At 37.5% G+C, this 57,671-nt stretch carries 45 protein-coding genes and 4 pseudogenes (1 of these 49 running past the window's edge); 33 read left to right on the top strand and 16 right to left on the bottom strand.

The window, feature by feature from the left end:
• The 9 genes and pseudogenes from ACG9ZL_RS07955 to ACG9ZL_RS07915 form a co-directional block, all read left to right on the top strand.
• Positions 1-623 carry the 3' portion of a DUF475 domain-containing protein gene (locus tag ACG9ZL_RS07955; RefSeq protein ID WP_336951077.1) on the top strand. 484 nt of this gene lie to the left of the window's left edge, so the window shows 623 of its 1,107 coding nt (coding positions 485-1,107); its start codon lies beyond the left edge, outside the window; it ends in the stop codon at positions 621-623.
• Between the two features lie 2 nt (positions 624-625).
• Complete coding sequence (locus ACG9ZL_RS07950) at positions 626-1,204, top strand: TerD family protein (protein WP_336951078.1); 579 nt, start codon at positions 626-628, stop codon at positions 1,202-1,204.
• 116 nt (positions 1,205-1,320) lie between these two features.
• Positions 1,321-2,628, top strand: coding sequence for a VWA domain-containing protein (locus tag ACG9ZL_RS07945; RefSeq protein ID WP_336951079.1), 1,308 nt, complete (start codon positions 1,321-1,323; stop codon positions 2,626-2,628).
• Between the two features lie 14 nt (positions 2,629-2,642).
• Complete coding sequence (locus ACG9ZL_RS07940) at positions 2,643-3,359, top strand: TIGR00266 family protein (protein ID WP_336951080.1); 717 nt, start codon at positions 2,643-2,645, stop codon at positions 3,357-3,359.
• 17 nt (positions 3,360-3,376) lie between these two features.
• Positions 3,377-3,967: a TerD family protein gene (locus tag ACG9ZL_RS07935; RefSeq protein WP_004720371.1), complete on the top strand. Its 591-nt coding sequence runs from the start codon at positions 3,377-3,379 to the stop codon at positions 3,965-3,967.
• 248 nt (positions 3,968-4,215) lie between these two features.
• Positions 4,216-6,420 carry an OsmC domain/YcaO domain-containing protein gene (locus ACG9ZL_RS07930; RefSeq protein ID WP_419359685.1) on the top strand — a complete coding sequence of 735 codons (2,205 nt, stop codon included), beginning with the start codon at positions 4,216-4,218 and terminating at the stop codon, positions 6,418-6,420.
• 185 nt (positions 6,421-6,605) lie between these two features.
• Positions 6,606-9,347 (top strand): annotated as a pseudogene (locus ACG9ZL_RS07925) (type VI secretion system Vgr family protein).
• Positions 9,340-10,346 (top strand): annotated as a pseudogene (locus tag ACG9ZL_RS07920) (T6SS immunity protein Tli4 family protein). The pseudogenes ACG9ZL_RS07925 and ACG9ZL_RS07920 overlap by 8 nt, the downstream one beginning before the upstream one ends.
• 2 nt (positions 10,347-10,348) lie before the next feature.
• Positions 10,349-12,256 carry a Tle4 family T6SS lipase effector gene (locus ACG9ZL_RS07915; RefSeq protein WP_419359684.1) on the top strand — a complete coding sequence of 636 codons (1,908 nt, stop codon included), beginning with the start codon at positions 10,349-10,351 and terminating at the stop codon, positions 12,254-12,256.
• A gap of 204 nt (positions 12,257-12,460) precedes the next feature.
• On the opposite strand, the gene ACG9ZL_RS07910 is transcribed toward ACG9ZL_RS07915, so the two are convergent.
• Positions 12,461-13,342: a LysR family transcriptional regulator gene (locus ACG9ZL_RS07910; protein ID WP_336951087.1), complete on the bottom strand. Its 882-nt coding sequence runs from the start codon at positions 13,340-13,342 to the stop codon at positions 12,461-12,463.
• 165 nt (positions 13,343-13,507) lie between these two features.
• Here ACG9ZL_RS07910 and ACG9ZL_RS07905 point away from each other — a divergent pair, with 165 nt between their 5' ends.
• From ACG9ZL_RS07905 to ACG9ZL_RS07880, 6 genes are all read left to right on the top strand, one after another.
• The gene (locus ACG9ZL_RS07905; protein WP_419327211.1) at positions 13,508-15,025 is read left to right on the top strand and encodes a CoA-acylating methylmalonate-semialdehyde dehydrogenase; all 1,518 of its coding nucleotides are present in this window, start codon (positions 13,508-13,510) and stop codon (positions 15,023-15,025) included.
• A 15-nt stretch (positions 15,026-15,040) separates the two neighbouring features.
• Positions 15,041-15,931 (top strand): 3-hydroxyisobutyrate dehydrogenase, encoded by an 891-nt coding sequence (gene mmsB / locus ACG9ZL_RS07900; RefSeq protein ID WP_419359683.1) that lies wholly within the window; start codon positions 15,041-15,043, stop codon positions 15,929-15,931.
• Positions 15,932-16,034: 103 nt separating this feature from the next.
• Positions 16,035-17,687 carry an AMP-binding protein gene (locus ACG9ZL_RS07895; RefSeq protein ID WP_419359682.1) on the top strand — a complete coding sequence of 551 codons (1,653 nt, stop codon included), beginning with the start codon at positions 16,035-16,037 and terminating at the stop codon, positions 17,685-17,687.
• Between the two features lie 73 nt (positions 17,688-17,760).
• Positions 17,761-18,888 (top strand): acyl-CoA dehydrogenase family protein, encoded by a 1,128-nt coding sequence (locus ACG9ZL_RS07890; RefSeq protein WP_336951091.1) that lies wholly within the window; start codon positions 17,761-17,763, stop codon positions 18,886-18,888.
• Between the two features lie 55 nt (positions 18,889-18,943).
• A complete protein-coding gene (locus ACG9ZL_RS07885) occupies positions 18,944-19,717 on the top strand; it encodes an enoyl-CoA hydratase (RefSeq protein WP_419359681.1) in 774 nt (257 codons plus the stop codon).
• A 15-nt stretch (positions 19,718-19,732) separates the two neighbouring features.
• A complete protein-coding gene (locus tag ACG9ZL_RS07880; RefSeq protein ID WP_419359680.1) occupies positions 19,733-20,758 on the top strand; it encodes an enoyl-CoA hydratase/isomerase family protein in 1,026 nt (341 codons plus the stop codon).
• 112 nt (positions 20,759-20,870) lie between these two features.
• Here ACG9ZL_RS07880 and ACG9ZL_RS07875 read toward each other — a convergent pair whose 3' ends face one another.
• The 3 genes from ACG9ZL_RS07875 to ACG9ZL_RS07865 are packed head-to-tail and all read right to left on the bottom strand — an operon-like array spanning position 20,871 to position 23,742.
• Positions 20,871-21,785, bottom strand: a complete 915-nt coding sequence (locus ACG9ZL_RS07875) for an alpha/beta hydrolase (RefSeq protein ID WP_419359679.1) — start codon at positions 21,783-21,785, stop codon at positions 20,871-20,873.
• Between the two features lies 1 nt (position 21,786).
• Positions 21,787-22,668, bottom strand: a complete 882-nt coding sequence (locus ACG9ZL_RS07870) for an alpha/beta fold hydrolase (RefSeq protein WP_419359678.1) — start codon at positions 22,666-22,668, stop codon at positions 21,787-21,789.
• Positions 22,669-22,689: 21 nt separating this feature from the next.
• Positions 22,690-23,742 (bottom strand): sugar phosphate isomerase/epimerase family protein, encoded by a 1,053-nt coding sequence (locus ACG9ZL_RS07865; protein WP_419327203.1) that lies wholly within the window; start codon positions 23,740-23,742, stop codon positions 22,690-22,692.
• A gap of 178 nt (positions 23,743-23,920) precedes the next feature.
• Here ACG9ZL_RS07865 and ACG9ZL_RS07860 point away from each other — a divergent pair, with 178 nt between their 5' ends.
• From ACG9ZL_RS07860 to metC, 8 genes are all read left to right on the top strand, one after another.
• A complete protein-coding gene (locus tag ACG9ZL_RS07860) occupies positions 23,921-24,529 on the top strand; it encodes a TetR/AcrR family transcriptional regulator (protein ID WP_419327202.1) in 609 nt (202 codons plus the stop codon).
• Positions 24,530-24,564: 35 nt separating this feature from the next.
• A complete protein-coding gene (locus ACG9ZL_RS07855; RefSeq protein ID WP_336951099.1) occupies positions 24,565-24,675 on the top strand; it encodes a DUF6616 family protein in 111 nt (36 codons plus the stop codon).
• Between the two features lie 159 nt (positions 24,676-24,834).
• Positions 24,835-27,042, top strand: coding sequence for a TonB-dependent siderophore receptor (locus ACG9ZL_RS07850; RefSeq protein ID WP_419359677.1), 2,208 nt, complete (start codon positions 24,835-24,837; stop codon positions 27,040-27,042).
• 285 nt (positions 27,043-27,327) lie between these two features.
• Complete coding sequence (gene salA / locus ACG9ZL_RS07845) at positions 27,328-28,614, top strand: salicylate 1-monooxygenase (RefSeq protein WP_419359676.1); 1,287 nt, start codon at positions 27,328-27,330, stop codon at positions 28,612-28,614.
• A gap of 45 nt (positions 28,615-28,659) precedes the next feature.
• Positions 28,660-30,012: an MFS transporter gene (locus tag ACG9ZL_RS07840; protein ID WP_419359675.1), complete on the top strand. Its 1,353-nt coding sequence runs from the start codon at positions 28,660-28,662 to the stop codon at positions 30,010-30,012.
• A 48-nt stretch (positions 30,013-30,060) separates the two neighbouring features.
• The gene (locus ACG9ZL_RS07835) at positions 30,061-30,954 is read left to right on the top strand and encodes a LysR family transcriptional regulator (protein WP_419359674.1); all 894 of its coding nucleotides are present in this window, start codon (positions 30,061-30,063) and stop codon (positions 30,952-30,954) included.
• A 201-nt stretch (positions 30,955-31,155) separates the two neighbouring features.
• Positions 31,156-31,626, top strand: a complete 471-nt coding sequence (locus tag ACG9ZL_RS07830) for an Lrp/AsnC family transcriptional regulator (RefSeq protein ID WP_419359673.1) — start codon at positions 31,156-31,158, stop codon at positions 31,624-31,626.
• A gap of 346 nt (positions 31,627-31,972) precedes the next feature.
• The gene (metC, locus tag ACG9ZL_RS07825) at positions 31,973-33,142 is read left to right on the top strand and encodes a cystathionine beta-lyase (protein ID WP_419359672.1); all 1,170 of its coding nucleotides are present in this window, start codon (positions 31,973-31,975) and stop codon (positions 33,140-33,142) included.
• An 82-nt stretch (positions 33,143-33,224) separates the two neighbouring features.
• Here metC and ACG9ZL_RS07820 read toward each other — a convergent pair whose 3' ends face one another.
• From ACG9ZL_RS07820 to ACG9ZL_RS07805, 4 genes are all read right to left on the bottom strand, one after another.
• Positions 33,225-33,539: a hypothetical protein gene (locus tag ACG9ZL_RS07820; RefSeq protein WP_419359671.1), complete on the bottom strand. Its 315-nt coding sequence runs from the start codon at positions 33,537-33,539 to the stop codon at positions 33,225-33,227.
• 219 nt (positions 33,540-33,758) lie between these two features.
• The gene (locus ACG9ZL_RS07815; protein WP_419359670.1) at positions 33,759-36,020 is read right to left on the bottom strand and encodes an ATP-binding cassette domain-containing protein; all 2,262 of its coding nucleotides are present in this window, start codon (positions 36,018-36,020) and stop codon (positions 33,759-33,761) included.
• A 555-nt stretch (positions 36,021-36,575) separates the two neighbouring features.
• Entirely contained in the window at positions 36,576-37,562 is a 987-nt protein-coding gene (locus ACG9ZL_RS07810) for an NAD(P)H-quinone oxidoreductase (protein ID WP_336951112.1), read from the bottom strand.
• A 65-nt stretch (positions 37,563-37,627) separates the two neighbouring features.
• Positions 37,628-39,073, bottom strand: a complete 1,446-nt coding sequence (locus tag ACG9ZL_RS07805) for a coniferyl aldehyde dehydrogenase (RefSeq protein WP_336951113.1) — start codon at positions 39,071-39,073, stop codon at positions 37,628-37,630.
• 404 nt (positions 39,074-39,477) lie between these two features.
• Here ACG9ZL_RS07805 and ACG9ZL_RS07800 point away from each other — a divergent pair.
• The 3 genes and pseudogenes from ACG9ZL_RS07800 to ACG9ZL_RS07790 all read left to right on the top strand — a co-directional run.
• A pseudogene (locus tag ACG9ZL_RS07800) lies at positions 39,478-39,855 on the top strand (alpha/beta fold hydrolase); the annotation flags it as partial.
• A 198-nt stretch (positions 39,856-40,053) separates the two neighbouring features.
• The gene (locus tag ACG9ZL_RS07795) at positions 40,054-41,292 is read left to right on the top strand and encodes an NADH:flavin oxidoreductase/NADH oxidase family protein (protein ID WP_336951114.1); all 1,239 of its coding nucleotides are present in this window, start codon (positions 40,054-40,056) and stop codon (positions 41,290-41,292) included.
• A gap of 18 nt (positions 41,293-41,310) precedes the next feature.
• A complete protein-coding gene (locus ACG9ZL_RS07790; RefSeq protein ID WP_419359669.1) occupies positions 41,311-42,378 on the top strand; it encodes a saccharopine dehydrogenase family protein in 1,068 nt (355 codons plus the stop codon).
• 295 nt (positions 42,379-42,673) lie between these two features.
• Here ACG9ZL_RS07790 and ACG9ZL_RS07785 read toward each other — a convergent pair whose 3' ends face one another.
• From ACG9ZL_RS07785 to ACG9ZL_RS07775, 3 genes are all read right to left on the bottom strand, one after another.
• Entirely contained in the window at positions 42,674-43,708 is a 1,035-nt protein-coding gene (locus ACG9ZL_RS07785) for an acetoacetate decarboxylase family protein (protein WP_419359668.1), read from the bottom strand.
• Positions 43,709-43,872: 164 nt separating this feature from the next.
• On the bottom strand, positions 43,873-44,670 hold the full coding sequence (locus ACG9ZL_RS07780; protein ID WP_336951117.1) for a type 1 glutamine amidotransferase domain-containing protein: 798 nt from the start codon (positions 44,668-44,670) through the stop codon (positions 43,873-43,875).
• Positions 44,671-44,763: 93 nt separating this feature from the next.
• Positions 44,764-45,177, bottom strand: a complete 414-nt coding sequence (locus tag ACG9ZL_RS07775) for a MerR family transcriptional regulator (protein WP_419328923.1) — start codon at positions 45,175-45,177, stop codon at positions 44,764-44,766.
• Positions 45,178-45,266: 89 nt separating this feature from the next.
• On the opposite strand from ACG9ZL_RS07775, the pseudogene ACG9ZL_RS07770 reads away from it, so the two are divergent.
• The 6 genes and pseudogenes from ACG9ZL_RS07770 (at position 45,267) to ACG9ZL_RS07745 (ending at position 51,737) form a co-directional block, all read left to right on the top strand.
• Positions 45,267-45,960: pseudogene (locus ACG9ZL_RS07770) on the top strand (type 1 glutamine amidotransferase domain-containing protein).
• Positions 45,961-46,499: 539 nt separating this feature from the next.
• Entirely contained in the window at positions 46,500-47,414 is a 915-nt protein-coding gene (locus tag ACG9ZL_RS07765; RefSeq protein ID WP_419359667.1) for an AraC family transcriptional regulator, read from the top strand.
• Between the two features lie 118 nt (positions 47,415-47,532).
• On the top strand, positions 47,533-48,681 hold the full coding sequence (locus ACG9ZL_RS07760) for an NADH-dependent flavin oxidoreductase (protein ID WP_419359666.1): 1,149 nt from the start codon (positions 47,533-47,535) through the stop codon (positions 48,679-48,681).
• Positions 48,682-48,720: 39 nt separating this feature from the next.
• On the top strand, positions 48,721-49,614 hold the full coding sequence (locus ACG9ZL_RS07755; protein ID WP_419359665.1) for an AraC family transcriptional regulator N-terminal domain-containing protein: 894 nt from the start codon (positions 48,721-48,723) through the stop codon (positions 49,612-49,614).
• Between the two features lie 241 nt (positions 49,615-49,855).
• Positions 49,856-50,782 carry an alpha/beta hydrolase gene (locus ACG9ZL_RS07750; protein ID WP_419359664.1) on the top strand — a complete coding sequence of 309 codons (927 nt, stop codon included), beginning with the start codon at positions 49,856-49,858 and terminating at the stop codon, positions 50,780-50,782.
• 37 nt (positions 50,783-50,819) lie between these two features.
• The gene (locus tag ACG9ZL_RS07745; protein WP_419359663.1) at positions 50,820-51,737 is read left to right on the top strand and encodes an alpha/beta hydrolase; all 918 of its coding nucleotides are present in this window, start codon (positions 50,820-50,822) and stop codon (positions 51,735-51,737) included.
• 428 nt (positions 51,738-52,165) lie between these two features.
• Here ACG9ZL_RS07745 and ACG9ZL_RS07740 read toward each other — a convergent pair whose 3' ends face one another.
• The 4 genes from ACG9ZL_RS07740 to ACG9ZL_RS07725 form a co-directional block, all read right to left on the bottom strand.
• A complete protein-coding gene (locus ACG9ZL_RS07740; RefSeq protein ID WP_336951123.1) occupies positions 52,166-53,371 on the bottom strand; it encodes an NAD(P)/FAD-dependent oxidoreductase in 1,206 nt (401 codons plus the stop codon).
• Positions 53,372-53,529: 158 nt separating this feature from the next.
• Positions 53,530-54,078, bottom strand: a complete 549-nt coding sequence (locus tag ACG9ZL_RS07735) for an RrF2 family transcriptional regulator (protein ID WP_336951124.1) — start codon at positions 54,076-54,078, stop codon at positions 53,530-53,532.
• A gap of 196 nt (positions 54,079-54,274) precedes the next feature.
• Entirely contained in the window at positions 54,275-55,294 is a 1,020-nt protein-coding gene (locus ACG9ZL_RS07730) for an MBL fold metallo-hydrolase (protein ID WP_419359662.1), read from the bottom strand.
• A gap of 144 nt (positions 55,295-55,438) precedes the next feature.
• Positions 55,439-56,008: a TetR/AcrR family transcriptional regulator gene (locus ACG9ZL_RS07725; protein WP_419359661.1), complete on the bottom strand. Its 570-nt coding sequence runs from the start codon at positions 56,006-56,008 to the stop codon at positions 55,439-55,441.
• A 414-nt stretch (positions 56,009-56,422) separates the two neighbouring features.
• Here ACG9ZL_RS07725 and ACG9ZL_RS07720 point away from each other — a divergent pair, with 414 nt between their 5' ends.
• Positions 56,423-56,761 carry a hypothetical protein gene (locus ACG9ZL_RS07720; RefSeq protein WP_419328900.1) on the top strand — a complete coding sequence of 113 codons (339 nt, stop codon included), beginning with the start codon at positions 56,423-56,425 and terminating at the stop codon, positions 56,759-56,761.
• 385 nt (positions 56,762-57,146) lie between these two features.
• Here ACG9ZL_RS07720 and ACG9ZL_RS07715 read toward each other — a convergent pair whose 3' ends face one another.
• Positions 57,147-57,383: a VF530 family protein gene (locus ACG9ZL_RS07715; RefSeq protein ID WP_004720475.1), complete on the bottom strand. Its 237-nt coding sequence runs from the start codon at positions 57,381-57,383 to the stop codon at positions 57,147-57,149.
• Positions 57,384-57,671 lie beyond the last annotated feature (288 nt).

The raw sequence follows: 57,671 nt of genomic DNA, 5'->3' as shown, positions 1-57,671 counted from the left end.
CTGATCTAGGCAATATTCAAGCGATTTCAGTGTTTATTTCATTATGTGCATTATTGGTTATGGCTAATTTTGTACCTGAAACTTCTCGTCTGGTTGTAACGATGGCAGGGATTTGGGGAATTGTGGTTTATGTTGGTGTTCAGGTGATTGGACACTTACTTGAAGGCGGTTCACATGATGATGAGGAAGAAGCATCAGAACAAACGACTTCAAATAATGGTGCACCTGTAACGGGCACAATCATTAAAGGCGGTATCGGTGGCTTCTTGTATCTTGAAGTACTTGATGCGTCTTTTAGTTTCGATGGTGTAATCGGCGCTTTTGCAATTACCAGTGATGTGGTAATTATTATGCTTGGCCTTGCTATAGGTGCGATCTTCGTGCGTTCTATGACCGTTTATCTTGTAGAAAAAGGTACGCTCGATGCTTATGTTTATTTAGAACATGGCGCGCATTATGCGATTGGTGCACTTGCATTCATCATGCTTGCAAGTGGGACTGGCTTACATGTACCTGAAGTCGTGACTGGTTTGATTGGTGTCGCATTTATTGTTTGGGCAGTAATTTCATCAATTTCATATAGTAAAAAACAATCTCTTGAAACAACTGAAAAAGGAAATTAAAAATGGCTATTAATTTATCAAAAGGCGGTAACATCAACCTGTCTAAAACAGCGCCTACAATGAATAAAGTAGACTTAGGTTTAGGCTGGAATCCTCGTGTTACAGATGGTAAAGCTTTTGATTTGGATGCTGTTGCTTTTCTAACTGGTGAAAATGGCAAAGTCCGTTTAGATGGCGACTTCATCTTCTTTAACCAAAAAACTTCTCCTTGTGGTTCTGTGAACCATAACGGTGATAACCGTACAGGTGACGGTGATGGTGATGACGAAACAATTTCAGTTGATTTATCTAAAGTTCCAGCAGATGTGGCTAAAATTGTATTTGCTGTAACCATTCATGAAGGCCAACAGAATGGTCAAAACTTCGGTATGGTAGATAAAGCATATATCCGTGTAATTAATCAGGATAACAATGCTGAAGAACTTGCACGTTTTGACTTGTCTGAAGACGGCAGTACAGAAGTTGCCATGATTTTTGGTGAGTTATACCGTCATAGTGGCGAGTGGAAATTCAAAGCAGTTGGCCAAGGCTTTAACGGTGGCTTAGGCGCTTTGGCTGCAAGTTATGGTGTTGCAGTTTAATTTTTAAAATCAGTACTAAAAGATTTATCTTTTAGTACTTGAAAGTGATTCGGTTTAAATTGGTTTATTTATGAACACAGTAAAAATTATTTTCAAGTACTAAATAGAGAACAACAATGCAATTCATCACTGGACAAAAACTGGCTCTGCACCAATTGTTGCAGACTAATACACAGTTTAAAGTACGTGTACAGGTTCAAGCACCTTTTGAAATCGATATTTCTAGCTTTGGTATTGCGCCAAACGATAAACTTTTCCATGATGATTATATGACCTTCTATAATCAACCACAAACACCGAAAGGCGAAGTTCAATATCTGCTTCGTGGCAACATCCATAGTTTTACCTTTGATTTAAAAAAGATAGATACAACACGAACGCCACGTTTTGTGATCTGTGCAACCTTAGCCAATGAGCAGTCTCAAATCCACAATATACAATCGATTCAGGTCGAGTTATGTAATCAAGACGAACAGATTCTTGCGACTTATCGTTTAAATGGTTCTAATTTTAGCCAAGAAAAAGCTGTGATGCTGACTGAGATTTACTTTAAAAGTGATACTTGGCGTATCGCTGCAATTGGTCAAGGTTTTAATGGTGGCTTACAGGCTTTGGTTGAACACTTTGGGGGAGAGGTTGAAGAAAGTGTTACAGTTGCACCCCCAACAGCAAACCCATCGATCAGTAATGCAGCGGTTACAATTGATCTAAAAAAGAAAGTGGTACTAGATAAAATTCAAGACGCCGCTCCACATTTAGTGGATATTACGAAAAAGTCTTTAATCAGCTTAGAAAAAAATAATTTGCTTGATGTAAAAGCCCGAGTAGCTTTAGTCCTTGATTATTCAGGTTCAATGCACCAACAATATATTAAAGGTGATGTTCAAAAAGTCCTCGATCGAATTATGCCTTTGGCAGTCAATTTTGATGATGATGGTAGTTTTGAATGTTGGGCTTTTGCAGAAAAATCATTGCGTTTAAGTGATGTAACCTTGAACAACTTACAAAATTTTGTCAATACAGATCAAGGCGGTCATCCAAAGTGGAAAGCTGGTGCACGTTATAATAATGAACCTGTTGTACTTGAAGCTGTGATTAAATATTTTACCCAAGAAAATCCATCTCATTTACCTGTTTACGTGGTATTTGTTTCAGATGGTGGGGTCAATGAAAGTAAAAAGATTAAAAATATCCTTAAAAGCGCATCTAGTTTCCCTATTTTTTGGCAATTCGTGGGTATTGGCGGTCGTAACTACGGTGTGTTGGAACAACTCGATACGATGGAAGGGCGAGTGGTGGATAATTGCAATTTTTTTGAAATGAGTAATATTCAAAGTATGCCTGAAGCACAACTGTATGATGCACTGCTTCAAGAATTTCCACTGTGGTTAAAAGAAGCGAAAAATAAAAACATTATTCGATAAAGAGAGGGCAATCGATGGCTAAATTTGAACTTGTAGGCAGTCCAGAACCATTTCTGTTGGTTGATTTGGTACAGGGAGAAAAAATATTTTGTGAATCTGATGCAATGGTCATGATTGAGCAGAATCTAGAATTAGCTGGGAACTTACGCGGCGGTTTATTTCAGTCATTTATGCGTAGATTTACTACAGGTGAATCGCTGTTTCAGCAAGAAATCAAAGCATCATTGGGTCATGGACAGTGTTTACTTTCTCCAAACATAGATGGTGATATGCAAATTCTTAACATAGGTCCTCAGCAATACACTTTATCTGATGGTGCTTTTGTTGCAGCAACAGAACATGTCAATGTCAAAGCCAAGATTCAAGCAAATTTAGGTGGTGGATTCTTTGGTGATACAGGGGGCTTTGTGGTGATGGAATCATCAGGACAAGGTCAATTGTGTATTTCTGGTTGTGGTACTTTGATGGAAGTCGATGTAAGCACTCAGAACGGCGAAACCACCATTGATAATGGTCATGTTGTGGCATGGGATTCATCTTTAAGTTACAACATTGGTATGCCGAGTTCACAAAACCGCGGAATTGTTGGAAATCTTTTAAACAGTTTTACCAGTGGTGAAGGTATGGTGCTTAAGTTTAGGGGCAATGGCAAAGTCATTATTTGTTCCCGAAATCGCAAGAGCTACCTCACCTGGTTATCTTCAGCTTTAAATTTAAATAGAAACAATTAAATCTATGAGGGAAACACATGAGTATTAGTTTAGTAAAAGGTCAAAAAATCTCTTTAGAAAAAGGTGATGGCTCATCTTTGACCAAAATTTATCTTGGTGCAGGTTGGGATGTGGCTAAGAGTGGCGGATTTTTAGGTGGTCTTTTTGGGGGCGGCGGTGGTGATTCAATCGACCTTGATGCATCTGTCATTATTTTTGATGAAAACAACCAACCGCTCGATGCAGTATGGTTTGGACAATTAAAAAGTAAGGATGGCAGTATTTGGCATTCAGGTGATAACCGTACGGGTGCTGGTGATGGCGATGATGAAGTGATCCATGTTGATCTAACTAAAATCCCTCCTCAAGTTAAAGCACTGGTTTTTACAATCAGTAGTTTCCGTGGTCAAACTTTTGAAAAAGTTGAAAATGCTTTTTGTCGTTTAGTTGACTCGAATACCAATACTGAAATCGCAAAATACAACCTTTCAGCAAAAGGCAATTATACTGCCTTGATTATCGCTAAAGTCTATCGCCACAATGGCGCATGGAAAATGTCTGCGATTGGCGATACCTGTAATGGTAAGACCATTCATGACATGCTTCCTTCGATCATTCCAGTGCTATAAGGGTAGCCATAAAAAAATTTTAATCAACAAAGCCATTCTTAGGAATGGCTTTTACTTAAAGTATTTTCAATCTTTCCATTCTAAAGTTATCAATTCTGTAAAATAATTCTATAATAGCAACCATTATTACTGACCTCAGTTGGGGTTGGTTCGTTTTTAAGTCAATTTCTTCTCCGTGATTCGGCTTATTTTTCAATATTTAAATTTTATGTGTTTATGTTTACACGTAAGAATATTTAGGTGCCCACATGGAAATCAAAGTCAATTATCTCGATAATCTTCGACAAGAAGCCAAGTTCGATGACTTTACAGTAATTGCTGATCAACCCATTCGCTATAAAGGTGATGGTTCTGCGCCGGGTCCTTTCGATTATTTCCTTGCCTCATCTGCTTTGTGTGCCGCTTACTTTGTGAAAGTGTATTGTGCAGCTCGTGATATCCCGACCGATAATATTCGGCTATCTCAAAACAATATTGTAGATCCTGAAAATCGTTATAAACAAATTTTTAAAATTCAGGTTGAACTTCCTGCAGATATTTCAGATAAAGATCGTCAAGGTATTTTACGTTCGATTGACCGTTGTACCGTTAAAAAAGTCATCCAAACTGGTCCTGAGTTTGTTATCGAAGAAGTTGAGAGTATTGATGCAGATGCACAAGCGTTGCTCATGCCTAACTTGGCACAAGAAAGCTTAACTTTTATTGAAGGTAAAGATCTGCCTTTAGAGGAAACCATTGCCAATATGTCTGAGATTTTGGCAGGATTGGGAATGAAAATTGAAATTGCATCATGGCGAAATATTGTCCCAAATGTGTGGTCATTACATATTCGTGATGCTCAATCTCCAATGTGTTTTACCAATGGTAAAGGCTCGACCAAAGAAAGCGCTTTGGCTTCTGCATTGGGAGAATTTATTGAGCGTTTAAACTGTAATTTCTTCTATAACGACCAGTTTTGGGGTGAAGAAATTGCTAATGCTGAATTTGTACATTATCCAGATGAAAGATGGTTTAAACCTGGACCAAATGGAGAACTACCTAAACAAATATTGGATGAATATACATTAGAGGTATATAACCCAGACAATGAATTGTTAGGTACACATTTATATGATACCAACTCAGGCAATACTGAGCGTGGTATTTGTTCATTACCTTTTGTACGACAATCTGATCAAGAAATTGTATATTTTCCATCAAATTTGATTGAAAATTTATACCTAAGTAATGGTATGAGTGCAGGAAATACTTTAGCTGAAGCTCAAGTACAGTGTTTATCTGAAATTTTTGAACGTGCGGTTAAACGTGAGATTTTAGAGGGAGAAATTGCACTTCCAGATGTGCCTGAGGAAGTTTTAGCAAAATACCCCCGTATCGTTGAAGGCATTAAAGGCTTAGAAGAACAGGGCTTCCCAGTATTGGTTAAAGATGCATCATTGGGTGGTGAGTTTCCTGTGATGTGCGTTACGCTGATGAACCCACGTACAGGTGGTGTATTTGCATCATTTGGCGCACACCCTAAGCTTGAAGTTGCTTTAGAACGCAGTTTGACCGAGTTGTTACAAGGCCGTAGTTTTGAAGGTTTAAATGATTTACCAAAACCGACCTTTAGCAATAATGCTGTGACAGAACCAAACAATTTTGTTGAGCATTTTATCGATTCCAGTGGTGTTGTGTCTTGGCGTTTCTTTAGTGCAAAATCAGATCATGACTTTGTCGAATGGGATTTTAGCCATGCAGGTGAAAATGCCAATGCTGAAGAAGCTAAAACGATGCTCAACATTCTTGAAGAAATGGGTAAAGAAGTTTATATGGCTGTCTATGAGCATTTAGACGCGACAGCTTGTCGAATCATCGTTCCTGATTATTCTGAGATTTATTTGGTTGAAGACTTAATTTGGGACAACACCAACAAAGCATTGTTATTCCGTGAAGATATCTTAAATATTCATCGTTTGGAAGATGATCAGCTTGAAGCTTTAGTTGAGCGTCTTGAAGAAGTTGAAGTGGATGATTACACCGATATCGTAACATTAATTGGTATTGAGTTTGATGATAATACTGTATGGGGACAATTGACGATCCTTGAATTAAAATTGTTGATTTATCTTGCGTTACAACAGTTTGAAGAGGCAAAAGATTTAGTTGAACAGTTCCTTCAATACAACACCAATACCGTAGAACGTGGTCTGTTCTATCAGTGTATGAATGTGATGCTTGAAGTTGAACTAGATGACGACATGGATTTAGATGATTATGAAGTCAATTTCCGTCGTATGTTTGGTGATGAAAGAATGGATGCAGTCATTGGCTCTTTAGATGGTAGTATGCGTTTTTATGGCTTGACTGAAACAAGTATGAAGCTTGAAGGGCTTGATCGTCATTTAAGACTTATTGACAGCTATAAGAAGTTACATAAAGCACGAGCAAAAGCTGTTGGCTTAGCAAGTTAAAAATTTTTTACAACAAAAGCTAAAACCCAAGATTCGTCTTGGGTTTTTATTTTAAAAATAAATTAATAATTCAAATTAAATTGCCATATAAATACTTCGTTCTAAAACGACAACAATCCAGTAAGTTTGAGACATACTAAAATTTATGTTAAGTTTTTCTTATTAGTAAAGGGGCATAATAATAAATGTTGAACAATATTTTTACACGCTTAGATAAGTTTGGCTTGGGAACTGAAAACCGTTCAATTCATGTCCAGCTTTTAAATTTTCAACTCAATTCCCACATCATGTTGCAGCGTATTGATGGCTATCATGGTGTCAACGATGGCTTATCAGCAGAACTCATTTGCCTGTCATCAAACCCATTCATAGAATTAAAACAATTCATTGGTTGTCAAGTGGCAGTGGATCAAGTTATAGATTCAGGCAATTTATTCAGAACCACTGGCATCATTACGGGCGCTAGCCAAGGACAGTCAGATGGCGCTTTGAGTCTTTATCGTCTAACCATGCAAGATGCTACCAGTCTATGGCATAAAAGACTGAATAGCCGTGTGTTTATGGATAAAAGCGTTGTAGAAATTTGTGAAATAATTTTCAAGGAATGGCAGCTTAAGAGTAGTTTATTTGCTTCAAGCTTAAAACTGGATACAAGTGGTTTAACCAAAGATTATGATGTACGTCCATTTTCAATGTAATCAAATGAAAGTGATTACTCCTATTTAACTCGATTAATGCGTGAGGAATCAATTAATTGGCTGGTTGATGAATCAAATTATTTGGTTTCTAACAGTAGCCAAAACGTTGAACCTCAAAAGTTACGCTTGGTCGATAGTAATTTTCAATTTAAAGCCAGTGAACGTAGGACTATTCGTTATCATCGTTCAAATGCAACGGAACAGTCCGACAGTATCACCAGCTTTATCGCAAATAGACAATTACAATCGACAGCGATCCATGTACAACGTTGGCAAGCGGACAGTTTAACTCAGCAAGATGCTAGCGGTTCAGTCCTCAGTTCACATAAGCATAGTGCTCAACGTGATAATGAAAGCTTAAGCCTAGAACAAGCTTGGAGTATATCTCCTGCATGGATTCGTGATCTTAAGGGCGAAGACCAAGCGACAATGTCTGGAAATAGCCAACTTGATAAACTGAATAATCAACTTAATCTGCATCAAGCTTTGCAAGCAAAATACTTTACAGCACATAGTAGTGTCCGAGATACCCAGGTTGGCTATTGGTTTCAGTTGGCGGATCATCCAGAACTAGAGAAAAATCATAGTGGCAGTGATAAGGAGTTCTTAATAATTAGTAAACATTTTTATAATCAAAATAATTTTCCCAAAGATATTCAAAACCAAATTGAAAAACTCTTAATTTTGAGTCATTGGCAAAGTAGTAAAGATAGTGAACAAGAGCGTCAAGCCAATTTACTCACTTTAGTTCGTCGTAATATTGAGCTTGTTCCAAAATACGATCCGTTGCAGCATCGCCCGATTGCCCATGTACAACGCGCTAAAGTGGTCAGTGATGGCGAAGAAATTTATGTTGATGAATGGGGAAGGATTAAAGTTCGCTTCCTATTTACGCGAACTGAAGATCATACCCATGATGGTGGTGCAGGATCGAATGATACAGATACTGATTCAGCATGGGTGGATGTGCTTACATCTTGGGCTGGTGCAGGCTACGGTGTAAGATTCTTGCCTCGTAAAGATGAGATTGTCGCGGTTGATTTTTTTGATGGTAATCTTGATCGTCCATTTGTTACAGGACGAATTCATGAAGGACATCGAAGTCCAACCATGTTTGATAATAAAGGTAAACTGCCTGAGACCAAAAAGCTGAGTGGTATCCGATCAAAAGAAGTGGCAGGTGAAGGCTTTGGCCAGCTTAGATTTGATGATACTACCGCGCAAATCAGTACGCAGTTACAGTCGAGTCATGGTGCGAGCCAATTGAATTTGGGAAATTTAAGTCATCCTAAAGAAACCTCAGTAAGTGAAGGTCGTGGTGAAGGGTTTGAGTTAAGGACGGATGATTGGGGGGCAATACGTGCGCCTAAAGGGATATTGATTACAACTGAAATCGCAGGTCATGCCTCAGGAAACCAACTTGAGCGTAGTAAGCTTCAACAGAATATCGAAAAATTCTTAGGAACTAATAAGGCTATTCAAGATGCAGCTAAAGACCACCAAACCATTGAGCCTGAACTTGAATTACAAGAAGCCGTAAAAACAGATCTTCCAAATTGGAATGAATCAGATTCAACCCCTTTCATTGCAATCGATGCCAAGGATTCACTTATTTTTGATGCAGATAAAGGAATTATTGCTCAAGCCAAGCAAAATATTGATATAAGCTCAGAACGAAATATTCAAGTTTTTTCAGGGCGTGGTTTTCTAGCCAATGTTTTAGACAAAATTTCACTCTTCGCCAAAGCAGCCGGTATCAAGATCAAAGCTGGACAAGGTCCAGTCGAAATTGAGTCGCAAGCAAGCACCATGAAAATCGCCTCACAAGAACTGATGCACGTTTATGCAGTTAACGATTTTGTTAAAGTCGAAAGTGGTAAAGGCATAATGATCTCATCTAGTGGTGGTTTTATCAAAATTGAAGATGGCAATATCGATATCGTTTGCCCTGGGTTGCTTTCTTTAAAAGCAGGGCAAATTAAAACCATGTCAGGCGCTACGATAAGCTCTGATTTAGCCGCGATGCCAAAACTTCAAATGGATTATGGTGAACACTTTGTATTGCGTAATAAAGCGGATAAAGCCATATCGAATATGAAATATAAAATAAAAACAGAAGATGGAAAAATCATTGAGGGTGTTACAGATACTGAAGGTAGAACCGAGAAAATAACCTCACTGGCTATGACAAAAGCCGTTATTTCATTATTAGGATATGTTGATGAATAAACTATTTTCTTCTTTATTACTCACCGCTTGCATGATCACGACAAGTTGTACATTTGCACAATCAGCAATAAAAAATACTGGAAATAATATGATCAATTTAGAAAAAACTAAAACTTATTGTATTGGGCGTTATGTGGTGGATATTCCTGCTGAGGCTAATCCATTAGAACGTTATGATAAATATGATTCTTTTACTATTAAGGTTCAAACTAAAGCAACACGTCAAGATTTTGATGAAGCAGTTCAAAAATGGAGAAATGATTATTCCAAAGGTAATCGAAAAATTTTTGAAGACCCACAAGAACAAGTATTCGATGGTCGACTGACTAAGATTTTTAAAGGGAAATTAGCAGATAAAAAATACTACCTTATGATGTTTTTGGATTTGTACTCGATAAAAATACTTTATTTTTAATAGAGGGAATGCATAGTGATACACCACAGTTGACAGCCGAAAGTAATGAAGCGATTCATAATTTAGTGAAAAATTTACGCTATCGTAATGAACATGAGATTCCTAAGGAAGCAGGACAATGTATTTACCAAGGCTTTATCAAAGATCAAACCAAACAGTACCGCTATAGTATCCAAAAGCTTGGTTTTAGATTTAAGGACTATCCAACAGTGGTGTTACGTTTTGAGGCAGAAACAAATGATGAATATGTCTTGCCAATGATTCCACGGATAGAAAAAAAGTTTAAAGAGGTCGGGCAAAGCCAGCGTCAAATTGATAAAGGCAATATTCGTAAAGGTGAAAAAAATACCGCGCATTTAACGGGACAAGAATGGATTTCAGTAGAAAAAATGAAAGGGAAAAATGGCATTAGTGCCTTATGGGAACATATAGGCAGTGCCAATAATAACCAAGATCCATTGATTAGTTTTGAGGTAGATACGGCACGTTCTTCACCTCTTACACAGAGCAGTAGCCTAGAACAATATGACGCCTTAAAACTATATGAATCGATTCTAAAAACCATTCGTAAATTCGGAGAATAATAATGTCAAATAATGTCCATCGTCATGAAGCCTATGAAATACTTTACGAATCTGGAAGTGTGTCTTATGTTTCATATACCACACCAGATAGTGTTAATTCCGAGTGTGTAATTCCTGCACCTGTCAAATATGTCGTGCCGATTATTTTTATTCCAGGGATTATGGGGTCAAATATTAAAGATACCGCTGATGATAAAGAGGTTTGGTATCCCAGAATATCACTGTCTACAATTATTGAATACAGTAAACGAGATGCACGAGAACGACAGATTGCCCTGAACCCAGCAACAACTCAGGTTGGGTACGATGGTGATGTAAAAATAAGTAAAAAAGTAATTCCGCATATGACCAAAGACTTGGCTTTGGCACGCGGTTGGGGTTCAGTGATTACCATGGGTTATGCAAATTTACTGATTTATTTGGAGAGTAATTTAAATCAACCCTTCAAGAAATTAAAAGATCAAGAGAAGGATAAGTTTAATGGTACCGCTGAATGGGAAAAAATTGTCCAACCCGGCAATACAGACACGGAAAAAATACTTAAAAATTGGTCTTCGCAAAAAACCGTTGAATTATTAGGTCTAGAACAGCATGAGGAGTTGGCAGATTATGCTTTTCCAGTGTTTGCCTGTGGCTATAACTGGTTACAAAGTAATATGAAGTCAGCAGATCATGTTGCAGACCGACTGAATAATCAAGTTATGGCGCAAGTTAAAAAAGAATTTCCTACAGCAAAATTTAAAAAATTTATTATCGTTAGCCACTCTATGGGTGGCTTAGTGACTCGCGCCCTGATCCAAAATGCTAAAGTTAAAGATAAGATTGCTGGTGTGATACATGGTGCGATGCCTGCCAGTGGTGCGCCAGCAGTATATCAACGCCTCACTGTAGGCTGGGATGGTTGGAAAGCCTCAACAGGACTTTTCAAAAGTGCTGTAGCTTGGGCAACCAAATTTATGTTTGGGAATACTTCTGAACGTCTCACCGCAACATTGGCAAATGCGCCCGGTGGCTTAGAGTTATTACCTTTTTCAAATTATTCCAATGTTGAGGATTTTCCCAAAAATTCTCAAGCATGGTTGGTCATTAAAGCTAAAACGCCTACAGGTGAAATGACTGCCACATTGCCAAAAAGCAATGATCCTTATAATGATCTCTATAAAAGAAAAGACTGTTGGTGGGCGATGATCAATCCTGATTTTATTGACCCAGCTGGTTTAGTTGCCGAAGCTGTGAAGAAGGATAAATTAGCCAGCATTTTTGATGCTTATATAAATAATATTGTAATAGTTAAAGAATTACATGATCATATAAAAGATACTTATCATGCCAATACTTATGCAAGCTATGGTGCTGACGAAGGGTTTAAAGCATTTGGTCAAGTGGTGTGGCGTTGTAAAGAAGAGCTAAATATTAGCAGTGAAAATGAACTAATTGAATTAATGAACTTATACGGCAAGAAAAATTTAATTGAACTCCCAGATATAAAAGATCGAAGTGATATAAAAGAAGACGATGTAACACGTGTTCAGGAAGATGATGCTGAATTAAGCATAAAAGGTTCGAAAATCCATAATTTATTAGACAATGCCTATAAAAAAGATGGCATAAGGGAAGTCTTGCTAGATGAAAAGTCAAAAATTTCTAAAACCAATAAAGCCACGTTTTATTTAGATATTAAGCCAACCTCAAAGGGAGATGGAACGGTTTGTTATCAGTCTGGACAGGATGTGCGTGCTGATGGTCGTAGTCCAATTGAAACATTTATAATTAATGGCTATGAACATGCGAGTAGTTATGATAATGCGCATGTTCAATTAAATACCATCTACTGTATTGCAAATATAGTGGATATGATCAAGAAATCTTCAGCATTAGAGGGATGTGAGAGTAAAATAAAAAATCTATAAATTTATATGGTTTTAAGGACTTTTCGGGTGAATAATAGAAGTTCTAATTCTATAGGAGTTTTATTATTCTCAATGAAGATGAAGATGAAGATGAAGATGAATATGAAATTATCAGATAATATTTTTGGAAAATAATAAATTTAAGATCTAGTATGTATTTTATGAAATGAATAACTTGAACAAAGTTAAATTCGTCCAAAATGCTTAATCCATCAATAAATTTTGATATTTATCAGCTTGTGTTCTTAAAAAATCCCAGACCAATTTAATCCGTGGTTCATGCTGTAAATCAACTAAAGTCAACATCCAAAAAGTATGAATAAAACGAACTTCATCTTGTAACACCTGTTTAAGTTCTGATTTATTTTCTGCCAAAAACTTCGGCAAAATTGCCAATCCAGCACCTGCACTCACAGCAACTTGTTGGGCCAATATACTGCTACTTCTAAAATTTGCATTGAGCTGTAAGGGTAGACGTTCTAAACAATACAGTTCAGGACTATAAATTAGATCATCAATGTAGTTTACAAACTGATGGTTTTTTAAATCTTCAAGTTTTTTAATCGCTTGAGTGCTTTCTAAATAGCTTTTGCTACCATAAATTTTAAGACAATAATCGGTTAAACGAGTAATGATATAAGGTCCTGACTTAGGACGGTCAATAGAAATCACAATATCAGCTTCGCGATGCGACAGCTTAATCATTTTTGGAACTGGGATAAGATCAATTGTAAGTAAAGGGTATTGTTTAGACAGTTGTGCCAATAGCTGTGCTAAAAATGCTGTTCCAAAACCCTCAGGTGTGCCAATTCGCACATGCCCCTGTAATGGTAAGTTGGGCTTTTCAATTTGCAAAAACGCTTGTTCCATTTGCTCAACACGAGGAACTAACGCTAAGCCCTCCATAGTTAGTTCATAACCTGTGGCTTCTCGTCTAAACAACGGCGTTCCTAAAGACAGCTCGAGCGCTTGTATTCGTCTAGATACAGTACTGTGTTCAACTCCAATAATACGGGCTGCATTGGTTAAAGTCTTGGCACGCGCTAAAACTAAAAAAAACTGTAGGTGATCCCAATCGACTTTCATTGTGTATAACATCCTTGTGCATATTTGCACATTCATTGTGCGTTAATTTCTATTGGTCATCTATATTTTCTTTGTTAGTTTGATTTGAAACAGCACTGATGAAAATACTGCTTTAGGCTATTTTCTAAGAATGTAACAACAAAAAATATTGCCTATGGAGAGGTTATGAACACAATGTCAAATATTCATTCGACGACGGCTAAATTATTAATTCATGGAAAATTTACCGAATCAAATACTACTGAGTGGCAAGACATTCTAAATCCCGCGACCCAAGAGGTACTTGGTCGTGTCCCGATGGCAACTCTAGACGAAGTTGATGCTGCTATTGCTGCTGCACAAGAAGCATTTAAAACTTGGCGTTTCACACCAATTCAAGCTCGTATGCGGATTATGCTGAAACTGCAAGATTTGATTCGTGACAATATGAAAGATATCGCACGTGTCTTGACCGCAGAACAAGGTAAAACTTTAGCTGATGCAGAAGGTGATATTCAACGTGGTTTAGAGGTAGTTGAACATGCTTGCTCGATTGGTACCTTGCAAATGGGTGAATATACTGAAGGTGTAGCTCGTGGTGTAGATACTTATACCTTGCAACAGCCATTGGGGGTATGTGCTGGAATTACCCCATTTAATTTTCCTGCCATGATTCCACTATGGATGTTTCCAATGGCGATCGTTTGCGGTAATACCTTTGTTCTTAAACCGTCTGAACAAGATCCATTATCAACCATGATGCTAGTTGAGTTGGCATTACAAGCTGGTGTACCTGCTGGTGTACTCAATGTAGTACATGGTGGCAAACAAGTGGTTGATCGTTTATGTACGCATCCAGACATTAAAGCCATTTCATTTGTAGGTTCAACAGCAGTAGGAACGCATGTCTATAACTTAGCAGGTCAGCATGGTAAACGTGTGCAATCGATGATGGGAGCAAAAAACCATGTTGTGGTAATGCCAGATGCCAATAAAGAACAAACGTTAAATGCTTTAGTCGGCGCTGCTTTTGGTGCAGCTGGACAACGTTGCATGGCATTGTCAGTTGCTGTCATGGTCGGTGAAACTAAACACTGGGTGGATGAGTTGGTTGAAAAAGCCAAAACACTCAAAGTGAATGCAGGGCATGAACCGCAAACAGATATTGGTCCTGTGATCTCTCCACGTGCAAAAGCTCGTGTTATAGATTTGATTAATAGTGGTATTGAACAAGGTGCACAACTCTTACTTGATGGTCGAGACGTGCAAGTACATGGCTATGAAAAGGGCAATTTTGTTGGTGCAACCATATTCAACCAAGTCACTACCGATATGCGTATCTATACTGAAGAAATTTTTGGCCCTGTTTTAGCCATTATTCATGTCGATACGCTTGAACAAGCCATTGAATTGGTTAATGCCAACCCATTTGGGAATGGTGTAGGATTGTTTACTCAAAGTGGTGCAACAGCACGTACTTTCCAAAGCACCATTGATATTGGTCAAGTGGGCATTAATATTCCAATTCCCGTGCCGGTTCCATTCTTTAGCTTTACAGGGTCAAGAGGTTCAAAATTAGGGGACTTAGGACCTTATGGTAAACAAGCAGTACAGTTCTATACTCAAACCAAAACCATTACCAGTCGTTGGTTCGAAGACACACAAGAAAAAGGTGAAGTGAATACCACCATCAGCTTGCGTTAATACAGGAGTTCAAGGATGAATATTGCATTTATTGGTTTAGGTAATATGGGCGGTAAAATGGCCCATAATTTACTCAAATCAGGCTTGACAGTTTATGGCTTTGATTTAAGTGATATTGCAATCACACATTTCACCGAAGCAGGTGGAATCGCCTGTGATAGTCCGCAGGCAGCAGCAGAAAATGCAGATGTCGTAATCACCATGCTGCCAGCAGCAAAGCATGTTAAAGAAGTGTATTTGGGGGAAAATGGGGTACTTACTGTCCTTAAACAAGGTAGCTTATGTATTGACAGTAGTACCATTGATCCGCAAACCATTAAAGACATTGCTGCAATTGGTATAGATCAAGGGATTCAAATTTGCGATGCACCTGTTTCAGGTGGCACGATCGGCGCTCAAGCAGGTACACTGACCTTTATGGTGGGAACTGATGATAAAGCCTTTGAACAAGTAAAATCTGTGCTTGCACCCATGGGCAAGAACATCGTGCACTGTGGTGAAGTGGGTGCAGGGCAAATTGCTAAAATTTGTAATAATCTCATTTTAGGCATTTCAATGGCCGCAGTGGCTGAAGGCATGGCGCTAGGGGCTAAACTCGGTATCGATGCACAGGCGTTGGCAGGTGTAATCAATAGTTCCAGCGGTCATTGCTGGAGCTCGGAAGTGTGCAACCCGTGGCCGGGTATTTCAGCCAATGCACCCGCTGGACGCGGTTATAGTGATGGATTTGCCTCTCAACTGATGCTTAAAGATTTGGGTTTGGCTGTAGAAGCCGCAGGTCAAGTCAAACAACCTTTGCTTTTAGGCGGTTTGGTACAGCAGCTTTATCAGCAATTGTGTATGCAAGGCAATGCTCAACTCGACTTCTCAAGCATCATTCAGCAATATTTGCCTAAAGAAGCTTGATCATCAGTCGAAGCATAGTTAATTTCACCACCAATGGGTGGTGAAAAATCCATAGATTCACTCGTGTCATGAATAACAATAAATCCAGGCCGGAGTATATAATATGTTGAATTATCAGGATGTTGCTAAAAAATTTGATTTAGATAGTGTTGTTAAAGAAATGCTCTCAGGATCAGTTGATCAATTGAATGCCTGTTATGAATGCTGTGACCGACATGCGGAAGCAGATCATGAAAAAGTTGCGCTATATTGGCAAGGTAAAGATGGTCGTAAAGAACAATATACCTTTACTCAACTGAAAAAATGGTCGAGTCAGTTTGCCAATTTTTTAAAGTCACTGGGTATTCAAGCTGGTGATCGTATTTCGGGTTTATTACCAAGAACTCCCGAATTATTGGTGGTGATTCTAGCTGCTTGGCGAATTGGTGCAGTCTATCAACCGCTGTTTACTGCATTTGGGCCAAAGGCGATTGAACATCGAGTTCAGCTGGCAAAAAGTAAATTAGTCGTGACTGATATCGGCAATCGTAGCAAACTGGATGAAGTTGCACAGTGTCCACAAATTATGACCGTCGCTGATCAACAGGGTCATGGTGTACAACAAGGCGATTTAGATTTTTGGAAAGAACTCAATCAACACGCTGAGCACTGTGATCTAGTCATGCAAAGCATTCAGGATCCATTTTTACTGATGTTTACCTCAGGCACCACTGGACCTGCAAAACCTTTAGAAGTTCCACTCAAAGCATTAATTGCTTTTGGTAACTATATGAAAGATGCGATCGGCTTACGCGCAGATGATGCATTTTGGAATATTGCTGATCCAGGTTGGGCGTATGGACTTTATTACGGTATCACAGGACCTTTGTTGTTAGGTCATGCCACTTTGTTTTATGAAGGTGGTTTTAGCATAGACAGTTTATGTCAAATTATTGATGATTATAAAATTACCAATTTGGCAGGGGCACCTACAGCATATCGGATGATGATGGCCGCAGATTCCACTCAAATGGCACAACTAAAGGGTAAATTTCGTGTTGTGAGCAGTGCAGGAGAACCTTTAAATCCAGAAGTTTTTCGTTGGTTTAAACAAGTGCTTGATGCACCTATTTTTGATCATTATGGACAGACTGAGGTGGGCATGGTGGTGTGCAACCATCATGGTTTAAACCATGACGTCCGTGCTGGCGCTGCTGGTTTTGCCAGTCCAGGTTATCGTGTCGCTGTGGTGGATGATCAAGGGAATGAGTTGCCTGCCGATACCGCTGGAATTTTAGCGGTAGATATCAGTCAATCACCGATGATGTGGTTTGGTGGCTATAAAGAAAGTCGTAAATCACCGTTTATCAAAAATTATTATTTGACCGGTGATACTGCTGAATTACATACAGATGGGAGTATGAGCTTTGTTGGACGTAGTGATGATGTGATTACCACCTCTGGATATCGTATTGGACCTTTTGATGTAGAAAGTGCATTACTTGAACATGAAGCAGTGATTGAAGCCGCTGTTGTTGGAGTACCAGATCCAGAGCGAACGGAAATCGTTAAAGCTTTTGTGATTTTGGCAGAAAATAAAATACCATCTGAGGAATTGGCTGAACAACTTGGACAATTTGTCAAAAAACGTCTGTCTGCCCATGCTTATCCAAGACAAGTAGAATTTGTCAATGAACTGCCAAAAACACCAAGTGGCAAAATTCAACGCTTTTTACTGCGTAATCAAGAGATTGCTAAACAACAATTAAACGCATAAAGCTGGTGAGTAGAGTCCTATATAGAGCAATCTTGCCGAATGTAGGACGTTTAATGATGCTAAGGAATCTGAAATGCAATTTACTGAAGAACAATTATTGATTCAGGACATGGCGAAAAGCTTTGCCAAAAAACAAATTAAACCGAATGCAGCAGAATGGGATAAACATAGTATTTTCCCAAAAGAGACCTTGTCACAAATGGGGCAATTAGGTTTTATGGGGATGCTGATTTCAGAGCAATGGGGTGGTTCAGATACCGGCAACTTAGCCTATGTCCTTGCACTTGAAGAAATTGCGGCGGCCGATGGCGCAACCTCCACCATTATGAGTGTACATAACTCAGTCGGTTGTGTGCCGATTGCTAAATTTGGTAGTGAAGAACAAAAACAAAAATATTTATTACCTTTGGCGCAAGGTGAAATGATTGGTGCTTTTGCATTGACCGAACCGCATACAGGCTCTGATGCAGCAGCGCTGAAAACCCGAGCTGTCAAAGATGGTGAGGACTGGATTATTAACGGCGCAAAACAATTTATTACTTCAGGAAATAATGCTGGTGTAATTATTGTATTTGCAGTGACCGATCCAAGTGCTGGTAAAAAAGGTATCAGTGCCTTTATTGTACCACGGGAAACTGCGGGCTATGAAGTGATTCGGACTGAAGAAAAACTGGGATTGCATGCTTCAGATACCTGCCAAATTGCATTGACTGATGTGCGGGTACATAAAAGCTTAATGTTAGGTCAAGAAGGTGAAGGGCTTAAAATAGCACTGTCTAATCTTGAAGGCGGTCGTATTGGTATTGCTGCGCAAGCGGTGGGTTTGGCACGTGCGGCCTTAGAAGAAGCCAGCAAATATGCCAAAGAACGGATTACTTTTGGAAAGCCGATTTTTGAGCATCAGGCAATCGCCTTTCGTTTGGCCAGTATGGCAACAGAAATCGAAGCAGCTCGTCAATTAGTCCATCATGCCGCACGATTGAAAGAAGCAGGCAAGCCCTGTCTTAATGAAGCCTCTATGGCAAAATTATTTTCCTCTGAAATGGCAGAGCGTGTGTGTTCAGCAGCTTTACAGGTCTTCGGCGGATATGGTTATTTAAAAGATTTTCCAATTGAACGGATTTATCGTGATGCCCGTATTTGCCAAATCTATGAAGGCACTAGTGACATCCAGCGCTTGGTGATTGCGCGAAGTTTATAAATAGATTCAATCGCTGTGTATCAGATGATGGGATAAAATAGATAAGGAAATGAATATGCAATTTGAAACAATTTTACTGGAAAAACATAAAGGCGTAGGCTTAATTAGACTCAATCGTCCAAAGGCTTTAAACGCATTAAATTCAAAATTAATTCAAGAAGTGAATTTAGCTTTAGATGATTTAGAAAAAGATCAGAAGATTGGTTGCATGGTGCTGGCTGGTTCAGAGAAAGCCTTTGCAGCAGGGGCAGATATTAAAGAAATGGCGGGATTGAACTTTCCGAATATTTATTTTGATGATTTTTTCAATCTCGCAGATCGTATTGCACAACGCCGTAAACCTTTAATCGCTGCTGTCAGTGGCTATGCTTTGGGTGGCGGTTGTGAGTTGGCATTGATGTGTGACTTTATTTATTGTGCAGACAATGCCAAGTTTGGCTTACCTGAAGTCACTTTAGGCGTGATTCCAGGTATTGGGGGGACGCAGCGTTTAACCCTTGCCATAGGTAAAGCCAAAGCGATGGAAATGTGTTTAACCGCTCGACAAATGGGGGCAATTGAGGCAGAACTGAGTGGTTTAGTTGCCCGCGTCTTTAGCCCCGAAGAGCTTTTAACCCAGACTTTAAGTACAGCTGAAAAAATTGCTGAAAAATCATTGGTGGCGACCATGATGATCAAAGAATCAATTAATCGTGCCTTTGAAGTGAGTTTGGCGGAAGGTTTACGTTTTGAACGACGAACCTTTCATTCAATTTTTGCTACTTTGGATCAAAAAGAAGGCATGCAAGCCTTTGTTGATAAACGCCAAGCCAACTTTAAAAATCAATAACAGGATGAAGATGGGATGAATACTGAAAATCATTTAATCGTCGAACAGCACGCTGCTTTGGGGGTGATTACCTTAGATCGAGTGTCCAGCCTGAATGCACTGACTCTGGATATGATCAATGGTATCCGTACACAAGTTGAAACTTGGCAAGATGACGCTGGCATTCAAGCGATATTGATCAAATCTAATAGTCCAAAAGCATTTTGTGCAGGCGGTGATATTCGCTATCTTTATGATTGTTATCAAAATGGTACAGAGGGACATAAAGAGTATTTTATTGCTGAATATGACATGTTGAATAGCATTCGCGCGTCTAAAAAACCTGTTGTGGTATTGTTAGATGGCTATGTCTTAGGTGGCGGTTTTGGTCTGGCACAAGCCTGTCATATTATTGTCAGCAGTGAAAAATCACGTTTTGCCATGCCTGAAACGGCGATTGGTTTCTTTCCTGATGTTGCCGCAACCCATTTCTTGTCGCGTTTAGATGATATTGGGGTTTATCTGGCAACCACAGGCGATCAGATCAGCAGCAGTGATGCCTTGTATTTAGATTTGATTGATTATCATGTTCCTAGCCAACAATTTAATGCTTTATTCGATGCCCTGAGTCAATCAAGCAACTTAAGCAAAGATAAGATCGAACAGATAATTTCTAAATTTATTACCCGTCCTGTAGCAAGTGAACTCAGTACATCTGTTGAAAACATTCGGAAGCATTTTGGCTTTGAAAATTTGCAAGATATTGAAAAAAGTCTTGAAAATGAAAAAGATCAACAGCATAAAGCTTGGGCAAGTAAAGTCCTAAGCACTTTGCAACAACGTTCTTGGCTGGCGAAAAAGACCAGTTTAAGACTGCAATACTTAGGACGGGGATTGTCATTACAACAATGTATGCAACTGGAACGAAATTTACAGGATATCTGGTTTGAACATGGTGATATTCTTGAAGGTGTACGTGCATTAATTATTGACAAAGATAAACAGCCGAAATGGCAACAACAGAATGCAACGCTAGATAAAATCTTGGCTGAATTAGGTTAATATTTTTAATGCGTATATCAGTTTTGTTTTTACAAACATTCAGGTACTTTTAATGGCAACAAAAAAGGAAATCATGTGATTTCCTTTTTATTTTACAATGATCAAAAACCAACTATAAATCAATCTTATCATATATAGCATTGGCTTTATCTGTGATTGCAGTCATATGGATTGCACCATGAATCATTCCTGCTAGAAAATGAAATTTCACCGAGACACCAGCATTTCTCAATCTTTCAGCATATTGTTCGCCATCATGACGCAGTGGATCATATTCACAGACAAAAATTTTTGCCTCTGGTAAGCCTTGTAATGACTGTGCCAGTAGGGGGCTCACCAACTCATTGGTTTTGTCAGAATCACTATTTAGATATTGATCCCAACAATATGTCATTGTTGCAGTGGTTAAGCCATAGCCATCTGCATAAGTTTCATAGGATGTGCCATGCATCGTAGCATCTAAGGCTGGATAAAATAGCAGTTGTTGACTAATCTGGATTTCTGGATGCGCATTAGCGAGTAAGCATGCAGCCGCTGCAAGATTGGCGCCCGCACTATCACCACCCACAGCAATACGATTTTGATCAAGCCCTAAACTTAAAGCATGTTCTTGAATATAACGAAGTGCTGTAAAAAAATCTGTCAGCGGTACTGGAAATTTGAATTCAGGCGCTAGGCGATAATCCACTGAAAAGATAACATGCTGTGTTGATTCTGCCAGTAAACGGCATGAACGATCCCATGCATCTAAACTCCCCAAACACCATCCACCGCCGTGGGCAAATACTAAAGCTGGATTGCTTTGTAGCTGCACCATAGCATAGGGCGTATATACCCGAACTTGGATTTGAGCTTGATCAGAGGTTGTGACCCAAAAACTGGTTTGATAGCTGGAATCTTGCTCAATACCTTGCTGTTGTATGATGTCATGATTTACCTGCGCTCTTAATTCACAAAGTGTATTTGCAACTGCTGTAACAACAGGTCTAGTGTTAAGCCAGTCTGCAATTTGATGATCTAAGGACATCCTATTGCTCCAATTGTAGAAATTCTAAAATCAGGGAACAAAATGCTTCGGGTTGTTCCTCCATAATAAAATGACCACAATCTTTAACAATTGCACTGCTTAAATATGGTGCAACTTTTTTCATGGTTTCATAAGGTGCATCATTGGTTGCCTGTTCTGCACCAATCGCCAATACAGGCATTTCTAGATTTTTAGCTGCTCGGATTTTATTTTGACGAATAGTTTCCGGGATTGAACGATAGTAGTTAAAACCTGCCGTTAAACGCCCTGATACTTTATAAGCCTCAATATAAGTCTCAGTGGCAACTCTATCTCTATGCCATGACCACTTATCAAAAATATAATTAAGATAAGTTTCTTCACGGCCACTGACTAAAGCTTCAGGTAAATCCATCACTTGATTAAACATGAAATGCCATAGAAAAATATTTTCATCATGTGAAACAAAAATAGGCGGTGGTGTTGCCAATCCGGGAATAACAGCTTCAGTCACGGCCAGAGAAGTGACAGATTGGGGAAAATCAGCTGCAAGTGCATAAGCAACCCACATCCCGATATCGTGACCAATCACTGAATAAGTATCATGTCCAAGTTTTGACATTAAGCTGGATAAAATTGTCGCAATTCGCCCGGTATCATAACTCCCATTCAGCGGAACAGAATATCCCGTTCCCGGTGGATCTACAGCAATTGCCTGATAACCGTTGGCCGCCAAGACACGCATCACATTTCGCCATGCGTACCATGTTTGTGGCCAACCGGGGATAAGTAATACGACAGGACCACGACCTGTAGAAACATAATGAAGTTTTTTACCATCAATATGAATGTAATGATGCTGAAATTGATCGACTAAATTTTCATGTGTTGTAATGGTTGTCATAGTAAATTCTCAATCTCTGCCTTAGATACCCAAAAGTTGATTGATTTGCAATTGATTGACAGGCGCTGCGGCAAAATCATCAAAGGTTTTATCAGTAACATGAATAATATGTTGTTGAATAAACTCAGCACCTTCACTTGCGCCATCCTCTTTATTTTTTAAACAACACTCCCACTCTAAAGTTGCCCAGCCCTGATAGTCGTTATGTGCCAATTTTGAGAAAATTGCTTTAAAATCAACCTGACCATCTCCAGTAGAACGGAATCGACCTGCACGATCTCCCCAATTTTGATAGCCCCCATACATCCCTTGGCGACCTGTCGGGTTAAACTCAGCATCTTTGACATGGAACATTCGAATAAAATCTTTATAGATATCGATGTATTCCACATAATTCAGTTGTTGCAGAATAAAATGACTCGGGTCAAAAAGAATCTGACAACGTGGGTGGTGTTGTGTTCGTTCTAAGAACATTTCAAAGGAAATACCATCATGTAAGTCTTCACCAGGATGAATTTCGTAACACAAATTGACATTATGTTCATCACAAGCATTGAGGATCGGCATCCAACGACGTGCAAGTTCATCAAAAGCGGTTTCAATAAGTCCAGCAGGGCGTTGAGGAAAAGGAAAGATATAAGGCCATGCCAGTGAACCGGAAAAAGTTCCCATATCTTGTAAACCTAAACGGGCAGATGCTTGAACAGAAGCCAACATTTGTTGTTCAGCCCATTGAGTTCTAGCTACTGAATTTCCATGTAAATGTGAAGGTGCAAAACCATCACATAAAGCATCATAAGCCGGATGCACAGCCATAAGTTGACCAAAAATATGCGTTGTCAACTCACTAATTTCTAAACCATTATTTTGTAAAACCCCTTGTATTTCATCGCAATAATCTTGGCTTGTGGCTGCTAAATTAACATCAAATAAACGCTTATCCCATGCTGGCAGTTGTACAGCTTTAAAGCCTTTATCGGAAACCCATGCGGCAATGCTCTCTAAATTATTAAACGGGAAAATATCATCACTGAATTGTGCGAGATGAATACTTGGACCTTTGATGGTTTGCATAGCTAAACTCAATTAGTTGTCGATCGACAAACAATAGGCTTTCTTTTGAATAAAAACAACAAGTTTTTAAAAAGAATCTGAAAAAGGGCAGCCTCTCCAACAAATCCTATTGATTTATTTGCGAAATTTATTTTTTCGAATGATAATAAAAAATACTAAATCGGATTGAAGCGTCGTTATGGCTGGTAGACCAAGAGAATTTGATAGAGAAAAAGCACTGATTCAAGCGCGTGATTTTTTCTGGCAACATGGCTATGAAGGGACTTCGATGTCAGATTTAGTCGAGGTCTTAGGTATTGCTTCAGCGCGTATTTATAAAGCCTTTGGCTCGAAAGAGGCGTTGTTTCGAGAAGCTGTTATACATTACGAAGAAAATGAAGGCGGCTTTGCGATCCACGCTTTACAACAAGCAAATATTAAGGATGCGATCAGCCAATTATTTCAAGATGCAATCAAACTTTATACCCAGAATAATCATTCATATGGCTGTATGGTTGTATCATCTGCAAGTGTATTAAGTCAGGAAAATCAAGGTCTTTTAGACTGGATGAAGCAACAACGTATTGAACGTGGTCAAAGTCTGGTTAAGCGCTTTAAACAGGCGAAAGCAGATGGACAATTATTAGAACATGCCGAACCTGAAATATTAGGGCAATATTACGGACTAGTGCTACATGGATTATCTGTTCAAGCTAGAGATGGTTATTCAGAACAAATGCTTTTGCAAATCATCGATTTTTCCCTTAAAAATTTAGATCAATATCTGGTTTCATCTTCAAAAGCTTAGGCATAGATCAGCAGTAACAATGTATAAGTGATGCATTGTTAACAGGTATTGAAGCAAGTGGTTGGTATGATTACTTCGAACATGTAAATGCTGCGGGGACGGAAGGTGATTTCCAGCAACATCTTGATGCTTTAGCAAAGTTTTAATTTTTCTTCTAAGATGCATATTTATTTTTGAGGTCATATCAAGGTGTTCTTTAAAGCTTAAATATCTTATAGAAATGCTTGTTCAATCGAAGAAAATTGTGAATACTCATGCGCATAAATTTAGGCTGTAAAATTATCTTTTGGGGTTAGACAATTACTGTGAAAACGTATCCATTTTCTCGTTTACAAAAAGCATTATTGGCAGTTGGTTCATTTTCATGTCTAGGGCTAAGTTCAGCATTGGCACATGCTGATACTGAAAAAGATACCCAACAACTTAAAACGATTAAAGTAAGCGTTCAAACAATAGAAACAACACCAACTGCTTATTATCAACCCAAGGTAAATTTATCAGGATTTACTCAGCAAAATCTTGCTGAGATTCCTGCATCTATCAGTACAGTCACCGCGGAACGTATCGCTGACCAACATGCAAAAACCCTGACGGATGTTGTTAAAAATGATGCAGCCATCGGCGATGGCTATGCACCCATTGGTTATTATCCAAACTTTATTATGCGTGGCTTTAACCTGAATTTAGGGTCAAGTTATTTACTCAATGGTCATTTGTTGCGTGGCGAGCAAAATGTGGCACTAGAGAACAAGGCACAAGTTGAAATTCTAAAGGGTATAAGTGCAATCCAAAGTGGGATGTCAACACCGGGTGGTGTTATCAATTATGTCACTAAACGTCCAGAAGACATTCGTGCTATCACCGTTGAAGTGGATAGTCATGGTGGAAATCGTGTCGCAACTGACTTGGGTGGTTTGTTCGGAGACGATCAGCAGTTTGGTTATCGACTGAATCTGGCCAAAGAAGAAATTCATCCTTATGTTGAGCATGCAGATGGGAAGCGTTTGTTTGGTGCTTTGGCTTTAGATTGGGAAATTTCAGATCAGTCAAAATTAGAATTTGATATTGAATCACAGCATCAACGTCAGCGCTCAGTCGCAGGTTATCAGTTACTGGATGGTACCACTGTACCCACTGGCGTCAAATGGGACCGTTTACTTGGTTATCAAAGCTGGAGTAAACCAGTGACCAATGAAAGTCTAAATGCCAGCTTAAAATATATTTACCAAGTCAATGACCACTGGACAACAAATCTGTCTGCTGCACAAAGCCGTGTCGTGATTGATGATTATTCAGCATTTCCGTGGGGTTGTGGTAGCAGTATTTGTCAAACGACAAGTTTAGGTAATACCTTTGACCAAAATGGTAACTATGATATTTATGATTTCCGTAATCCAGACGACAGCTTCTTAACCAATCAATTTAAAGCAGGCTTAAACGGAAAGTTTAGTGCAGGAGCTTGGCAACATAAGCTAAGTTTAGAACTGTCACATACAGGGAAACGGCATATACAATATAATGCAATCAATGAATGGGTGGGTACAGGAAATATTTATAATGATCCTATAACGTATGCGCCTACTGACAAAACTTTAGGTAAACATTATAAATCATTAGACAGTCAACAAACTGCATTGAACTTACTTGACCAGATTGACTTTAACGCTGAATGGTCAGTATTGTTGGGCGGCAAACTAATGCACTTAAATGAAAATGCCTATGATGAAGATGCAAACAACATCCGAGAGACCAATTTCAATCGTTTCTTACCGCAGTTTGCGTTGATGTATCAACCTTGGGAACAGACTCATCTCTATGCTTCTTATGCCAAAGGATTAAGTGATGGCGGACAAGCCCCTTGGTTTGCTACTGGTATTCCTGATCAAGGTATTGAAGGTAATGCTTTTAAAACGTTAGCACCGATAAATTCAACTCAGTATGAATTGGGTCTTAAGCAGCAGTGGCAAACATTACTGTTTACCGCGGCGTTGTTCGATTTAACCCAAGACAATCAATACACCAACGCAGACAAATACTTTGTCACGGATGGTAAGCAACATAATCTTGGTTTGGAATTGGGCTTACAAGGACGCTTAGGGCAAAATTTAGATATGACTTCTTCTTTAGCTTTAATTCGTTCACGTTTAAAAGAAATACAAGTGGCTGATTATCAAGGTCATCAAACTCAGAATGTACCAAGTGTTCGTTTTGCTAATCATCTATCTTATCGAGTACCACAAGTAGATGGCTTACGTTTATTGGCTGGCATGCAATACAGCAGCAGTAAATATGCCAATAAAACAGGTACAGTAAAAGTATCAGGCTATAGCGTGTTTGATGTAGGTACAGCTTATAACTTCCGTGCTTATGGTTATGACAATACGCTTCGATTTAATGTTGATAACGTGTTTAATAAAAAATACTGGCGCGATGCGGGGAGTTTCTTAGGCGATGACTATTTATTTCTTGGTGCACCACGTACAGCGCAACTCTCGTGGACTGTGGGTTTTTAACTAAACTAATTTAGTTATATCAATATTTTAAGATTATTTCATAAGACTTTTTTAAAGCTAAAAATCAACATAAAATCCCCCTCATCCTAGCCTTCTCCCGTGGGGAGAAGGAACTTTCAATCGCAATATGATTCATTCAACATGATCATTTTTTGATTTATGAAAGAGATTTATTTAAATAAATATCAAAAATCTAGATAGTACAAACCTAAAAATATAAATTGGATTTATTCTAAAAAATAACCAATTATAGAATTCTAAGCAATTTAGTAAGGAATGCTAAAAATGGAAAAAAAAATTAGAGTTGCTGTGATTGGTGGCGGTATTGCGGGATTAGCACTCACGACTCAATTGGTCAAAAATAAACATTTGGATGTACATCTCTTTGAGTCCGCATCACAGTTTTCCGAGATTGGCGCAGGGATTTCATTTGGTGCCAACGCAGTTAAAGCCATTCAATTATTAGGTTTAAGCCAAGAGTATGAATCTATTGCAGATCAGGTAAAGGCACCATACACTGATATTTGGTTTCAATGGCGTAATGGTTATACCGATGAGTATCTATCTGCATCGATTGCGCCACAAGTCGGACAATCTTCGGTACATCGTGCAGATTTTCTCGATCGTTTAATTCCGTTGGTGCCTTTAACAAATGTACATTTTAATAAACGTGTACAAGAAATTGAGGCAGATGAAGAACAAGCGATAATTCACTTTATCGATGGACAACATATTACATTTGATTATGTGATTGGTTGTGATGGAATTCGGTCAGTTGTTCGAAATCATGTGCTTGATTCTAATCAATTAGCGCGTGTTGAACCTCAGTTTTCGGGGACTTGGGCATATCGTGGAATTATTAAATTTCAAGATTTTAAGCAAGCCATTGCAAAACTGGGAAATGATGCAGAAATTGCCGATGTACCACAAATGCTTTTAGGGAAAGATAAACATATCTTAACTTTCCCAATCCGTCAGGGTGAAGAAATTAACATTGTTGCGTTTAAGTCAGATCGCACGCAAACTGTATTAGCAGAGAATACACCATGGACATCTCCTGTTTCAAAACAAGCCATGCTGGCTGACTTTGCAGACTGGAGCGAGAGTTGTAAAGCATTATTGGATCTGATCGACTCACCAACCATTTGGGCATTACATGAAATTCAACCTTTAGAAACCTATATAAACAAAAACAATAATGTGATTTTGATTGGCGATGCTGCTCATGCCATGTTACCGCATCAAGGTGCTGGTGCTGGACAAGGTTTAGAGGATGCTTTGATTTTAGCTAAATTATTAGAAAACCCTAGGTTGACATCTGAATCTATCAAAGCTGTATCGGAAATCTATGAGCAAGTTCGATTAGCGCGCGCCGTGAAAGTTCAAAATACCTCGCGTGAATCAGGTGAAATCTATGAGCTATATTCATCGAAATATCCTGATTTTGAATCAATAGGCCAACATTTGACACAGCGTTTTGACTGGTTGTGGCAGCATTCGCTTGAAAATGATATTCAGACAGCTAAAGCAGCATTAGCAAAACAACTACAGCACACTGAAATGACGACTTAAACAACAAAGATTACAAACAGGACAATATGACCAGGGAGGTCTATTATGCAAAGCATAAATGCAAATGAAATTATTGATCATGCCAAATTAAAAGCCATTCATTGGCGGGTGATTTTACTCAGTGCATTGATCATTATCTTTGATGGTTATGATTTAGTGATTTACGGTGTTGCTTTACCCAAGTTAATGGCAGAATGGAAAATTGACAGTATTACGGCTGGATTTCTGGGCAGTGTCGCTTTATTTGGGATGATGTTTGGTGCAATTATTTTCGGTAGCCTGAGTGATAAATTAGAAAGCTATGGATTTAGCCGCAAAAAATTAATTATTTTATGTATCTGTTTATTCAGTGGTTTTACTTTAGTTTGTGGTTATGCCAATAATCCACAAAGTTTTGGAGTTTTTCGGTTTTTGGCTGGTTTGGGATTAGGCGGGGTCATGCCAAATGTAATCGCCTTGATGACTGAATACGCACCTAAAAAACTACGTTCAACCTTGGTTTCCTTAATGTTTAGTGGTTATGCAGTCGGTGGGATGTGTTCAGCTTTATTAGGAATGTGGTTAGTCCCGCAATTTGGTTGGAAAATCATGTTTATTCTAGGAGGAACGCCACTTTTACTCATTCCGATAATCTGGAAGCTGTTACCCGAATCGATTGATTATTTGGTGCGCCGTGATAAAACTGACCAAGCCATTGAGATCCTTAAACAAATTGACGGCAAAATTACCTATACGTCTCAGACTCAAATTGGTCTTCATCAAGACAATCAATCTACCTCTAAAACCCCGATCAAGGATTTATTTGCAGAAAATCGTGGGATGGTGACACTCTTATTCTGGGGCAGCGTATTTATGGCGCTTGTACTGGTCTATGCTTTAGGTAATTGGTTGCCTAAATTAATGGTAGAAGCAGGCTATGACTTATCGACCAGTCTGGTTTTTCTATTGGCTTTAAATATTGGTGGAATGCTTGGTGCAATTTGTGGTGGCTACTTAGCGGATCGTTTTAATCTGGCAAAGGTATTATGCTCACTGTTTTTAAGTGGCGCGATCGCATTAATCTTACTGAGTTATAATTTACCAATGGTCATTCTTTATTTTTGTATTGCGGTTGCAGGTGCTGCATCAATTGGTGGGCAAATCTTATTATTGGCGTATATGTCCCAATTTTATTCATCCAATATTCGTGCAACAGGCTTAGGAATGGCTTTAGGTGTGGGGCGCTTAGGCGCAATTTTAGGGCCAATCTTATGTGGTTGGCTGTTAAGCTTAAGTCTGCCCATTAATTATAATTTTATCGCATTATCAATCCCTTGTATTATTGCGGTAATGAGTGTTTCAATGATTCGCTTACAGTTGAAAAAAACAAAATTGGCGGTGAAAGCGGTACAAATCTAAAAGTAGAGCAGGGAGGTCTACCTCCCTCATTCAATAGAGATATGACAATTGATTGATCTAAGTCTTATTAAAGTTTTTATTATCGTTTTTGAAACTAAAAATATTAGTCATGCAGCTGAGCGCCTCAATTTAAGCCAGCCATCTGTCACCTACAATCTAAATCGCCTACGTAAATTTTTAAATGATCCTTTATTTGAACGAGACAAATTTGGAGTCAAACCGACCAAGTTGGCACAAAGTTTATACCCAAGCTTTAGGCAAGCAATTACCGATATTGAAATGGCAATTACAGCTTCTAAATACTTTGACCCAAAAACGTCAACTCGGATATTTCGTTTAGGCTTATCTGATTTGGGTGAAATATGTTTACTACCTTCTTTAATTCAATACCTTTCTAAAGAAGCACCATTTATTAAGGTGGAAATTGAAGAAATTCAATCGCATAAAGTTGAAGACTGGCTGACTGAAGGTTTTTTAGATGTTGCTGTATTCAATAGTAGTTATACCGTTATGCCTAAAATTGAATCACGTAATTTATTTGAAGAACGCTATATGTGCATTGCGCATAAGTACCATCCACGTATCAGGGATACACTGAGTTTAGAACAATATTTTCAAGAAAATCATGCTGCTATTAAGTCTTCAACGGGTCACATTGAAATTGATCAAAGGCTGAAGGAATTGGGCTTAAAAAGAAAAATCATGCTTGAGCTTCCTCATTTTAGTGTTTTACAAGATGTGGTGACCAGTTCTGAATTATTGGTGACCTTGCCTTCACGAGCAGCAAAAGTATATGCACGTAATGGTGATGTGAACATTTTTGAATTACCATTTTCAGTTAAACCCTTTAATGTGAGTACCAATTGGTATAACCATCGAGATGATATAGAAGCCCGAACTTGGTTTATACAAACGTTACAAGAACTTTTCCAAGCGTTGTAACGCCGTATTCTTATGAACAATGCGTTAAAAAGTAGTGGATAGAGTCATAACTTATCTGAACTAATCTTTATTTGAATGAGAGTTTCAAGTAATCAGCATTAAGAATTAAAAATCTATTTATCTTGTCAAAAATAGAATATCATTCCAATCATCGATAAATTAGTGACTCATTTTTTTAATTTCTTATATAAAGTGAACTGCATGAAATTACAGCTAGATAAATATGATCGTGGAATTTTGGAACTCTTGCAAAAAGACTGTACCTGTGCAATTGGTGATATCGCAGATCGTATTGGATTAAGTAATACCGCCTGTTGGCGACGCATTCATAAAATGGAAGAAGAAGGAATTATTCGCGCTAAAGTTGCTTTATTAGATTGTAAAAAGTTAAATATCAACGTGATTGTTATGGTTTTTATTAAAACAGCACAACATAATGCAGAATGGATTCAAAAATTTCACAATCATATCCACACAATCGATGAAGTTATAGAAGTGTATCGGATGGCTGGAGAGACTGATTATTTGTTAAAAGTCGCTGTACCCGATGTTCTTGAGTATGACAAAGTCTATAAAAAAATAATTCAAATTTCTGGTCTTACTGATGTGAGTTCGAGTTTTGCAATGGAGCAAATTAAGTATACAACTGAATTACCTTTAAATTTTCTTTGAGCATTGATGTTTTTGCATAAAAACCAAAGTCCTCAATAGTCTATATTTCTTTTAGGCTTTGATCTGTGAAATGCTTTTTACAAAGGAATCGAACTATCTCAATGACTATAGAAAGGTAAATAAGCCTTAAAAATTATTCAATAAAGCACTGAACATATCACTCAGCCAGATTATCAGTATTTACCTTATCATGTCATTAAGGGAATAAAATTCCCAGTAAATGTTAAAATACGGATTTATATTCTATATTTTTTAAAAAATAGTGATTTATTTAAAATAAAAATTCTATGCATTTTATCTATCATTGGTTGTAGAAATATTTCTTAGAAATCATGCTGGTGTTGCTATGAATCATTTTTGTACACAAGTCATAAATTTGGGAAGAACCCCTCAGCGTTTTGATGGTTTGGTGAATACACCTGTTTATCGAGGCTCAACTATTGTTGTCGATAGTTTTAAAGAATGGGAAGATCATAAGCAAAATGGCGGTGTTTATAAACATTATGGCCGTTTTGGTGCTGCTACAGCAAAGTCTTTTGAAAGTGCAATTAATGCATTAGAAGGTGGGGCAGGATGCATGGTTTTTCCATCTGGACTATCGGCTTGTACACATGCATTAATGGCATTCGTTGCAGCAGGTGATCACGTTCTTATTGCTGATAATATTTATGGGCCAACACGAAGTTTTGCAGACAGTATGTTGCCCAAACTGGGAATCCATGTTGAATACTTTAACTCATGTGATTTAAACGAGTTAAAGAGCAAAATTAATCAAAAAACCAGCGTGGTCTTTGTAGAGTCACCGGGTTCAATTACTTTTGAAATTAGTGATATTGCTGCAATCTCAGAAATAAGCCATGCTAGGAATGCCAAGGTTTTAGTAGATAACTCTTGGGCAACGCCATTGTTTTTTCAACCTTTAAAACATGGTGCCGATGTCTCAATTCAGGCTGTCACAAAATATATTGGTGGGCATTCTGACATTCTCATGGGGGCTGCAACTGCAAATGCAGCATCGATTGAGCAATTAAATAAAGTTGTGCATTTTTTTGGTGAAACGACAAGTCCAGATGATATTTATTTAGCTTCACGTGGATTAAGGAGTTTAGCTGTCCGCTTAAAACAACATGAAGAGAATGGCGTGATACTTGCTCATTATCTAAATGAACATCCAGCAATCGATGTGGTAAATCATCCAGCTTTAGCAATGAATCCATATCACAAACTATGGCAACAGAGCTTTTCTGGGTCTACAGGCTTATTTTCTTTTTATTTAAAACAAAACAATCCATGTTTTGTTGAGGCTTTCTTTGATTCTTTAAGGCTTTTCCACATTGGCTTGTCATGGGGTGGATTTGAAAGTTTGATTTTGCCAGTTGGAACGCCTTATCGAACTCAAAGTCATTTGCCTAGTCCTGGATATTTGGTACGTCTACATGCAGGACTTGAACATGTAGACGATTTAAAAGCGGATTTGGAGGAGGCACTAACTATTGCTCAGCGTGCGATAGCTTAACTCTTGTAGTTTTACGTTTTCTTAATTCCCATTTTAATTGTTTTATTAATGTTGAATATCTAAAGCTTGATTCTACCAACCATTAATTTAAATGGTTGCTGAAGTCATTTTTTAATTCTTTTATTGTTGGAATAGCAGGGTATTCAGCATCTAATCTACGTCCATTCCTATTGATTTTCTTTTTTCTATTTGGCTTTATTCTTATAAAAACAAGCTCATCTGGTTCATTTCTATGGTTGATTTCACAAATCATAACTGTTCCAAATTTCTCAATAATTGTATGTTTTGGAAAAGTTCTTTTAACTAATTCTTTTAAATTATGTTTATTGGATTTTTTACTTTTAATGATAAGAATTCCAAGACCCACAATGATTAAAACAATAACTAGAATTTTCATTTATTTTCCATGAAAACAGGGTGATTTCTCATCTAAAATATACTCAAATGTTAATCTATATGAATGATTAATCTTATATTTTAATATAACTGTTCTATATTTCATTAAATCATTCATTTTAGATTTTTTAAATTCTGAGCAAAAATTGCACATTTAAGTACTTTTGAGCAAATACATTCACATTTTTCCTTAACAACTGGAAAGTGACTATTCATATTTTTACAGCTCTAGATATTTTTTTAAATAGAGCCCCGTTAAGGATTTTTCAAATGAGAGTAAGTCGCTAATTGTTCCAGAGAATACCAATTCACCACCGTTATCTCCAGCCAATGGGCCAATATCAATCACCCAATCTGCTTGAGTCATGATATCTAAATTATGTTCAACAACAATGACGGTATTGCCTTTTTCAACTAAGTTATTTAATAACTCGATCAATCGTTCAGTATCAGAAGGATGTAAGCCTGTGCTTGGTTCATCCAATACAAAAACATTATCTGTTTCATTGAGCTGCTTTGTGAGTTTTAGTCTTTGACGCTCACCTCCAGAGAAAGTATTTAAGCGTTGGCCAATTGCAATATAGTCTAAACCCAAGCTCACTAGAGAATTAAATTGCTGCTGTAAATTGTAATCTTCAAAAAAATGACTAGCTTCACTGACAGTCATTTTCATAAGTTCAGCAATATTCTTATCTTTATAATAATATTTTAACACCTCTGGTTTATATCCCGAGCCATGGCATAAGTCACACGTCATTTCTACATCATCTAAAAATGCCAACTCAATTCTCTCGATACCTGATCCTTTGCATTGAGGGCAAGCCCCTTCACTATTAAAACTAAACAGCTTAGCACTAACTTTATTTGCTTTTGCAAATAGTTGACGAATCGGATCAAGAAGGTCTAGATAGGTAAGTAAATTTGACCGAATACTTGCAGTAATTGCAGATTGATCAATGACTTTCGTTTCAGGGTATTGTTGCGGTAATACTTTACTTATTAAAGTACTTTTTCCTGAACCTGCAACTCCTGTAACAACAGTGAAGCAATTTTTAGGGATAGCTACATCAATATTTTTCAAATTGAATAAATGGGCATTCTTAATCGAAATCCATTCATGACTGACACGTGGGATTTTCTTATAGGTATTGGGTCTTCTAAAAAATTGACCTGTTAAACCAGACGAGTTTTTTAATTCCGCAAATGTTCCTTGGTAAATAATCTGACCACCGTTTGCGCCAGAAAGTGGTCCCATATCAATAACATGATCAGCAGTTCTAATAAGATCAGGATCATGTTCAACAAGCAATACGCTATTTCCTTTATCTCTAATTTTTTGAATGATTTTAATAATATTATCTAAATCTTTTGGATGCAGCCCCACACTTGGCTCATCAAAAATATACAGTAAGTCGACTAAGCTATTCCCTAAATGTTTGACCATCTTGATTCGTTGAGACTCACCACCAGACAAGGTGTTGCTTACACGATTAAGATTTAAATAGCTGAGGCCGACCAAGTTTAAGTTCATTAATTTGTTAATGATCTCATATAAAACAGTTTCAAATTTCTCACTTTTTATCGACTCTATAAACGCTAAAAGCGCTGACACAGATAGGGCAGTACAATCAGCAATATTTTTACCATGAATTTTACAAGATAAAGATTTTTGATTAAGCCGTTGTCCATGGCATAAAGAACATGGTTTGGTGCTAATAATCTGCTCAAGTTTTTCTCGATAACGATTTCGTTCTTGTGCTTCACCTTTTAAAAAGTTACGTTCAAATCGGGTAATCAGTCCTTCATAAAGGGCCGTTTTTTTCCATTCACTTTTTGGATTTAAAGGTTTATGCTGGGGAGCGTTCAAAAACAAATCCCATTCTTTTTCACTATAATCTTTTAATTTTTTATCTAAATCGAAATAACCAGAATCAGCATATCTCGTCCAACGCCAAGCAGTGGGTTGATAGGTAGGGAAGTTGATAGCACCTTCTTCATTCAAGGATTTATTTAAATCTAATATTTTATAAATATCAATTATTTGCTCTAGACCTATGCCTTCGCATTGTGGGCACATACCATTGGGATGATTAAAAGAAAAAACATTTGAATAACCAACAAAAGGTTCACCCATACGTGAAAATAATAGGCGAAGATTTGCATAAATGTCTGTAATTGTTGCAACGGTTGATCGGATATTTCCTGTTAATGGTTTTTGGTTGATAATCACAGGAACATTGAGATTCTCGATTTTGTCAACATCCGCAACTCCAAAATGCTGCAGACGGTTGCGAACAAAGCTGTCTTGAGTTTCATTGATCTGTCTTTGCGCTTCAGCACCAATAGTTTCAAAAACTAATGATGATTTTCCTGAACCTGAGACTCCAGTAAAAACAACAATTTCATGTTTGGGAATCTTCAAAGAAAGATTTTTTAGATTATTTTGCCTAGCTCCGTAAATATTTATTGTTCTTTTAGTCATATGAGATCACTTGAAGTTAAGGATTTATAATAAAGATAAGACAAAATTTATAAAAAGGATGTATATGTTTATTAAATAAAAAGTTTAAATATTAAAAATTTTGATCTTTCCTCCACATTAGTGATACACAAGTGTTCAATAAAGTTAATGTATCAACAAGCACATACGAAAAACAAAATGGGGCAAGAGTTTTGTATATGGAATAAGACTTGGAAGAAAGCTTATTTAACTTATGTTCACCTAAAATCTACTTTATAGGCTAAAAACCATATATATCATTTTAATTCAATTGCTTATAACAAAATATACCTTAAATTAAAAACCAAAGTTCATGAACTGTAGTATCTATTTAGGTGAGAGAAATTTTATACCATCAGTTTTTTTAAATATTAATACTATGATTTAACAATACTCAAAACGGATTGTAGTTAAACATTGATTCGACATAATTTATGATATTTTTGATCCATCGATAACGAGCTCAACACACTTTGCCACTTAGACTAAGATCATTAAAGGAGTTATGAGAATCTTCTCTTGACTCCCTTTTTTAAATTATCTTTTGATAACTAATGCTAACTTCCCAACATGTTTTCCTTGCTGTAACAATTCATGAGCTTGCCGCGCATTTTCAAGATCAAAGGATTGATAAAGTATCGGTTTGAGTTGTTCTTTTGAAATTAAAGGCCAAACTTTTTCCTGAAGGGCAGCCATAACTTCAGCTTTGGCTGTAGCAGATTGGGAACGTAACGTTGCGCCAGTATGAGTAAGACGTTTTGCCAACATTGGGAAAATATTGACTTTTTCTGCAAGCCCTTTTAGGACACCAACTTGTAAAATAGTGCCATTCATAGCTGCAACCTCATAGTTTTTCTGAATGTAATCGCCTGCAATAATATCTAAGACAAAATCTACACCTTGACCATTGGTATGTTTTTTTATTTCTTCAACAAAATCCTGTTCTTTATAATTAATCGCAACATCAGCGCCAAGTTCTAGACTTGCTCGTTGGTGTGCAGTACTAGAAACTGTAGTAAAAATTTGTGTAGCACCAAAGGCTCGCGTCAGCATAGTTGCGGTAGTTCCAATGCCAGAAGTGCCACCATGAATTAGAATAGAACTGTTTTCTCTAAATTTTGCATGTTGAAATAGATGAGACCAAACTGTCATAAATGTTTCCAGCAGAATTCCACCCTCTATTAAGGTTAAACCCTCAGGAATAAACAAAACATTATCTTGATGTGCAATCACATATTCAGCATAACCACCGCCTTGTACCAAAGCACATACTTCATCACCAACTTTCAACTTACGTACAGATGAACCTACTGCTTTCACTACACCTGAGACCTCTAAACCAGGGATGTCTGTCACACCTGGAGGCGGAGCATATAAACCTTGTCGCTGCATTACATCTGGCCCGTTAATACCAGCAGCAACCACTTCAATTAAGACGCCATCATTACTTAGCTCAGGAATAGGACGTTCACTTACTGTAATAACTTCAGGACCGCCTGCACCATTAAATGTAATACATTTCATAAATGTCTTTTCCTTATCATTGTTGGAAATGGGATTTTGAATCGTCAATCTCGTTTTAAATAAAATTAATTTGAAGAAGGTCTCTTACCTAAAGTGATCGCTAATGCAAATGCTATAAATTTACCAAAAGGAGCATGGAGCAGACTTGGAAAGTTCCACCGGCCTTGATCAAATACACCTTTGGCATGACTCATCGAACGAAAGCCCTCAATTCCATGATAGGCTCCCATGCCACTTGGACCTACTCCACCAAATGGAAGATCATCTTGCGCAACATGGATAAGGGTATTGTTAATGCCTACATTCCCTGATGTAGTACGACTTAGTATTTTTTTGCAATCTGCATTTTTTTCACCAAAATAGTAAAGAGCTAAGGGTCTATCTCTCGTATTAATATAGTTAATCACTTCATCAACACTGCGATATGTACGAACAGGAAGAATTGGACCGAATATCTCTTCTCGCATAATGGCATCATCATCTTTTGCACCGATAACAAGAGTTGGGGTGAATGTACGTTGTCTATTAATTACAGATTCAGGTCTAATACCTACTTCAACAATACGTGCACCATTTTTCTCAGCATCTTTAATCAGATTTTGCAAACGGTTGTAATGTCGTTCATTCACAATGGAAGTGTAATCTAAGGTATCAGGACCATTTGGATAGAATTTTTTAACTGTTTTATCATATTGATTAATAAATGATTCTAGATCATCTTCATGTACCAAGGCGTAATCTGGTGCAACACAAGTTTGCCCCGCATTAGACAATTTTCCATAAGTAATACTCGTCAAAGTTCTTGAATTGACATGACCTTTAGCGACAATCACAGGACTTTTCCCACCTAACTCAAGCGTAAGAGGGACAAGATTATCACTTGCAGCTTTCATCACTTTACGACCAACAGGTGTGCTACCTGTAAATAAAAGATGATCAAAGGGCAAGGCGCTGAATTCTGCACCAATTTCAGGCCCTCCAAGAACAACTGCAACCTCATCTAGTGGAAATATATCTGCCAACATTCGATAAATGACATCACTGGTACGAGGCGTTAATTCTGATGGTTTTAACATGACTCGATTCCCAGCAGCTAAAGCAGTCGCTAATGGAATCAATGTCAATGATATTGGGTAATTCCAAGGTGCCATAACACCAATGACACCTTTAGGTTGATATTCTACACGGGCAGTCGCAGAACGATAAAATAAACTGACATGGCGGTGTTCAGCTTTCATAAAACGACCTAAGTTTTTAGTCAGATAATCTATAGATTGAATGATACCCAGCAACTCCATCACATCCGTTTCATGATGTGAACGATGTCCAAAATCTTCACTTACGGCGGTCTGCAATTCAGTGCGGTTTGCAAGCAATGCAACACGTAATTTTTTTAAATTTGCTTTTCTTTGGGACAAAGTTGTTGGCTCTGATCGGAGAAAAGCTTGGCGTTGTTGATCCAAAATTTTATTCAAATTTTCAATTGGATGGGTCTTATTTAAAGCATTCATTTTTTCACCTCACGATATGAAGACAACGATTAATGCCTACATGAATGTGTAACTCGTTAAGATAACTATAAGATTAAAGTCAACTTTAATGTCAACTGAAATAAATCAAAAATTAAAAAATAATTTGTAGAGGTGTAGGAAATGTATAAGCAAACTTTGATAGGAAATACGGGGAATAAATAAATCTTTTTCTATTCAACAATCACTGACTAAAAAATCAATTTTTTAAACTTAAACTTTTGCAATCAAAACTGACTAAAAGCATTGAGCTTGAGGTGAGCTTTAATCTTAATATTGAATAACTATCTGAAGAGATAGTGCCGTATTTATCCAATTTACCAACATTGACGACAACATAAATTAGTAATCAAATTGTGCAATTTTTGCATCATTAGCTTTTTAAAAATCGTGCTGAGTTTTATTAAAACCTACCAGCAGGACCGTTTTATGGGTTCAAGCGTGATGGTGTTGACCCATCTGAACCTATTTTTGGAATTGGTGGCGTCAAGGTATGATGAGTGGGGCCAAAGCACACTATGATGGGATTGTCGCATTCTCTCAGACTGATTTTACAGAAGATTTAAAAAAAGATCTCTGTTCCAGTATGAGTAATGCATGGTGATGATGACCAAATCGTACCTTATGAAAATGCTGGGGCTTTGTCTGCCAAACTCTTACAAAATGGAACTTTAAAAATTTATAAAGGTTTTTCAGATGGAATGCCCACTGTGAATGCAGATGTTATTAATCCTGATTTATTAGCATTTATTCGTGAATGGTGAGTATGAGTCATACCTTAAGCATGTTAAAAGATAGAGGCAAATAAAGCCTCTATCTTTTTAAATTAAAAGCACAAATTTTTTAATAAGCTATTAATTAATAAATATTTTGATAATTATATTAATTAACTCAAAAAAATCCATTGACATTAAAGTTGGCTTTAATCTTAAAGTATAACCATACCAAAACAGGACACCGAAATGAAAGTGTTTGATAAATTAGTTTTACCAAATGGCTCCCAAATTCAAAATCGAATTGCCAAAGCAGCCATGGAAGAAAACATGGCTGACTTAAACCATGCACCATCAGAAAAACTGATGCATTTATATCAAGCATGGGCGAATGGTGGAGTAGGGCTCATCATTACAGGAAATGTTATGGTTGATCGTCGTGCTATGACAGGACCAGGTGGTGTGGTTTTAGAAGATGATAAATTTATAGATACTTTTAAACGTTGGGCACAGATAGGGCGCTCACAAGGTGCGCAAGTTTGGTTGCAAATTAATCATCCCGGTCGCCAAATGCAATCAAATTTAGGACAGGAAACATGGGCACCCTCTGCTGTAGGACTAGATTTAGGGAAAATGTCTGATCGTTTTAGTATTCCGATTGAAATGACTCAAGACATGATCGATGAAGTCATCCAACGTTTTGCAAATACTGCACGTTTAGGTGAGCAAGCAGGATTCACTGGTGTTGAAATCCATGCTGCACATGGCTATCTATTGAGTCAATTCCTCTCACCTTTAAGCAATAAACGCCAAGACCAATGGGGTGGCTCATTGGAAAATCGCGCACGAATCCTAATTGAAATTGTCAAAGCAGTGCGTGCTGTGGTTTCACCAACATTTACAGTTGCAGTGAAACTTAACTCTGCTGATTTTCAACGTGGAGGTTTCAGTGCTGAGGAGGCACAACAAGTCGTTTGCATGCTTAATAAATTGGCTGTTGATTTGGTAGAGCTTTCAGGTGGTAGTTATGAGGCACCAGCGATGCAAGGTCAATCAAGAGATGATCGTACATTAGCCCGTGAAGCATACTTCTTAGAATTTGCCCAAGAGATTGGTAAAGTTGCAAATATGCCTGTCATGGTGACAGGCGGAATACGTCGTAAACAAGTCGCTGAAAAAGTAATTGAAAGTGGTGTAGATATGGTCGGTATTGCGACTGCATTGGCGATTGATCCAAACTTACCAAATAAATGGAGGCAAGGACAAAACGTAGCACCTGAATTAAAACCAATTACTTGGGACAACAAAACCTTAGCGTCACTTGCGAGTATGGCGACAGTTAAATTCCAACTACGGAGGTTAAGTCTGGGCAAAAAACCAACCCCTAAAGTCTCACCTTTATGGGCATTACTAATACAACAAGCAGCGATGGCACGTCGTACTCATCAATATAAAAAGCGAATGCGCGATTATGCATTTTCGTCTTAAATACCGAGGACAGATTTCATGATAAATACAAATGATTCCAATTGGATGATTTACGGTGCAAATGGCTATACGGGCGAGTTAATTGCCCGTGAAGCTGTCCGTTTAGGTCTTAAGCCAATTTTAGCAGGACGCACACAAGCCAAAGTACAACAACTTGCTCAAGAATTAGGCCTTGAATACAAAGCTTTTGGTCTAGATGACGTTACAGCTGTGAGCGAACAATTAAATGGTGTTAAGCTAATCATGCATTGTGCTGGCCCTTTTTCCGCAACCTCACATTCCATGATGAAAGCTTGTATTAAAGCAGGTTCTCACTATTTGGATATTACAGGTGAAATTGCTGTATTTGAATTAGCGCAATCACTAACGTCAGAGGCACAACAAGCAAATATAGTGTTGTGCCCAGGTGTAGGTTTCGATGTGATTCCAACAGATTGTGTTGCTGCTGCCTTGAAAGAAGCTTTACCCGATGCGACTCATCTAGCACTCGGTTTTGATTCAAAAACAGGACTTTCACCAGGCACAGCCAAAACCAGCACAGAAGGCATGGCAGATGGCGGAAAAATAAGGAAAAATGGCAAAATCACTACCGTAGCTTTAGCACATCACGTACGTCAAATAGATTTTGGTGATGGCAAGAAGAGCGCAATGAGTGTCCCTTGGGGGGATGTTTCAACAGCTTTTCATACCACTGGTATTCCTAATATCGAGATTTTTGTACCAGCACCAACGTCCATGATTTTTGGTGCAAAAATGTTGAACTGCATACGTCCTATATTCAAACTTAAATCAGTACAAAACTTGATGAAATCAATTATTGAAAAATCTGTGGTAGGGCCTGATGAAGAATTACGCGCTAAATTGCCGACTTATGTGTGGGGCGAAGCAAGAAATGAAAAAGGTGTAATAAAAACAGCACGAATACAAACTCAAAATGCTTATAGCTTAACCGTAAATGGCGCTTTAACAGTCGTTCGTTATTTACTTGAGCATGATGTTAAGGGGGCAGCATATACTCCAGCAAAGTTAATGGGCTACAGCCTAGTGACTCAGATCGAAGGTTCAAGTGATATTGTAATTTCTTAGACGTACTCGGGATAGGATCTATCATATTTCTTAAATGTTTGTGATCCTTCTTAATTTAAACCAATTCCAAATATTTTATTTAGAATTGGTTTTTTTATTACTTTAGTTTTTAAATGATGAAAATTTTATATTAAATATAGCTATTTAAATTTATCTTATCTCGCTATGATTAAAATACTAAAAATATTTTAATCATCTTGAAAGCTATTTATTAGTTGAAAAATAATAAATGAGTATCAATATTAGATCAAACAAAAAAGTACCTCGCTAGGAAGTACTTTAATTTGAATATGACTTACTTTTTGTTGTTTTCATTACCTAAAGACTTCAATGGTATTGGCATATTTAAAGCCAACTGAGCATCTTTGACCACATCTAAACGTAATACTTTACCAGCACCGAGCGCATCAAGTAGGTTAGTTATAGGACCGCCATTTCGAACAAGTTGTACATTTCTCGGAAATAGCTGTTGTCCAAAGGCAAGTGTATTAGATTCTACAGATGTACTATGCCATTGGCCATCAACTAGATTAAACATCGTTTTAGTTTCGATATGAGATTGTGGTTTGACACGCTTAATCTTTGGTAACGGTGCAATTAAACTCAAATCTGGTTTACCATCAGTATTCAAAATCTGAGCTTCAACATTTTTATTACCAATCGTCATATCAATTGCTGTCAGCCATTTAGGGAGTTGATATCCATACACACCACGCACACGGGCAATTTCTGTATCTACAGGCAATGCTAAAACATGACCATAGTATTTATGGTTACGCATTGAACTTAACAATTCTGTAGTGTGAAACTTATGCGCACCAGGTTGACGAACAACTACAGCGACTGATACTTCATCGTAAGGATCGACATCACCTACAGCATAAGAAAAGAACGTAAGAGAAACTAAGCCATAGCCAGGGAAAGGTTGTAATGGCTCAAGTGGAGCAGGAAGTTTTGCTTTTAACTTGGATACTGGAGCAAGCATCAACAGTTGTACATTACTGGTACGATAATAAAAATTTGGTGACCAAACTTTACCAACACGAGTCTCTACCATTTTTTTAGGGATAGTACGGAAATAATCGATATTTCCAGCAGCGGGGTCTTTAGCAACTTCATCCAAGTCTGGATTCATGCGGAAACGATCGTAATAACCACCTTTAGGTACATTTACTTTATATGGTCCAAATTCAACTACGGTGGTTTTTTGATCACTATTCTCAACATTGCTAGAGGTAGTATTGGGTGTTGTAGCATGAGCAGATAAACTCAAGAATATACCAATTGATGCAGTAGCAGTTGAGCGACGGAATTTAATTTGATTGAACATAATGGTGTTCCTCCTATTAACATTAATTAAATGCTAAGATTAGAGTAAGGTTTAAGGTCAAGCTTTTTATGATTTTTAATTGATTTTTTTTTGTTTATTACAGTTATTAAAATAAAAAAACCAGATTTACATAATCTGGTTTTTGATGACGAGTGTAAAATGGATTAATGCATGGTTTTTAAGCGTTGTATTACAGCCTCCGCAATTTCTTTACTTGATTGAGGGTTTTGTCCAGTAATGATTCGATCATCAGCAATCACATAAGAGGTGAACGGAACCAAAGAACGCTTATATTTAGCACCGCGTTCGATTAATTGGTTCTGAAGTAGAAAAGGGACTTGAGATTTCATCCCTGATAGAGTCTCTTCAATATTTGCAAAACCAGTTACTGTTCTCCCCGCAATTAGTGATTGACCCTTATGATCCTGTAATGGTAATAATCCGCCCACTCCATGACACACCGCAGATACTACACCCCCTTGCTGATAAATTGTCTCACTGATCTTCTTTAGTTCTTGGTTATTAGGAAAATCCCACATCGTGCCGTGACCACCTGTGTAATACACTGCTTTATAATTAGATGGCACAATTGCTTTTGGTTCGAGCGTTGTTTTGAGATGTTGCATAAATTCAGGATTAGCTAAATGAATTTTTGCTGCGTTATCTAAATAGATTACTTTTAAACTGCGCTCATCGAGCGGAACACTGCCACCCCGAGGACTTACAAAATCCATTTCATAACCAGCAGCACGTGCAACATCATAAAAATGGGTAAGTTCAGTCAACCATAAGCCTGTCGTATCTTTACGATTGGGATAGGCGAAGTGATTTGTCATCACCACTAAAATTTTTCCATTCGATGCTAAATGCTTAGTTGGTTCAGATGCATAAGCGAAAGTATTGGCTAAAATTAGTGTAATAAAGCCAATGATCCAGTTTTGAAGAGTCCAAGATTTAAACATGACAGGTTCCTCATAAATTACCTGTCTCCAATGCTATGTTTAAAGTTCGGTTTAAGGTCAATAGTTTTTATGATTTAGCGACAAATGGAATACTTAGGCTTGATCATTAACGTAATAAAGATTCAGCAAACGTTGCGCATTTTCCTCACAAGTTATTTCATCAGGTTTGTTATTAATTGCATTAATCATAGTACGCAGATTATTTTTACTCATTGCTAATTTTTGCTCTAAATCTTCAATATCTTTAATTTTGCTTTCCAGTAAGCCAATCAAAATATCGTGATTCCATGTTGTCACGTTAGATGGCAAAAATGATTTTATTTCTGCTAAAGAAAAACCAACTTGCTGAGCTTGTTGAATTAAATAAAGTTGTTTAAGGTCATTTTCGCTATATTCTCTATAGCCATTTGCTTTGCGTTTTGCCTTTGGAAGCAGCTTAATCTGCTCATAGTAGCGAATCGTCGGTGTGCTTAACCCACTTTGTTTTGATAGCTTGCTTATATTCATTTCACTTAATTTCACTTGACATTAAAGCCAACTTTAGACTTATAGTGTGTTAAAAGCAAGATCAATAAAAATGAAAAATAGAGGCTGCTATGACAAAACGGATATTACATATTGTCACTAATGTCGATAACTATGAGGGTATAAATTATCCTACAGGGTTATCGTTGGGAGAACTTACTCATGCTTACGATGAGTTTGAAAAAAATCATTATGTTCAAGATATTGTAAGTCCACTCGGTGGAAATTCACCAATTGAACCTAAATCATTAGGACGTTTTGTTGCCGATCAATCAGTATTAAAACGTAAAAATGATCCAAGCTTTATGAAATTACTTGAGAATACAAAGAAGCCCTCTGAAATCAATTGGCAAGATTACGATGTGATTTATTACACGGGTGGCCATGGGGGTAATGTGGGATTTTTTGGATAATCTAGAACTCCAAGAAATTACCAAAAATATTTATGAAAACGGTGGGGTAGTATCTAGTGTTTGCCATGGTTATTGCGGGTTATTAAATATTCGGCTTTCGAATGGCGAATATTTAATTAGAAATAAAAAATTGACTGGTTTTGCGTGGTGTGAAGAAGTCTTAGCAGGTGTGGCTAAAAAAGTTCCATATAATGCAGAACAACGGGCAAAAGAACATGGTGCATTTTATGAAAGAAAGTTCATTCCTTTTGCCCCAAATGTTGTTAAAGATCAAAATTTGATTACTGGTCAGAATCCATTTTCTGCACGTGTTACTGCTGGAGCAATTATCGAGTATTTACAAAAAATGTAGTTCTATATTTGAGTATAGTGCAATAGAGTTAAAGTGATAATGCCTGACGGATGAAAGCATGAATACTAATTTATATAAGAAGAAATGTATAAAATGACACGTGTTATTTATTTAACTTATGTTTGCCTGAATCTGAATCCATATTTTTATTTTAAAAAATATTAAAAAAACAATAATAAATGTCTTAAATTTGAAATAATAAAAAACTAAGTTCATGAACTTGCTCTGTAAAGTACTGTTTGAACCAAAATAATGGCTAAGAATTGGACACTGATAACTATTCATTTTTCAATTAGTGATTTTAGATAACTCAATAATATCGGTCTTAAATTTAACTTTATGAGATGGAACTAATCAACAAGAAATAATTATTGCAGCTAAAAGATTGATGAAAGGAGCATATTCATGGGGAAATTATAAAATAAAACTTAAGATATTGATTTTTATATCTAATTAAGCATTGATGGTTACTAAAAAAATATATACTGTAATAAGCATTCATGGTAAAAAATTTAAATTCTTGATTGAGCTGTAGATGTATGTCCCTCGTCGTTACTAAAAGAAATAAAAATAGAGCCCAACTGATCCACGCTGTTTCACATTTAGCTGAAACAGAGGGGGATCATGTTTCTAGTATTTCAGGACTTTCTTTTCATAACAGAATAAGCCCAACGGAGAGCACTCATTGTGTCTACAATTTAGGTGTAGGTATTATCTTGCAAGGGCAAAAAGAAATTGTGATTGGAGATAAAGTCTATAAATGCTTTGAAGGACAAAGTATGTTGACGACGATTGATTTACCAGCAACATCACATGTTGTACAAGCCTCCTCGCATAAACCATTTTTAGCTGTTTTACTTTTACTCGATCTTCAGATGCTGAATGAGGTTGTAGCAAATATGCCAATCGAAGATGAACATTCATCTTCAGAGGATATTCATGATTCGTTTTCAGTAGATTGGGTAGATGATCCTCTTACAGATGCAGTATTGAGATTGGTTAAAGTCCTCGAAGAGCCTGCTATGATTCCTCATCTAGCACATTTAATTCAAAAAGAAATTATCGTTAGACTATTAAATAGTTCACAAGGTATTTATTTACGACAACTCGTCAAAACAGGATCTGTAAATCAAAAAATTCACCAAGTTGTGAATTGGTTGAAAAATAACTATACACAACCGATTCGGATGGATGATTTGGCGGAACGGGCATTTATGAGCCCATCAACTTTCAGACAACATTTCCGCGAAATTACAGGAATGAGTCCATTACAATACCAAAAACAACTCCGTTTACAGGAAGCTCGTCATTTGATGTTAAATCAAAATTTGGATGCAGGACGTGCAGCGAGTTTAGTCGGTTATGAAAGTGCTTCTCAGTTTAGTAGAGAATATAGTCGTTTGTTTGGAGAGTCACCTCAACGTGATGTGCAGCGATTAAAGCAGAGTTCATAATTGAATTTTGCCGAATTAAATATAATAGGCAAATAACTCGTCATTTTAGGCAATGTTAAAGTTTTCTCATTTTTTATACTGCTTATAAATATTCAACTTATTATTTAAGGCAGTTGAGATGTCGCTAAGCAAGCTTACTTTATTTAAACCTTTTGAGTTAGTTCATGGGATTTCTTTACGTAATCGAATTGTCATGGCGCCTATGACGACGTGGTCTGGAAATGAAGATGCAACGGTTTCTGAGCAAGAACTCGAATATATAAGACATCGTGCTCAAGATATAGGACTTGTTATTACAGGTTGTACGCATGTTCAGGAAAATGGAATTGGTTTTACCAATGAATTTGCTGCGTATGACGATCATTTTATCCCAAGTTTAACCTCACTTGCACAAGCAGCTAAAAGTGGAGGAGCTCCCGCCATTTTGCAGATTTTCCATGCAGGGAATAAAGCTGTACCTAGTTTGATACCTCATGCTGATTTGGTAAGTGCAAGCGCTTTAGCTGCACCTGCTGGACCATTTAATGATGGTCAACTGAAAAGTCGTGCTTTAAGCCATAATGAAATTTTAGAGGTAATCCATGCCTTTGGTGAAACGACACGTCGAGCTATTGAAGCTGGATTTGATGGAGTTGAATTGCACGGAGCACATGGGTTTTTAATTCAAAATTTCTTTTCCCCACAATTTAATCAGCGTGAAGATGAATGGGGTGGTTCCCTAGAAAAACGTATGCATTTTCCTCTAGAGATTGTTAGAGAAGTAAAACGTGTGATTAAGCAATGTGCCAAAAAACCTTTTGTTTTAGGCTATCGTATTTCTATTGAGGAATATGATGAAAAAGGCTTACGTATAGCTGATAGTTTACAGCTCATTGGTCGTTTAATAGATGCTGAAATTAGTTATCTTCATGTTTCATTAGTTGACTTACTTAACTCAAAACCTGTCGATACTATTGATGAACAACTTATTATTAAACAGGTAATTGATTATGTTGGTGATCAATTACCTATTATGGCTGCAGGTATGATTCTAATTCCTGATCAAGCTGAAAAGGCTTTGGGTTTGGGTCTCCCCCTAGTCGCTGTAGGTAAAGGGCTAATTATAAATCCAGAATGGGTACAGTTAGCCCAAAATGATCGTGCTGATGAAATTGAAACTCAATTGGATTTAGAAAAAATGCCTGAACTTGTGATTCCTGAAAAGTTACAGCAGGTGATCGAGGCAACAAAAGGCTGGTTTCCGATTAAGCAAATAGAGAAGTCTTAAACAGACTAGATTTTGAATTGACTGGTCAAGGAGACAAAAATGTACGATGAAACTACAAATGATGTCATTACTTCATTGGCAAAGAATGTCGATCGCCTCAGTCAAACTGATGGCGACCACCGAACAGCAATTTCTACATTATCCTTGCATCGACGTTCCAAGCCAAGTGCGACACATTGTATTTATAACTTAGGTTTAGGTATTGTTCTACAAGGCGAAAAGCAAGTCATTATTGGGGAAGAAATTTTTACATATACATCAGGACAATCAATGCTGACAACGATTGATATTCCAGTTGTTAGTCATACTCGTTGTACTACTGGCCATAAACCTTTTTTGGGATTAATGCTTTCACTTGATGTAGCAATGATTAGGAAAATAGTTTCTCAACTGGGGCAATTGGATTTTAAGGAGAAAATACAACCCTCTTTCGGTGTTCAAGTTATTGACTATGCTCTAATCGAATCGATAAATCGTTTGGTAAATTTAATTGATGAGCCTGTTTTATTATCTCAGTTATCGCCTATTATTCAGCAAGAAATAATGATTCGTTTATTAACAGGGCCCAATGGTGTTTATCTACGTCAATTAATTAAAGTTGGCTCTATGAATAGCAAGATCGAAAAAGCAGTATCATGGTTGAAGCATAATTTTATTAAACAAATTCAAATGGATGATCTTGCGGATCTTGTTTTTATGAGTCCATCGACGTTTAGACAACATTTTCGGGAGATTACGGGTATGAGCCCATTACAGTACCAAAAGCAACTCCGTTTACAGGAAGCCCGTCATTTGATGTTAAATGGTGAGGTAGATGTAGGTCATGCAGCAAGTTTAGTAGGTTATGAAAGTGCCTCTCAATTTAGCCGTGAATACTCACGCTTGTTTGGTTCTTCACCCCAAAAAGATATCCAAAACCTACTCTTAGCTTGAACTAACAGAAAATTTTTTATATTCGCCCAACTTCTAAGAAAGAAGTGGTGTTTTATTTTTTTAAGATATTGAAAAATATATTTAATTTAAAAAAATTATATAAATAACAGAATAGGCAAATTATCCGTTGAATTAGGCAATTCAATCAGGTTTCGTCATCCTATACTGAATACATAGAAAGATAGGTAACCAACCTAAAGTAGATGGTAATTAAGCATAATTAACGAGTGAGGTACTCCATATGCAAACTGTAAAATATAAAAATCTAGCATGGGAATCAGCAGCTAATATCCTTTTTCCTAATGACTTTGACAAAAGTAAAAAATATCCAGCCATTGTCAGTGTTCATCCAATCGGAAGTTGTAAAGAACAAACTTCTGGCAATATTTATGGTAAAGCCCTAGCTGAGGCAGGTTTTGTAGTTCTAGTAATCGATGCATCGTTCCAAGGTGAAAGTGGCGGTGAACCACGTTTTATAGAAAATCCATATCACCGTGTTGAAGATATCCGTTATGCCGTAGATTATTTGGTCACTCAAGATTTCGTTGATGAAAATCGTATTGGTGCTTTGGGTGTCTGTGGTGGTGGTGCTTATGTACTCAACACGGCAATGACAGAGAAACGTATTAAAGCAGTGACTTCAATCACTGGCGTGAACTTTGGCCGTATGACCCGTGAAGGTTATGGTGGAACAGGTGAGGCTTTGATTGAAGGGCTTGAGGCAATTGGATCACAACGTACTGCCGAAGCTCGTGGTGGAGAATTATTAGTGAATGATTTACTTCCTCCATCCGTAGAGGAGGGTAAAAAAGCTGGAATTACCGATATTGACCCATTAGAAGCGACTGACTACTACAAAACTGCTCGTGGTCAGCAGCCAAACGGTGCAACCAGTGCATTACTTTCTCGTATGAGTGTGGCTTTGGGTTGGGATGCATTTCACTTAGCTGAAGTCTTATTAACCCAACCGATTTTGGTTGTAATCGGTGACAAACCAGGAGCTTTTGGAGCTTACCGAGATGGTCATGAAATTGTATGTCGTGCAGCATCGAAACAAAAAGAGTTGTTGGTTTTAGAAAATACATCACATTACGAATTGTACGACCAACCAGAACCTGTTGCTAAAGCATTAGCGAAAGCAATCCCATTTTTTAAAGAATATCTTTAATTTTGAAATATAAAAAGTTCAATAGAGGAATACTAAAATGTCAAAAGAAATCAGTATTCAGAATCAAAATGGTCAAGGAATTATACTTGCAGCAGTAATTAATTTCCCTGAAGGGTTTGATGAAAGCAAAACTTATCCTGCGGTTGTGGTGAGCCATCCTGGCGGTGGTGTCAAAGAGCAAACGGCTGGTTTATATGCTCGTAAGATTGCTGAACATGGCTTTCTAACAATTGCTTATGATGCATCTTTTCAAGGTGCGAGTACAGGCTTACCACGTCAGTTAGAAAATCCTTATATCCGTACTGAAGACGTCAGTGCCGTGATTGATTATTTAACAACATTACCTTATGTCGACAATAACCGTATTGGTGCGATGGGGATTTGTGCAGGTGCCGGTTATACCGCAAATGCAGCAATCAATGATCGTCGTATCAAAGCTGTAGGTATGGTGAGTGCAGTCAACATTGGCCAAATGTTCCGTAACGGATGGGAGAACAATGTCAAAGACGCAGATGCAATTCCCTATATCCAAGCAGGTACAGATGCTCGAACTTCAGATGCGAGTGGTGCAGAGATTGTAACTATTCCGCTTGCTCCATTGAAAGAAGAAGATGCACCGAACGAAGAATTGCGTGAAGCTTGGGAGTATTACCATACTCCACGAGCAGAACATCCAAATGCACCGGGTTTTGCAACAGCACGTAGTTTAACCCAAATCATTACTTATGATGCATACAACAAAGCAGAAGCCTTCTTTACTCAACCTTTACTCGCAATTGCAGGGAGTAACGCGGGCAGTAAGTGGATGAGTGAAGATCTAATTAATCGTGCAGCGAGTACAGATAAACAGCTCTATGTCGTTGTAGGGGCAAACCATATGTCACTGTATGACAAATTGAATTTTGTTGATGAGGCAATTGGTCAACTTGTTCCATTCTTTACGACAAAACTTTAATTACTCTGCATTTAAAGTAATTTAATAGGTCACTTTAAAGTGGCCTGTTTTTTATTGAATGTTTAGAGTAACGCAAGGAAATGTGTTTGGTTTGTGATAAATACAACGCGCGGAAAGGGTGTTGAAATTGTGAAAGCAGCGGTTCAGCAAGGGGACTCTGTAATTGCTATAGGTCAAAGTTAACGTCCCAGTGATCATATTGAACTTGATATTTGCGTTGAACAGCAGTAGATATTTGGATAAAACGTTTCAGGTGCATTGATATTTTACAGGATAAAACACATTTTCTGCTAAAAAAACGGCTTTAGCGATAATAAAAGAGTTTAAAAACTCATAACTTAATGTCTCAAAAAAACTAAAAGCAAAACCATCACTAGTTTTGCTTTTGGGAAAGTTAAATAAAATGATCTGCTTTAATAAAACTAATTTTAAGGAACAATTACAAAATCAGGATTTGCTATAGCAAAAACAGCTTCACGATCTGCAACTGGCGGATAAATCCATACCGTATTAATTTCTTGTTTAATTTTTTTCGCCTCATGGCGCACAAATTGAACTTTTCGATCCCATCCTTCAGTGTAAAGTGCTCCCCATGGGCCTAAGTCGACACAAGTCACATACTTTGGTTGGCTATACGCATGTAATGGCAAATCAACCAATTCTGCTGCAGCATTGTAACCCGCTACACGGCCTAGGCTCATGGCATGCTGACATGACATCACGTTAAAATTACCTATATTGTCGGTTGGAACTTTTACAGTATCACCCGTCACAAAAATATTTTTTGCCTCTGGTGCATGTAAATAAGCATCACCTAAAATACGACCTAAATTATCTTTTTCACCTACAATTTGAGAGGTCAGCGAGTTCGCTCGCATGCCCGCAGTCCAAATGACAGTTTCTGCTTCAATTCTTTCACCGTTAGAAAGTGTTACCCCAAAAGCATCAAGTGCAGTAACCCGTAGTCCAGCTTTACCTTCAATGCCAAGTTCGCTCAGCGCTTCTCGAATTACCGCCGCAGCTTCGTCACCCAATGTTGCACCAATTTCTGCTGATGAATCGACTAAAACCACACGAATATCAGTTTCACCTAAAATGCTACGTAGGCGCTCAGGCATTTCGGTCACTGTTTCAAGCCCAGTCAGTCCACCGCCTGCAACCACGACAGTATTACGTGCTGCATTTGCAGGTTTATTGGCTAAGCTTTTAAGATGTTGGTCAAGTTTTTCAGCATCTTCTAATGTACTTACGCTAAATCCAAATTCAGTCAGCCCCAGTATAGGTGGCATAAAAGTAGTACTTCCAGTTGCCAGAATAAAACGCTCATAGCTTAAAGTCTGTTTATCGCCGTGAGTTGTGGTAATTACAAGATTTTGGGCAGTAGTATCAATTTCATTTACCCAGCCAGCCACATATTTAACGTCTACTATACTTAATAACTCTGAAATATCAGGGTACATATTTTCAAGTACAGCTTCATAAAGTCGAGGACGAATATCCACATTTGGACTAGGGGAAACCATCATCACTTCAATGTTTTGTTGTTGGGAAGTCAAGTAAATTGCTCGTTGTGCGGCAAGTGCTGCCCATAACCCAGCAAAGCCAGAACCTGCAATAATAATACGCTTACTCATTTGATTATCCTTTTGATAGATTTTTCGGACATACAAATTCTTACTCATCCCAAAATTTTGGGTGAGTGAATCCTTTCTCTGACTGTCCGAAAAATCTGAGAAGGCATTTAAAACGTTTAGAGAAGTTTTACCTTAGGGATGAAAGCCCTATAAGCTCATTAGTCGGGAGTATCCCGTGATATTTTACTTTTCCGCATTTTTGCTGTTCTTCCTTCTATGCGTTCATTAATCCAGCCATTTACATCACTAAAAAATACGTCGGGTGCATAACGACCAAAACGGTCTGCAATATCACCAAGTGTGTGAGCACCTAAAGCATCTCGCATGGCTTTTTCAGCCTGTAACATAACTGCATGTACTGCACATACACCACTGGTTGCCCAATCGGGTGGGGCATTGTTAAAGACCGCACATTTACCACGAACTTCTTGGCACTCAAAAAGCGATTTTTCACCTTCGATTGCATTCACTATATCTAAAAAAGTAATTTCTTGAGCAGATCGAGCGAGTAAATATCCGCCGCGAATACCTTCTTGAGCAACAACAAGACCTGCCTTTTCAAGTTTAGGAAAAATCTTGGCCATAAAACTCGGAGAAACTCCTTGTAATTCAGCAAGATCCTTACTACTTAAAGGTTTATCTTCATTGTTCACAAGAAAAAGAAGACAGTGAATCGCATACTCGACGCTACTAGTAATATAAGCCATTTAATTTCATAATTGATCAATTACAAACACAGACTAATGTAGTCTGTGTTTTAAGTCAACAATAAAACTAAGACAAAGTTAGTCCTAGTTTTATGAAAAGAAAATATAGATTAAAATAATAAGGCTATATCACTGAATATAAATACATTTAAAAGAGAATTAAAGGACGTAAATAATTTAAAAATGATCGAAAAAATTATGAACGCCACCAATAATTTTCGACATTTGGCTCGTTTAAGTTCAATACTTCACCCATTTGAGGCGTACTAATCGCTAATTGGTTTTGATGAGCCAAAGCCACAATCCGTTCAAATGGATCATCCCAAGCATGAAGCGCCAAGTCAAAAGTCCCATTATGTACAGGCAACAAATGACGTCCTTTTAAATCGATATGTGCTTGTAACGTTTGCTCAGGTTGCATGTGAACATCTGGCCATTCTGGATCATAGGCCCCAGTTTCTAGCATGGTAAGATCGAAAGGACCATAACGATTTCCAATCTCTTTAAACCCATCGAAATAACCAGTATCACCACTAAAAAACACCCGTAAATCATTATCAATAATTACCCACGATGCCCAAAGCGTTGCATTGCTATCACTCATACCACGGCCTGAAAAATGATGGGCAGGGGTGGCGATTAGCTCAAGACCATCCACATGGATTGTTTCCCACCAGTCAAGTTGCTGGACCTTTTCTGCTGGCACCCCCCATTTAATCAGTGCGTCACCGACACCAAGTGGTGTTAAGAAGTGTTCAACTTTGTCTTTGAGTTGGATTACTGCATGGTAGTCGAGATGGTCATAGTGGTTATGCGACAAAATCACACCTTTAATGGGAGGTAAATCCGCAATACTAATTGGTGGTTGGTGAAAACGCTTAGGGCCAATCCACTGAAAAGGCGAGGCGCGTTCAGAAAAAACAGGATCGGTTAACCAAAATTCATTACGCAATTTTAATAAAATAGTCGAATGCCCAAGACGAAATAGAGAACGGTCTGGGGCACTCATGAGTTGTTCTTTTGATAAACTTAAAACAGGAATTTCTCGATTTGGCACCGTATTTTTGGGTTTATTAAATAAAAATTTCCACATTAAGCCTAGCGTTTTTCCGAAAGAATGTGTGTGCAAATTCGGCTGTGTATTGCTAAATTTCCCATTGTGTTGCTGTGATGACATGAAGGGAGAAGGCAAGTCTGTTGCATTTGAAATTGTCATTTTATTTTCCTTGAGTGGAATAACTTATGTCTGTAAATAAGAACTTGAGATAAGTACTTATTTTGATTTACTTAAATGAGTATTTAATCACTCATTAATTAATTTAAAAATAAGAATGTTGCACATTCTTATTTTAGTCTTTATCTAGATTGAAACTGCATGCCAAAACGCTTCAAAACCGGACTTCCGATAAAGATCAGCTTGAGAAGTGTCTTGGGCAATAAAGTTGAGTGTGACTTCAGCAAGTGCACCCAAAATCGAACCGATAAACAAAGGTGGATAATCTCTTAATTTGCCATCATCAATATGTTCTTGAATAGTCTTAGTAAAATCACAAAAAGTTTGCATACCAATGTGTTTACTCTGTTCTGTAATTTGTTCTGAAGTCGACAACTGCGCCATCACTTTACGTTTGAGTGGGGCATCTAAACTCCAGTCCAGATAGCTTTGCCATATATAAAACATTTGGGTTTGTAGGCCTGAGTTGTTCGGATAATTCAGCATTATGACCTGACGCAGCTCGGCCTTTAGCGAAAGGTATAATTGGTTGAGTAATTCCTCTTTATTACTGAAATAAGTAAATAAAGTACCTTCTGCCACACCAGCAACTTTGGCTATTTTTGAAGTAGATGCACGCTCTCCAAGTTCTGCCAATGTTTCAATAGCAGCATTTAAAATCGCATTACGTTTATCTTCACTACGAGGACGGGCCATAGACAAATATATTAATTGAGTGATTACTCAATCATACATAAAAATAGATAAAGCGCAAGATATATATTTTAAAAGGGATGGGCTTTTTCAAGATCATAAGCTATAGCATCACATATACGGATCCACTCAGCAAAGTTAGAACTATAATGAGTATTCATAATTATAGTTTCCGCAACCGATAAGACACGAGAAATTATTGATCAGTGTAGGGGATCAGATGGTCAGTTAATGCTTCTATTGAATAAAGCTATTTTTAAGTCATTGATCTATATCTTAAAATTTAAATCACGGGCAACTTTTCAGAGATATGTTTAATCCTGAATATCTGCTGTTACAGCATGTGTAAATCGCTAGATTCTCTCATTAGATTGTTTCAATATAGATCCAGACACTCAAATTTACAGGACAATCACCATGATATTGAGATATCGTATATTTTTAAAATATCTTGCTATTTTAGGTTTTGTGGCAAGTTCTGCTGTAACTAGCGTAGCTTTCGGAAGTTCCGAGAAGGCATGGAACAAGCATGATCAGGAAATAAAAGCGGCTTGTATAAAAGCCAGTCAACTTAAAAGTGCCAAAACAGTGAGTAATATCATGCTGTTTGATGATCGTGTTGGATATTCGGCACTCTTGATTCAAGGCAAATATCCGCAAGCACATATGAAAAACAAAACAGGACAAGAACTGTGTTTATGGAATAAGACATCGAAGAAAGCTTATTTAACTGAAGCAAACATGAAAGTACATTGAAGTCATAACTATACAAAGTCGAGTAGCAATCTGATTTCTGCATATCTTAAATTATGTTGCTTAAGATAGTCAGTAACGTGAATTTCTAAGATCATAATTCACGTTACTGAGCTGTAGCTACAAACAGTGACTTGTGCAGCGATGCTACTCAAGCTACAGTCTAGGATATTTTATTTAACTTATGTTCACCTAGAATTTATCTCACAATTAAATTTTTTTAATAAACAATAAATTTAATTACTTAGAACACTACAATAATAATTTATAAAATATTTGGTTCATGAACCTTGCTATGAATACAAAGTTTCCTACTAAAAATGGCTTAAGAATAGACTAAATTTGTCTAGGGGAGTTGTGGCAGTCCACCATTAATTAAAATGCTGAGCTAGGATTTCTGTTTGGCTTTTTGGCGTAAGACATACAAATATAAGCTTTCTACTTTTTCACGTGCCCATGGTGTAGTACGTAAGAATCGCAATGATGACTTAACACTTGGATCTATGCAAAAACATCTAATTTCAATTTTACGACTTAAGCCTTCAAAGCCATCGTAGTAATCCAATAATTCATCCAAAATGTCAGCAAGTTTTTTGCCGTGTAGAGGGTCATTGGAGGCGTTCATAATAGATCAACCATATTTTGGGAGACCACCATTATAACCTGAGCTACTTGAAAAATGAGAGAGTTGGAATTTAAGCGTAATTAACATAGAAAACTACAGCTTATTTCCTAGTTAAATTTTTTCTAAATATAAATTATTCAAATTCTAATAATTAGGTAGCCAACATCTGAGTAGGCAACTTACATAATATATTATTTAACATAATAGCTTCGTTATGCGACTTCCAAGCTTTATTTTCTTTTGCTTTCAGTTATTTCTTGGTTACATATAAAATATACAAGCACTCTA

Origin of the sequence: Acinetobacter legionensis (assembly GCF_048551735.1) — a bacterium.
Classification (GTDB): domain Bacteria; phylum Pseudomonadota; class Gammaproteobacteria; order Pseudomonadales; family Moraxellaceae; genus Acinetobacter.
This window is presented reverse-complemented; position numbering and strand designations above follow the sequence as displayed.

What these genes read in the sequence shown, in the direction of transcription:
- ACG9ZL_RS07950 (WP_336951078.1), top strand. Translation starts at nt 626, where the DNA reads ATGGCTATTAATTTATCAAAAGGCGGTAACATCAACCTGTCTAAAACA.
- ACG9ZL_RS07945 (WP_336951079.1), top strand. Translation starts at nt 1,321, where the DNA reads ATGCAATTCATCACTGGACAAAAACTGGCTCTGCACCAATTGTTGCAG.
- ACG9ZL_RS07940 (WP_336951080.1), top strand. Translation starts at nt 2,643, where the DNA reads ATGGCTAAATTTGAACTTGTAGGCAGTCCAGAACCATTTCTGTTGGTT.
- ACG9ZL_RS07935 (WP_004720371.1), top strand. Translation starts at nt 3,377, where the DNA reads ATGAGTATTAGTTTAGTAAAAGGTCAAAAAATCTCTTTAGAAAAAGGT.
- ACG9ZL_RS07930 (WP_419359685.1), top strand. Translation starts at nt 4,216, where the DNA reads ATGGAAATCAAAGTCAATTATCTCGATAATCTTCGACAAGAAGCCAAG.
- ACG9ZL_RS07915 (WP_419359684.1), top strand. Translation starts at nt 10,349, where the DNA reads ATGTCAAATAATGTCCATCGTCATGAAGCCTATGAAATACTTTACGAA.
- ACG9ZL_RS07910 (WP_336951087.1), bottom strand. Translation starts at nt 13,342, where the DNA reads ATGAAAGTCGATTGGGATCACCTACAGTTTTTTTTAGTTTTAGCGCGT.
- ACG9ZL_RS07905 (WP_419327211.1), top strand. Translation starts at nt 13,508, where the DNA reads ATGAACACAATGTCAAATATTCATTCGACGACGGCTAAATTATTAATT.
- mmsB (WP_419359683.1), top strand. Translation starts at nt 15,041, where the DNA reads ATGAATATTGCATTTATTGGTTTAGGTAATATGGGCGGTAAAATGGCC.
- ACG9ZL_RS07895 (WP_419359682.1), top strand. Translation starts at nt 16,035, where the DNA reads ATGTTGAATTATCAGGATGTTGCTAAAAAATTTGATTTAGATAGTGTT.
- ACG9ZL_RS07890 (WP_336951091.1), top strand. Translation starts at nt 17,761, where the DNA reads ATGCAATTTACTGAAGAACAATTATTGATTCAGGACATGGCGAAAAGC.
- ACG9ZL_RS07885 (WP_419359681.1), top strand. Translation starts at nt 18,944, where the DNA reads ATGCAATTTGAAACAATTTTACTGGAAAAACATAAAGGCGTAGGCTTA.
- ACG9ZL_RS07880 (WP_419359680.1), top strand. Translation starts at nt 19,733, where the DNA reads ATGAATACTGAAAATCATTTAATCGTCGAACAGCACGCTGCTTTGGGG.
- ACG9ZL_RS07875 (WP_419359679.1), bottom strand. Translation starts at nt 21,785, where the DNA reads ATGTCCTTAGATCATCAAATTGCAGACTGGCTTAACACTAGACCTGTT.
- ACG9ZL_RS07870 (WP_419359678.1), bottom strand. Translation starts at nt 22,668, where the DNA reads ATGACAACCATTACAACACATGAAAATTTAGTCGATCAATTTCAGCAT.
- ACG9ZL_RS07865 (WP_419327203.1), bottom strand. Translation starts at nt 23,742, where the DNA reads ATGCAAACCATCAAAGGTCCAAGTATTCATCTCGCACAATTCAGTGAT.
- ACG9ZL_RS07860 (WP_419327202.1), top strand. Translation starts at nt 23,921, where the DNA reads ATGGCTGGTAGACCAAGAGAATTTGATAGAGAAAAAGCACTGATTCAA.
- salA (WP_419359676.1), top strand. Translation starts at nt 27,328, where the DNA reads ATGGAAAAAAAAATTAGAGTTGCTGTGATTGGTGGCGGTATTGCGGGA.
- ACG9ZL_RS07840 (WP_419359675.1), top strand. Translation starts at nt 28,660, where the DNA reads ATGCAAAGCATAAATGCAAATGAAATTATTGATCATGCCAAATTAAAA.
- ACG9ZL_RS07830 (WP_419359673.1), top strand. Translation starts at nt 31,156, where the DNA reads ATGAAATTACAGCTAGATAAATATGATCGTGGAATTTTGGAACTCTTG.
- metC (WP_419359672.1), top strand. Translation starts at nt 31,973, where the DNA reads ATGAATCATTTTTGTACACAAGTCATAAATTTGGGAAGAACCCCTCAG.
- ACG9ZL_RS07820 (WP_419359671.1), bottom strand. Translation starts at nt 33,539, where the DNA reads ATGAAAATTCTAGTTATTGTTTTAATCATTGTGGGTCTTGGAATTCTT.
- ACG9ZL_RS07815 (WP_419359670.1), bottom strand. Translation starts at nt 36,020, where the DNA reads ATGACTAAAAGAACAATAAATATTTACGGAGCTAGGCAAAATAATCTA.
- ACG9ZL_RS07810 (WP_336951112.1), bottom strand. Translation starts at nt 37,562, where the DNA reads ATGAAATGTATTACATTTAATGGTGCAGGCGGTCCTGAAGTTATTACA.
- ACG9ZL_RS07805 (WP_336951113.1), bottom strand. Translation starts at nt 39,073, where the DNA reads ATGAATGCTTTAAATAAGACCCATCCAATTGAAAATTTGAATAAAATT.
- ACG9ZL_RS07795 (WP_336951114.1), top strand. Translation starts at nt 40,054, where the DNA reads ATGAAAGTGTTTGATAAATTAGTTTTACCAAATGGCTCCCAAATTCAA.
- ACG9ZL_RS07790 (WP_419359669.1), top strand. Translation starts at nt 41,311, where the DNA reads ATGATAAATACAAATGATTCCAATTGGATGATTTACGGTGCAAATGGC.
- ACG9ZL_RS07785 (WP_419359668.1), bottom strand. Translation starts at nt 43,708, where the DNA reads ATGTTCAATCAAATTAAATTCCGTCGCTCAACTGCTACTGCATCAATT.
- ACG9ZL_RS07780 (WP_336951117.1), bottom strand. Translation starts at nt 44,670, where the DNA reads ATGTTTAAATCTTGGACTCTTCAAAACTGGATCATTGGCTTTATTACA.
- ACG9ZL_RS07775 (WP_419328923.1), bottom strand. Translation starts at nt 45,177, where the DNA reads ATGAATATAAGCAAGCTATCAAAACAAAGTGGGTTAAGCACACCGACG.
- ACG9ZL_RS07765 (WP_419359667.1), top strand. Translation starts at nt 46,500, where the DNA reads ATGTCCCTCGTCGTTACTAAAAGAAATAAAAATAGAGCCCAACTGATC.
- ACG9ZL_RS07760 (WP_419359666.1), top strand. Translation starts at nt 47,533, where the DNA reads ATGTCGCTAAGCAAGCTTACTTTATTTAAACCTTTTGAGTTAGTTCAT.
- ACG9ZL_RS07755 (WP_419359665.1), top strand. Translation starts at nt 48,721, where the DNA reads ATGTACGATGAAACTACAAATGATGTCATTACTTCATTGGCAAAGAAT.
- ACG9ZL_RS07750 (WP_419359664.1), top strand. Translation starts at nt 49,856, where the DNA reads ATGCAAACTGTAAAATATAAAAATCTAGCATGGGAATCAGCAGCTAAT.
- ACG9ZL_RS07745 (WP_419359663.1), top strand. Translation starts at nt 50,820, where the DNA reads ATGTCAAAAGAAATCAGTATTCAGAATCAAAATGGTCAAGGAATTATA.
- ACG9ZL_RS07740 (WP_336951123.1), bottom strand. Translation starts at nt 53,371, where the DNA reads ATGAGTAAGCGTATTATTATTGCAGGTTCTGGCTTTGCTGGGTTATGG.
- ACG9ZL_RS07735 (WP_336951124.1), bottom strand. Translation starts at nt 54,078, where the DNA reads ATGGCTTATATTACTAGTAGCGTCGAGTATGCGATTCACTGTCTTCTT.
- ACG9ZL_RS07730 (WP_419359662.1), bottom strand. Translation starts at nt 55,294, where the DNA reads ATGACAATTTCAAATGCAACAGACTTGCCTTCTCCCTTCATGTCATCA.
- ACG9ZL_RS07725 (WP_419359661.1), bottom strand. Translation starts at nt 56,008, where the DNA reads ATGGCCCGTCCTCGTAGTGAAGATAAACGTAATGCGATTTTAAATGCT.
- ACG9ZL_RS07720 (WP_419328900.1), top strand. Translation starts at nt 56,423, where the DNA reads ATGATATTGAGATATCGTATATTTTTAAAATATCTTGCTATTTTAGGT.
- ACG9ZL_RS07715 (WP_004720475.1), bottom strand. Translation starts at nt 57,383, where the DNA reads ATGAACGCCTCCAATGACCCTCTACACGGCAAAAAACTTGCTGACATT.